This window comes from Paracidovorax valerianellae (assembly GCF_900102625.1).
GTDB lineage: Bacteria > Pseudomonadota > Gammaproteobacteria > Burkholderiales > Burkholderiaceae_C > Paracidovorax > Paracidovorax valerianellae.
Genome location: NZ_FMZC01000020.1, coordinates 1 through 57,671, shown reverse-complemented (window position 1 = coordinate 57,671; position 57,671 = coordinate 1). Strand labels below are relative to the sequence as shown.

Annotated in this window: 46 protein-coding genes; 29 read left to right on the top strand and 17 right to left on the bottom strand. The window is 65.5% G+C overall.

Annotated features, from left to right (window positions below):
- Window positions 1-161 precede the first annotated feature (161 nt).
- From BLT03_RS21485 to BLT03_RS21445, 9 genes are all read left to right on the top strand, one after another.
- The gene (locus BLT03_RS21485; protein WP_092745820.1) at window positions 162-3,317 is read left to right on the top strand and encodes a bifunctional diguanylate cyclase/phosphodiesterase; all 3,156 of its coding nucleotides are present in this window, start codon (window positions 162-164) and stop codon (window positions 3,315-3,317) included.
- A 64-nt stretch (window positions 3,318-3,381) separates the two neighbouring features.
- Window positions 3,382-3,714 (top strand): YnfA family protein, encoded by a 333-nt coding sequence (locus BLT03_RS21480; RefSeq protein ID WP_092745819.1) that lies wholly within the window; start codon window positions 3,382-3,384, stop codon window positions 3,712-3,714.
- 219 nt (window positions 3,715-3,933) lie between these two features.
- The gene (smc, locus tag BLT03_RS21475; RefSeq protein ID WP_092745818.1) at window positions 3,934-7,458 is read left to right on the top strand and encodes a chromosome segregation protein SMC; all 3,525 of its coding nucleotides are present in this window, start codon (window positions 3,934-3,936) and stop codon (window positions 7,456-7,458) included.
- A 27-nt stretch (window positions 7,459-7,485) separates the two neighbouring features.
- Complete coding sequence (locus BLT03_RS21470) at window positions 7,486-8,595, top strand: cell division protein FtsZ (RefSeq protein ID WP_092745817.1); 1,110 nt, start codon at window positions 7,486-7,488, stop codon at window positions 8,593-8,595.
- 70 nt (window positions 8,596-8,665) lie between these two features.
- Window positions 8,666-10,951 carry an NAD-dependent DNA ligase LigA gene (ligA, locus tag BLT03_RS21465; RefSeq protein WP_092745816.1) on the top strand — a complete coding sequence of 762 codons (2,286 nt, stop codon included), beginning with the start codon at window positions 8,666-8,668 and terminating at the stop codon, window positions 10,949-10,951.
- Between the two features lie 164 nt (window positions 10,952-11,115).
- On the top strand, window positions 11,116-13,701 hold the full coding sequence (locus BLT03_RS21460) for a penicillin-binding protein 1A (protein ID WP_175537828.1): 2,586 nt from the start codon (window positions 11,116-11,118) through the stop codon (window positions 13,699-13,701).
- Window positions 13,702-13,800: 99 nt separating this feature from the next.
- Window positions 13,801-14,331, top strand: a complete 531-nt coding sequence (locus tag BLT03_RS21455; RefSeq protein ID WP_092745815.1) for a type VI secretion system amidase effector protein Tae4 — start codon at window positions 13,801-13,803, stop codon at window positions 14,329-14,331.
- Window positions 14,328-14,552, top strand: a complete 225-nt coding sequence (locus BLT03_RS21450; RefSeq protein ID WP_092745814.1) for a hypothetical protein — start codon at window positions 14,328-14,330, stop codon at window positions 14,550-14,552. The genes BLT03_RS21455 and BLT03_RS21450 overlap by 4 nt, the downstream gene beginning before the upstream one ends.
- A 201-nt stretch (window positions 14,553-14,753) precedes the next feature.
- Window positions 14,754-15,521, top strand: coding sequence for a transporter substrate-binding domain-containing protein (locus BLT03_RS21445; RefSeq protein ID WP_245711502.1), 768 nt, complete (start codon window positions 14,754-14,756; stop codon window positions 15,519-15,521).
- Between the two features lie 145 nt (window positions 15,522-15,666).
- Here the strand turns inward: BLT03_RS21445 and BLT03_RS21440 are convergent, their stop codons facing one another.
- Both BLT03_RS21440 and BLT03_RS21435 read right to left on the bottom strand, forming a co-directional pair.
- Window positions 15,667-16,215, bottom strand: a complete 549-nt coding sequence (locus tag BLT03_RS21440) for an NUDIX hydrolase (RefSeq protein ID WP_092745812.1) — start codon at window positions 16,213-16,215, stop codon at window positions 15,667-15,669.
- A gap of 90 nt (window positions 16,216-16,305) precedes the next feature.
- Complete coding sequence (locus tag BLT03_RS21435) at window positions 16,306-17,001, bottom strand: fumarylacetoacetate hydrolase family protein (RefSeq protein ID WP_092745811.1); 696 nt, start codon at window positions 16,999-17,001, stop codon at window positions 16,306-16,308.
- A 133-nt stretch (window positions 17,002-17,134) separates the two neighbouring features.
- Here BLT03_RS21435 and maiA point away from each other — a divergent pair, with 133 nt between their 5' ends.
- Window positions 17,135-17,803, top strand: a complete 669-nt coding sequence (gene maiA, locus BLT03_RS21430) for a maleylacetoacetate isomerase (RefSeq protein WP_092745810.1) — start codon at window positions 17,135-17,137, stop codon at window positions 17,801-17,803.
- Between the two features lie 14 nt (window positions 17,804-17,817).
- Window positions 17,818-18,708 carry a purine nucleoside phosphorylase YfiH/LACC1 family protein gene (locus tag BLT03_RS21425; RefSeq protein ID WP_092745809.1) on the top strand — a complete coding sequence of 297 codons (891 nt, stop codon included), beginning with the start codon at window positions 17,818-17,820 and terminating at the stop codon, window positions 18,706-18,708.
- Here BLT03_RS21425 and BLT03_RS21420 read toward each other — a convergent pair.
- Window positions 18,616-18,993: a hypothetical protein gene (locus BLT03_RS21420; RefSeq protein WP_092745808.1), complete on the bottom strand. Its 378-nt coding sequence runs from the start codon at window positions 18,991-18,993 to the stop codon at window positions 18,616-18,618. The genes BLT03_RS21425 and BLT03_RS21420 overlap by 93 nt on opposite strands.
- Before the next feature lie 130 nt (window positions 18,994-19,123).
- On the opposite strand from BLT03_RS21420, the gene BLT03_RS21415 reads away from it, so the two are divergent.
- The 3 genes from BLT03_RS21415 (at window position 19,124) to phbB (ending at window position 23,105) form a co-directional block, all read left to right on the top strand.
- Window positions 19,124-20,830 carry a PHA/PHB synthase family protein gene (locus tag BLT03_RS21415; protein ID WP_092745807.1) on the top strand — a complete coding sequence of 569 codons (1,707 nt, stop codon included), beginning with the start codon at window positions 19,124-19,126 and terminating at the stop codon, window positions 20,828-20,830.
- Window positions 20,831-20,945: 115 nt separating this feature from the next.
- A complete protein-coding gene (locus tag BLT03_RS21410) occupies window positions 20,946-22,127 on the top strand; it encodes an acetyl-CoA C-acetyltransferase (RefSeq protein WP_092745806.1) in 1,182 nt (393 codons plus the stop codon).
- 240 nt (window positions 22,128-22,367) lie between these two features.
- The gene (gene phbB, locus BLT03_RS21405) at window positions 22,368-23,105 is read left to right on the top strand and encodes an acetoacetyl-CoA reductase (RefSeq protein WP_092745805.1); all 738 of its coding nucleotides are present in this window, start codon (window positions 22,368-22,370) and stop codon (window positions 23,103-23,105) included.
- A gap of 407 nt (window positions 23,106-23,512) precedes the next feature.
- Here the strand turns inward: phbB and BLT03_RS21400 are convergent, their stop codons facing one another.
- From BLT03_RS21400 to dapC, 6 genes are all read right to left on the bottom strand, one after another.
- Window positions 23,513-25,552, bottom strand: coding sequence for an ABC-F family ATP-binding cassette domain-containing protein (locus BLT03_RS21400; RefSeq protein ID WP_092745804.1), 2,040 nt, complete (start codon window positions 25,550-25,552; stop codon window positions 23,513-23,515).
- Between the two features lie 139 nt (window positions 25,553-25,691).
- Window positions 25,692-26,639, bottom strand: a complete 948-nt coding sequence (gene prmB, locus BLT03_RS21395) for a 50S ribosomal protein L3 N(5)-glutamine methyltransferase (RefSeq protein WP_092745803.1) — start codon at window positions 26,637-26,639, stop codon at window positions 25,692-25,694.
- The gene (gene dapE / locus BLT03_RS21390; protein WP_092745802.1) at window positions 26,636-27,811 is read right to left on the bottom strand and encodes a succinyl-diaminopimelate desuccinylase; all 1,176 of its coding nucleotides are present in this window, start codon (window positions 27,809-27,811) and stop codon (window positions 26,636-26,638) included. Before dapE ends, prmB begins: the two co-directional genes overlap by 4 nt.
- Window positions 27,812-27,879: 68 nt before the next feature.
- Window positions 27,880-29,040, bottom strand: a complete 1,161-nt coding sequence (locus BLT03_RS21385) for a PilT/PilU family type 4a pilus ATPase (protein WP_092745801.1) — start codon at window positions 29,038-29,040, stop codon at window positions 27,880-27,882.
- An 89-nt stretch (window positions 29,041-29,129) separates the two neighbouring features.
- Window positions 29,130-29,954 carry a 2,3,4,5-tetrahydropyridine-2,6-dicarboxylate N-succinyltransferase gene (gene dapD / locus BLT03_RS21380; RefSeq protein WP_092745800.1) on the bottom strand — a complete coding sequence of 275 codons (825 nt, stop codon included), beginning with the start codon at window positions 29,952-29,954 and terminating at the stop codon, window positions 29,130-29,132.
- A gap of 9 nt (window positions 29,955-29,963) precedes the next feature.
- A complete protein-coding gene (gene dapC / locus BLT03_RS21375; RefSeq protein WP_092745799.1) occupies window positions 29,964-31,166 on the bottom strand; it encodes a succinyldiaminopimelate transaminase in 1,203 nt (400 codons plus the stop codon).
- A 191-nt stretch (window positions 31,167-31,357) separates the two neighbouring features.
- Here dapC and BLT03_RS21370 point away from each other — a divergent pair, with 191 nt between their 5' ends.
- Window positions 31,358-32,851, top strand: a complete 1,494-nt coding sequence (locus BLT03_RS21370) for a methyl-accepting chemotaxis protein (RefSeq protein WP_092745798.1) — start codon at window positions 31,358-31,360, stop codon at window positions 32,849-32,851.
- Window positions 32,852-32,948: 97 nt separating this feature from the next.
- Here the strand turns inward: BLT03_RS21370 and rsxB are convergent, their stop codons facing one another.
- From rsxB to BLT03_RS21345, 5 genes are all read right to left on the bottom strand, one after another.
- On the bottom strand, window positions 32,949-33,644 hold the full coding sequence (gene rsxB, locus BLT03_RS21365; RefSeq protein ID WP_092745797.1) for an electron transport complex subunit RsxB: 696 nt from the start codon (window positions 33,642-33,644) through the stop codon (window positions 32,949-32,951).
- Complete coding sequence (locus BLT03_RS21360) at window positions 33,641-35,062, bottom strand: polyhydroxyalkanoate depolymerase (RefSeq protein ID WP_092745796.1); 1,422 nt, start codon at window positions 35,060-35,062, stop codon at window positions 33,641-33,643. Before BLT03_RS21360 ends, rsxB begins: the two co-directional genes overlap by 4 nt.
- A gap of 203 nt (window positions 35,063-35,265) precedes the next feature.
- Complete coding sequence (locus BLT03_RS21355; protein ID WP_092745795.1) at window positions 35,266-36,330, bottom strand: GTP pyrophosphokinase; 1,065 nt, start codon at window positions 36,328-36,330, stop codon at window positions 35,266-35,268.
- 132 nt (window positions 36,331-36,462) lie between these two features.
- Complete coding sequence (gene dusA, locus BLT03_RS21350; RefSeq protein ID WP_434802426.1) at window positions 36,463-37,503, bottom strand: tRNA dihydrouridine(20/20a) synthase DusA; 1,041 nt, start codon at window positions 37,501-37,503, stop codon at window positions 36,463-36,465.
- Window positions 37,504-37,648: 145 nt separating this feature from the next.
- Window positions 37,649-38,101: an Lrp/AsnC family transcriptional regulator gene (locus tag BLT03_RS21345; RefSeq protein WP_092745794.1), complete on the bottom strand. Its 453-nt coding sequence runs from the start codon at window positions 38,099-38,101 to the stop codon at window positions 37,649-37,651.
- A 153-nt stretch (window positions 38,102-38,254) separates the two neighbouring features.
- Between BLT03_RS21345 and BLT03_RS21340 the strand changes: the two genes are divergently transcribed.
- Window positions 38,255-39,397: a saccharopine dehydrogenase family protein gene (locus BLT03_RS21340; protein WP_092745793.1), complete on the top strand. Its 1,143-nt coding sequence runs from the start codon at window positions 38,255-38,257 to the stop codon at window positions 39,395-39,397.
- Between the two features lie 300 nt (window positions 39,398-39,697).
- Complete coding sequence (gene xopAP, locus BLT03_RS24940; protein WP_245711499.1) at window positions 39,698-40,738, top strand: XopAP family type III secretion system effector; 1,041 nt, start codon at window positions 39,698-39,700, stop codon at window positions 40,736-40,738.
- 375 nt (window positions 40,739-41,113) lie between these two features.
- Here xopAP and BLT03_RS24935 read toward each other — a convergent pair whose 3' ends face one another.
- Together BLT03_RS24935 and BLT03_RS21325 are read right to left on the bottom strand one after the other, a co-directional pair.
- A complete protein-coding gene (locus BLT03_RS24935) occupies window positions 41,114-41,245 on the bottom strand; it encodes a diguanylate cyclase domain-containing protein (RefSeq protein WP_245711498.1) in 132 nt (43 codons plus the stop codon).
- On the bottom strand, window positions 41,245-41,880 hold the full coding sequence (locus tag BLT03_RS21325; RefSeq protein ID WP_092745791.1) for a GntR family transcriptional regulator: 636 nt from the start codon (window positions 41,878-41,880) through the stop codon (window positions 41,245-41,247). Before BLT03_RS21325 ends, BLT03_RS24935 begins: the two co-directional genes overlap by 1 nt.
- Before the next feature lie 123 nt (window positions 41,881-42,003).
- Between BLT03_RS21325 and scpA the strand changes: the two genes are divergently transcribed.
- The 11 genes from scpA to bioB all read left to right on the top strand — a co-directional run bounded on the left by scpA (window position 42,004) and on the right by bioB (window position 54,070).
- On the top strand, window positions 42,004-44,169 hold the full coding sequence (gene scpA / locus BLT03_RS21320) for a methylmalonyl-CoA mutase (RefSeq protein ID WP_092745790.1): 2,166 nt from the start codon (window positions 42,004-42,006) through the stop codon (window positions 44,167-44,169).
- A gap of 55 nt (window positions 44,170-44,224) precedes the next feature.
- Window positions 44,225-44,689 carry a GNAT family N-acetyltransferase gene (locus tag BLT03_RS21315; RefSeq protein WP_353615287.1) on the top strand — a complete coding sequence of 155 codons (465 nt, stop codon included), beginning with the start codon at window positions 44,225-44,227 and terminating at the stop codon, window positions 44,687-44,689.
- A complete protein-coding gene (meaB, locus tag BLT03_RS21310; RefSeq protein WP_092745788.1) occupies window positions 44,686-45,849 on the top strand; it encodes a methylmalonyl Co-A mutase-associated GTPase MeaB in 1,164 nt (387 codons plus the stop codon). The genes BLT03_RS21315 and meaB overlap by 4 nt, the downstream gene beginning before the upstream one ends.
- Before the next feature lie 33 nt (window positions 45,850-45,882).
- On the top strand, window positions 45,883-47,415 hold the full coding sequence (locus BLT03_RS21305) for an acyl-CoA carboxylase subunit beta (protein ID WP_092745787.1): 1,533 nt from the start codon (window positions 45,883-45,885) through the stop codon (window positions 47,413-47,415).
- Between the two features lie 44 nt (window positions 47,416-47,459).
- Window positions 47,460-48,149 carry a hypothetical protein gene (locus tag BLT03_RS24170; protein WP_139160478.1) on the top strand — a complete coding sequence of 230 codons (690 nt, stop codon included), beginning with the start codon at window positions 47,460-47,462 and terminating at the stop codon, window positions 48,147-48,149.
- A gap of 5 nt (window positions 48,150-48,154) precedes the next feature.
- Window positions 48,155-48,586 carry a WapI family immunity protein gene (locus BLT03_RS24165; RefSeq protein ID WP_139160477.1) on the top strand — a complete coding sequence of 144 codons (432 nt, stop codon included), beginning with the start codon at window positions 48,155-48,157 and terminating at the stop codon, window positions 48,584-48,586.
- 95 nt (window positions 48,587-48,681) lie between these two features.
- Window positions 48,682-49,221 carry an NYN domain-containing protein gene (locus tag BLT03_RS21300; RefSeq protein WP_092745786.1) on the top strand — a complete coding sequence of 180 codons (540 nt, stop codon included), beginning with the start codon at window positions 48,682-48,684 and terminating at the stop codon, window positions 49,219-49,221.
- An 82-nt stretch (window positions 49,222-49,303) separates the two neighbouring features.
- On the top strand, window positions 49,304-51,352 hold the full coding sequence (locus BLT03_RS21295) for an acetyl-CoA carboxylase biotin carboxylase subunit (protein ID WP_092745785.1): 2,049 nt from the start codon (window positions 49,304-49,306) through the stop codon (window positions 51,350-51,352).
- A 19-nt stretch (window positions 51,353-51,371) separates the two neighbouring features.
- Window positions 51,372-52,199: a YdcF family protein gene (locus BLT03_RS21290; RefSeq protein ID WP_245711497.1), complete on the top strand. Its 828-nt coding sequence runs from the start codon at window positions 51,372-51,374 to the stop codon at window positions 52,197-52,199.
- Between the two features lie 34 nt (window positions 52,200-52,233).
- On the top strand, window positions 52,234-52,713 hold the full coding sequence (locus BLT03_RS21285; RefSeq protein ID WP_092745784.1) for a VOC family protein: 480 nt from the start codon (window positions 52,234-52,236) through the stop codon (window positions 52,711-52,713).
- A 301-nt stretch (window positions 52,714-53,014) separates the two neighbouring features.
- Window positions 53,015-54,070: a biotin synthase BioB gene (bioB, locus tag BLT03_RS21280; protein ID WP_092745783.1), complete on the top strand. Its 1,056-nt coding sequence runs from the start codon at window positions 53,015-53,017 to the stop codon at window positions 54,068-54,070.
- Window positions 54,071-54,092: 22 nt separating this feature from the next.
- On the opposite strand, the gene ligD is transcribed toward bioB, so the two are convergent.
- A complete protein-coding gene (gene ligD, locus BLT03_RS21275) occupies window positions 54,093-56,666 on the bottom strand; it encodes a DNA ligase D (RefSeq protein WP_092745782.1) in 2,574 nt (857 codons plus the stop codon).
- Window positions 56,667-56,976: 310 nt separating this feature from the next.
- On the opposite strand from ligD, the gene BLT03_RS24160 reads away from it, so the two are divergent.
- Window positions 56,977-57,363 (top strand): VOC family protein, encoded by a 387-nt coding sequence (locus BLT03_RS24160; protein ID WP_175537827.1) that lies wholly within the window; start codon window positions 56,977-56,979, stop codon window positions 57,361-57,363.
- The last annotated feature ends 308 nt before the right edge of the window (window positions 57,364-57,671 follow it).

Genomic DNA, 57,671 nt, shown 5'->3' with positions numbered 1-57,671 from the left:
TCTGCAATATCCGCCATGCCTGTGAAAAATGGCACGGCGATTGTTACGAAAACAAACAATCGGCAGGGTGATTGTTAAAACTGCTTCCGATTGTGGCTATCCTCGTGGGTTATCGTGGACGGATCCCCGCGCCGCGCCTGGGGTTACCTTTCCATTCGACCATGACGCTTCCGAAAGCACTGCGACTGCAACGCTGGCCCTGGCTGCCAGGGCTGCTGTGCGTGCTGCTGGGCATTGCGGCCAGCTGGGCGCTGTGGCAGCAGCAGAGCGCTTCGGTGGCACGCATCGCCCGCGAACGGTTCACGCAAGAAGCCCGCTCTTTCACCAGTTCCCTTGAAAACCGCATCGCGGCGCACACCGAACTGGTGGTCGGCCTGCGCAGCCTGTTTCTGGTCAACCCGCGCCTGGGGCGCGCCGATTTCGAGCACGCGGCGCGCGAGCTGCGGCTGGCGCAGCATTACCCCGGCGTGAAGAACGTGGCCTTCACCCGCTACGTGCCGCATGCGGACAAAGCGGCTTTCGAAGCACGGATGCGGGCGGACGACGCGGTGCGCGCGCCGGGGCCGGAAGCTTTCACGATCCGCCCCCCGGGCGACCGGTCGGAATATTACGTGGCCGACTACATCTGGCCGCTGCTGGGCAACGAAAACGTGATGGGGCTGGACGTCGGCTCGCTCCCCGCCACGCTGGCCTCGATCCGCTACAGCCGCGACACCGGGGAGGTGGTCGCCTCAGAGCCCTTCGATCTGCTGCAGGAGCGCGACAACCGCGCGGGCTTCGTCATCCGCCTGCCCGTGTTCGACGACAGCGCGGCCGGCGGGCGCCGCTACATCGGCTCGGTGGCTGCCACCGTGCGCTTCTACGACATGGTCAAGGCCATTCAGTCCGAAGGCCGGCTGCGGGGCGTGGCCATGTCGGTGCGCGACATCGGTTCGGTGCGCGATGCGCAACCCGTGGTCGAGCGCACCTTGCTCGCATTGGAAGCGGGCGTGCGCCCCGCCGTGGAGCGCTACGAACGGGAGCTTCTCGTGCACGACCGGCGCTGGCGGCTGACCTTCCAGCCCATGCAGCCGTTCCTGTCGCGGTCCGAGGCGCAACTGCCCGCGTTCCTGGGCGGTGGCGGCCTTATCGTGACGGCGTTGCTCGCTGCACTGATCACTTTGCTGGTGCGCCGGCGCACGCAGGCCATGAGCTTCGCCACTGCCGCCGGGTCGGCGCTGCGCGAGAGCGAAGAGCGTTTTCGGGCGCTGTTCAACCAGGCGGCGGTGGGCGTGGCGCAGGTCGATGCCAAGACGCGCCGCTTCGTGCGGGCCAACAGCAAGTTCTGCGACATCCTGGGCTACACCGAGGACGAGCTGGCGACCAAGACCGTCGGGTCGATCACGCACCCGGACGACCTCGCGGCGGGCGAATGCCTCATGGAGCAGATCGCCGCGGCGCAGAGCGAAGAATTTCGCTACGAAAAGCGCTACTTCCACAAGGACGGCCGCGTCATCTGGGCAGACCTCACCGTCTCACCCATGCGCATGCCGGGCAGCCCTTCCAACCATTCCATCGCCGTGGTGCAGGACATCACCGAGCGCAAGCAGATGGAAGAGGCCCAGCGCGACAGCGAACTGCGCCTGCGCGGCATCCTGTACCGGCTGCCGGTGGGCGTGTGCCTGGTGCGCAAGGACGGGCAGGTGAGCTTTCGCAACGAACGCTTCGTGCAAATTTGCGGCTACACCGCCGAAGACGCTCCGTCGGTGGACGACTGGTGGCGGCTGGCGTTCCCCGACGCCGGCGAACGCGAACAGGCCATGGCCGACTGGATGGCCGTGTGCGCCGAAGCACCGGACGATGGCGAGGCCGTCGCGCCGCGCGAACACACCATCACCTGCAAGGGCGGGCAGGTCCGCACGGTGGACCTGGCGGGCGTGCTGCTGGGCGACGACCGGCTCATCACCGTGGTGGACATGAGCCAGCACAAGGCGGCCGAGGAAGAGATCCGCTACCTCGCCTACTACGACCCGCTCACGCAGCTGCCCAACCGCCGGCTGCTGCTGGACCGGCTGCAGCAGGCGCTGGCGGCCAGCACCCGGCGCCAGCGGTGCGGCGCCGTGCTCATGCTCGATCTGGACAACTTCAAGACGCTGAACGAAACCCAGGGCCATGAGCGCGGCGACATGCTGCTGCGCCAGGTGGCGCTGCGGCTGCGCGACTGCGTGCAGAGCGAAGACACCGTGGCGCGCCATGGCGGCGACGAATTCGTCGTGGTGCTCGAAGACCTGGGCGACAGCCGGGAAGAGGCCGCAGCCCGCGCCGAGGAAACGGGCCAGAAGATTCTGGCCGCGCTGCGCCGCCCGTTCCTGCTGGAGGGCGAGTCCCACCACAGCACGCTCAGCATGGGCGTGACGATCTTCCAAGGCGTGCGCGAAACGGGGGACGAACTGCTGCAGCGCGCCGACCTGGCCATGTACCAGGCCAAGGCCGGCGGGCGCAACACCCTGCAGTTCTACGACCCGCAGATGCAGGCCTCGGTCGCGGCGCGCGCCGCCCTCGAATCCGACCTGCGCGAAGGCCTGGCGCTCGGGCAGTTCGAGCTGTTCTACCAGCCGCAGATGGACAACGGCCGCATCACCGGCGCCGAAGCGCTGCTGCGCTGGCGCCACCCGGTGCGGGGTTTCGTCTCGCCCGCCCACTTCATTCCACTGACCGAAGAGACCGGCCTCATCCTGCCCCTGGGCGAATGGGTGCTGCAGGCCGCTTGCGCGCGCCTCGCCCTGTGGGCACAGCGGCCGGCGCTGGCCAACCTGGGCCTGTCGGTCAACGTGAGCGCGCGCCAGTTCCACCAGAGCGGCTTCGTCGGGCAGGTGCTCGCCGCGCTGGCCAGCACGGGCGCCGACGGCCGCCGCCTCAAGCTGGAGATGACCGAAAGCCTGCTGCTGCAGGACGTGGAAGACACCATCGACAAGATGGCCCAGCTGCGGGCCTATGGCGTGGGGTTCTCGCTGGACGACTTCGGCACCGGTTACTCCTCGCTCGCGTACCTGAAGCGACTGCCGCTGGACGAGCTCAAGATCGACCAGAGCTTCGTGCGCGACGTGCTCACCGACCCCAACGATGCCGCCATCGCCCGTACCATCGTCGCGCTGGGCACCAGCCTGGGCCTGCGCGTCATCGCCGAAGGGGTGGAGACCGAGGCGCAGCGGGCCTTTCTGGCGCGCAACCAGTGCTACGTGTGGCAGGGCTACCTGCTCAGCCCGCCGCTGCCGGTGGACGGGTTCGAGCGGCTGGTGGTCGATCACGCCGCGGGCCAGAGCCCGCTGATCGTCTGACGCCTGCCGGGCGCCTGGGGCCCCCGCCACATGGCCCCGGAACCGTTTTTTCAGGAGCTGCTCCTTGTTCGAGTTGAAAACCCTGGGGTTGTACGCCGTCACCGCACTGGCCGAAATCGTCGGCTGCTACCTGCCTTGGCTGTGGCTGCGGCAAGGCGCGACCGCGTGGCTGCTGCTGCCGGCCGCTGTGTGCCTGGCGCTGTTCGCCTGGCTGCTCACCCTGCACCCGGCTGCGGCCGGGCGGGTGTATGCGGCCTATGGCGGCGTGTACGTGGCGGTGGCCATCGGATGGCTGTGGGCGGTGGATGGCGTGCGGCCCACGGCGTGGGACGTGGCGGGCGTGACCGTCACCCTGGCCGGCATGGCGATCATCGCCTTCGCCCCTCGCGCGGGATAATGCTACATATTTAATAGCATACTTCCCTAGTGCTGATTGCGCTGGAGGCCGATTTGGTCCATGGCGGCAAAGCGCCGGCCGTGCGCTTCGCCCCAGGGCAGGGCGGCCACCCCGGCACGGTATCATCGGGGGCTCGGGCCGCGCCGCCTCCCGCGGGGCAGCGCGGCCGCGCCGTTTCACGCACCCCCATGCCACCAGCCCGCTGACAGACCCAGACCCGTGCGTCTCAACTCCATCAAACTCGCCGGCTTCAAGTCGTTCGCCGAACCCACCAATTTCATGCTCCCAGGCCAACTGGTGGGCGTGGTGGGTCCGAACGGCTGCGGCAAGTCCAACATCATGGATGCGGTGCGCTGGGTGCTGGGGGAGTCCAAGGCCAGCGAACTGCGCGGCGAGTCGATGCAGGACGTGATCTTCAGCGGCACCACCAGCCGCAAACAGGCCAGCCGCGCCAGCGTGGAACTGGTCTTCGACAACGCCGACCACCGCGCCGGTGGCCAGTGGAACCAATATGGCGAGATCGCCGTCAAGCGCGTGCTCACGCGGGACGGCAACAGCAGCTACTTCATCAACAACCAGCCCGTGCGCCGGCGCGACGTGCAGGACGTGTTCCTGGGCACGGGCCTCGGGCCCCGCGCCTACGCCATCATCGGCCAGGGCACCATCAGCCGGATCATCGAATCGCGCCCTGAGGAACTGCGCCTGTTCCTCGAAGAAGCCGCCGGCGTCTCCAAATACAAAGAGCGCCGCCGCGAGACCGAAAACCGCCTGTCCGACACGCGCGAGAACCTCACGCGGGTCGAAGACATCCTGCGCGAGCTCAACGCCAACCTGGAGCGCCTGGAAAAGCAGGCCGAGGTGGCCGCCCGCTACAACGCGCTGCAGGCCGACGTCACGCTCAAGCAGCACCAGCTGTGGTTCTTGAAGCGCGCCGATGCCGAGGCGGACCAGGCCAAGGTGCGCGCCGACGGCCTGCAGGCCGTGAACGACCTCGAATCGCGCATGGCCGACCTGCGATCGGTCGAGTCCGACCTCGAAACCATCCGCCAGGCGCATTACGCCGCGGGCGACCACGTCAACCAGGCGCAGGGCAAGCTCTACGAGGCCACGGCCGAAGTGGGCCGGCTGGAGGCCGAGATCCGCTACGTGGTCGAAGGCCGCCAGCGCGTGGAACTGCGCCTCGGCCAGCTGGCCGAGCAGATCGCCCAGTGGTCCGCCCGCAAGGAAGAGGCGGAGCATGAGATGGAAAACCTGGCCGGCGCGGGCGTGGATGCGGATGAACGCGCCGAACTGCTGGCCGCGCAGGTCGAAGAACAGGCGATGCAGTTGCCCGACCTGGAGGAAGCGCTGCGGCAAGGCCAGCAGCGCGCCAACGAGCAGCGCGCCGCCGTGGTGCAGGTGCAGCAGCAGATCGGCGTGCTGGCCGCCGAGCAGCGCAGCATCGACGAACAGAGCCGCCAGCTCGACACCCGCCACGAGCGCCTGCGCACCGATCGCAATGCCTTGGCCGCCCCCGACGAAGCACGCCTGGTCAATCTGCGCGAGCAGCTCGAAGCCGCCCGCGAAGGCGCTGAAATGTCCGAGGCGCGGCTGGGCGAGCTGCAGGAATCCGTGCCCCAGCTGGACGAAGACCGCCGCACGCGCCAGCAGGCGGTGAACGTGGAAAGCGCCCGCCAGGCCGACCTGTCCGCACGCATGGAAGCCCTGAAGGCCCTGCAGGAAAAGGTCAAGACGGACGGCAAGCTGCAGCCCTGGCTCGCCCGGCACGGCCTGGATGGCTTGCAAGGCCTGTGGAGCCGCATCCACATCGAACCCGGCTGGGAAAACGCGCTGGAGGCCGCGCTGCGCGAGCGCCTGGGCGCGCTCGAAGTGAGCCGGCTCGACAGCGTGCGCGGCTTTCTCGGCGCCGGTGGCAACGATGCGCCCCCGGCCCGGCTGGCTTTCTACAGCGCGCCACCGGCAGGCGTGCCCGAACCCACGGGCGCGGCCACTCGCCTGTCCGACCTGCTGCGGCTGAACGACGCCGGCCTGCGCGCCGTGCTGACCGACTGGCTGCAGGGCTGCTACACCGCGCAGACGCTCGACGAAGCGTTGAACCGCCGCCCCACGCTGCAGCCCGGTGAAGTGGTTTACGTGCCCACCGGCCATGCGGTGAGCGCGCACAGCGTGAGCTTTTATGCCCAGGACTCCGAGCAATCGGGCCTGCTGGCCCGTGCGCAGGAGATCGAGCACCTCGACAAGGAACTGCGCGCCCAGGCCCTGATCGCCGAAGAGTCGCGCACGGCGCTGGTGCGGGCCGAGTCGGCCTATGCCGACGCCTCGCAGCGGCTCGTGGCCGCGCGCCGCGAAGCCAGCGAAGCGCAAAGCCGTGCGCACGAACTGCAGGTCGAAACGCTGCGCCTGACCCAGTTGGCCGACCAGGCCCGCGCCCGCAGCGAGCAGATCGGTGCCGACCTGGCCGAGGTCGAGGCGCAACTGTCCGACCTGCAGGAGCGCCGCGTGACGGCCGAGGCCCGCTTCGAAGAACTGGACATGCAGCTGGCCGACAGCCAGGAGCGCCACGCCCAGCTCGACGAGCGCGTGATTGCCGCCGAGCGCAAGCTGGCCGAATGCCGCGAGCAGCAGCGCAGCCTGGAGCGGCAGGCGCAAGAGGCCACGTTCTCGCGGCGCAGCCTTGAAGCCCGCCGGGCCGAACTGGCCCGCACGCTCGACACCGCCGGCAGCCAGACGCGCGCCCTGGCCGACGAGCAGCAGCGCGCGCACGACGAGATGGCGCGCCTGTCCGACGCGGCAGCGCAGGGCGGCCTGCAGCAGGCGCTGGACCTCAAGATGGAGCGCGAGAAAGCCCTGGGCGCCCAGCGCAGCGAGTACGACGACCTCACCGCCAAGCTGCGCGCGAGCGACGAGCGCCGCATGCAGCTGGAGCGCGCGCTCGACCCGCTGCGCGCGCGCATCACCGAATTCCAGCTCAAGGAACAGGCCGCGCGCCTGGGCCTGGAGCAATACACCACGCTGCTCACCGATGCGCAGGCCGATCTGGAAGCCGTGGCGCAGTCCATCGAAGCCGGCGGCGTGCGCGCAGCGGGCCTGCAAAGCGAGATCGACCGGCTGCACCGCGAAATCACGGCGCTGGGCGCGGTGAACCTCGCCGCGCTCGAAGAGCTGAACCTGGCACGCGAGCGCAAGACCTTCCTCGATTCGCAGACCGCCGACCTGACCGAAGCCATGACCACGTTGGAAGACGCGATCCGCAAGATCGATGCCGAAACGCGCGACCTGCTCTCGGGCACGTTCGACGCGGTCAACGGGCATTTCGGGCGTATGTTCCCCGAGCTGTTCGGCGGCGGCAATGCCCGCCTCATCATCACCGGCGACGAGATCCTCGACTCCGGGGTGCAGGTGATGGCGCAGCCGCCAGGCAAGAAGAATCAGACCATCCATTTGCTGTCCGGCGGGGAGAAAGCCCTGACCGCCATCGCGCTCGTCTTCGCCATCTTCCAGCTCAACCCCGCGCCGTTCTGCCTGCTGGACGAAGTGGACGCGCCGCTGGACGATGCCAACACCGAACGCTATGCCAAGCTCGTGTCCAGCATGAGCAGCGGCACGCAGTTCCTTTTCATCAGCCACAACAAGATCGCCATGGAAATGGCCGAACAACTGATCGGCGTGACCATGCAGGAGCAGGGCGTGTCGCGTATCGTGGCCGTGGACATGGAGTCCGCACTCTCCATGGCCGATGCCTGAACCCAAGAAGCCGCACGTTTTTTCACCATGAGCAACTTCCAACTCGGCCTCATCATCGCGGGCGGCGTCGTCCTTGCGGCCATCGTCGCCTTCAACGCCTGGTCCGCCCACCGCAACGCCCCCAAACGCGCCAAACCGCCCGAGCCCGACGGCACGGCCGAGCCCGCGTTGCGCCAGGAGCCGGCGTTCGACGCGAGCGGTGCCCCGGTCGAGGGCACCGAAGCACTGAGCGGCAGCGGCGCCGATCCGTCCTTCGAAGGCCACACGGTGGACCTGCGCGATGCGATGCAATTGCCCGTGCCCCCGGCCGAGCGCCGCGGCGGGCTGGACCCGCTGATCGACGCCATCGCGCCCCTGGTGGCCGAGCAGCTCGTCTCGGGCGATGCCGCCCTGGCGGCCCTGCCGCCCACGCGCCGCGCGGGCAGCAAGGCGTTCGCGATCGAGGGCTTCAACGAAACGACCCAGTTGTGGGAAACCCCGGTGCCCGGCCAGCGCTACAGCCATTTCCAGGCCGGCGTGCAGTTGGCCAACCGCGTGGGCGCGCTCAACGAGATCGAGTTTTCGGAGTTCGTCGTCAAGGCCCAGGGCTTTGCCGATGCCATCAACGCCGCGGCCGACTTTCCCGACATGCTGCACGAGGTGGCCCGCGCCCGCGAACTGGACCAGTTCGCCAGCGACCACGACGCGCAGCTCGCCTTCGTGCTGCGCGCGCGCCATGCGGCCTGGAGCCCCGGCTACGTGCAGCAGAACGCCGTGCGGCAAGGCTTCACGGCCGGTGCCATTCCGGGCCGGCTGGTGCTGCCCGCGAGCGGCCCGGGCCTGCCGCCGGTGCTGACCCTCGCGTACGACACCCAGGCGGCGCTGTCGGACGACCCCGAGCAGTCCGCCATCCGCGACATCACACTGAGCCTGGACGTGGCCCAGGTGCACCGCACCGAGCAGCCGTTCGCCCGCCTGCGCGAAGTGGCCGCGGCCCTGGGCGAGGCGATGGATGGCGTGCTGTGCGACCAGAACGGCACGCCGCTGCCCGCCATGACCATGGACCCGATCGCCGCCGACCTGGAACTGCTGTACGACAAGCTCGACAGCCGCGAGCTCTCGGCCGGCTCGCTGCTGGCGCGCCGCCTGTTCAGCTGACCGCACGGCTCCAGCCAGCGGCTTCTCTCTCCCACCGTTCAACGCCCCCCAGACAACAGAGCCCGAGGCCATGGTCAAGAGTTCAGACCTTTTTACCCCTCCAGCGCAGGATTCCCTAGGGCAGGCTGCTATCAAAATAGAAGCACTTCGCGTCCAGCTCAACCAATGGGCGCACCAGTACTACGTGCTGGACGAGCCCACGGTGCCGGACGCCGAATACGACCGCGCCTTCCAGGCCCTGCAGGCGCTGGAGGCGGCGCACCCCGAACTGCTCACGCCCGACTCGCCCACGCAGCGCGTGATCGGCGCGGTGATGGAGGGCCTGTCGCCCGTGCGCCATCGCGTGCCGATGCTCAGCATCCGCACCGAGACCGACACCGAGGCCAGCGGCGCCCGCACCTTCGATGCGCGCGTTCGGCGCGAGCTGAAGCTCACCGAGGCCGATGCCCCGGTCGAATACGTGGCCGAGCCCAAGTTCGACGGCCTGGCCATGAGCCTGCGCTACGAAAACGGCCGCCTGGTGCAGGCCGCCACGCGCGGCGATGGCGAGGTGGGCGAGGACGTGACGCACAACGTGCGCGCCATCCGGCAGATTCCGCTGGTGCTGAACGAACCTTCATCGGCCGGCAAGGGCGCCAATAAGCCGCTGCCCGTGCCGCCCGTGCTCGAAGTGCGGGGCGAGGTGTACATGCGCCGCGACGACTTCGACCAGCTCAACGAACGCCAGCGCGAAGCCGGCGGCAAGACCTTCGTCAACCCCCGCAACGCCGCGGCGGGCGCGGTGCGGCAGCTCGATTCGGGCATCTCGGCGAAACGGCCGTTGAGCTTTTTCGCCTACGGCCTGGGCGACGTCACGCCGGCCGGCGAGGGCGGCCCCGACTTCGGCACGCACTACGACATGCTGCAGACGCTGAAGGCATGGGGCTTTCCCGTGGCGGCGCAGGTGCGGGTGGCGCACGGGGCCGATGAACTCATCGCCTTCCACGAGGCCATCGGCGCCTCGCGCGACCAGTTGCCCTACGACATTGACGGCGTGGTCTACAAGGTCAACCGGCTGGACCTGCAGCGCCAGCTGGGCTTCGTCACGCGTGAGCCGCGCTGGGCCGTGGCGCACAAATACCCGGCGCAGGAGATGGTCACCCGCATGGACGGCATCGACGTGCAGGTGGGCCGCACCGGCAAGCTGACGCCCGTGGCGCGGCTGGCGCCGGTGTTCGTGGGCGGCGTCACCGTCACCAACGCCACGCTGCACAACCTGTTCGAGCTGCGCCGCAAGAAGGCGCGCGTGGGCGACCAGGTGATCGTGCGCCGCGCGGGCGATGTGATTCCCGAGGTCGTGGCCGTGGTGCCGCCGGCGCTGGGCGCGGCCTTGCCCGCCGCCAAGCCGGCCGGCAAAGGCAAGGCTGCAGACGACACCGCAGTGGCCGAAGCCACGGACGCACTGGTGGACCTGGTCGACATGGCCGCTGCCGCCGATGCGGCGGGCAGTGACGTGCCCGTCAGCCTGCCCGCCCCGCCGCGCGATCCCTACGTGCCCAACTTCCGCATGCCGCGGCAGTGCCCGATCTGCGGCAGCGCCGTGGTGCGGGAGAAGGGCGAGGTCAACCACCGCTGCTCGGGCGGGCTGTTCTGCGCCGCGCAGCGCAAGGAGGCCATCCTGCACTTCGCCGCGCGCCGCGCCATGGACATCGAAGGCCTGGGCGACAAGCTGGTGGACCAGCTGGTCGAGGGCCAGGTCATCCGCACCTTGCCCGACCTGTACCGGCTGGGCCTGACCGCGCTCAGCAGCCTGGAGCGCATGGCTGAGAAATCCGCCCAGAACGTGCTGGCCGCGCTGGAAAAATCCAAGCAGACGACCTTGCCGCGCTTTTTGTTCGGCCTGGGGATTCGCCACATCGGCGAGGCCACGGCCAAGGACCTGGCGCGCCACTTCGGCAGCCTGGACGCGATCATGGACGCCAGCGTGGAGCAGCTGCTGGAGGTGAACGACGTCGGCCCCATCGTGGCCGAGGCCATCCGCACCTTCTTCGACCAGCCGCACAACCGCGAGGTGGTGGAGCAACTGCGCGCCTGCGGCGTCACCTGGCCCGAGGGCGCGCCGGCCGAGCGGGCCGTGCTGCCGCTGGCCGGCAAGACCATCGTGCTCACCGGCACCCTGCCGACCCTGAGCCGCGACGAGGCCAAGGACCTGCTCGAAGCCGCCGGCGCGAAGGTGGCGGGCTCCGTCAGCAAGAAGACCAGCTACGTGGTCGCCGGGGAAGAGGCCGGCAGCAAGCTGGTGAAGGCGCAGGAACTGGGCGTGGCGGTACTGGACGAGGCGGGCATGCTCGCGCTGCTGGGGCGCGAGAGCGCCTGACAGCCGTCCTGCACGCCGGATGGCATCACGCACCACCGCATGAAGGCATGACCCCGCCCGTGCAAGGCCAGCCTGCCGCTGAAACCACTCGTTTGCTATATTTTTAATAGCTGCCAGCGCATATCAGTCTTGCGCTGCGGCCCTTTTTAATCCAGAAGCCTCCGATGCCCCCTGTGCTTGCCTCCCTGCGCGCGCGCCTCGCCGCGTTCATGGCCCTCTGCCTGGGGCGCATCGCGCCGCCGCTGCGGCGCGCGTCCGCCTTCGTCGGCCGCCACCGTTCGCTGCGCACCGTGCTGTGGGCGCTGGCCGCCGTGCCGGTGGCGCTGCTGCTCTATGTGGTGGCGCTCGTCCCGTTCACGCCGGCCATCAGCGACATCCGCAAAGCCAAGACCGAGCAGCCGGCGCACCTGGTGTCGGCCGATGGGCGTCTGCTGGCCGAATACAAATGGGTGAACCGCGAATGGGTGCCGCTGGAGAGCATCGCCCCGGCCGTGAAGGACGCGCTGATCGCCACCGAAGACCACCGCTTCTACGACCACTTCGGGCTGGACTGGCGGCGCACGGCGTCGGCGGTGATCCGCACGCTGGGCGGCGACAAGCAGGGTGGCTCGACCATCACGCAGCAGCTCGCGCGCAATCTATACCCCGAGGACATCGGCCGCGCGCCAACGCTCACGCGCAAGCTGAAAGAGGCGATCACCGCGCTCAAGATCGAGGTGCTGTACTCCAAGGACGAAATCCTGGAAACCTACCTGAACACGGTGCCGTTCCTGTACAACGCCTACGGCATCGAGATGGCCGCGCGCACGTACTTCGACAAGTCGGCCGACAAGCTCACCGTGCTGGAGAGCGCCACGCTCATCGGCATGCTCAAGGGCACGAGCTACTACAACCCGGTGCTCAACCCCGAGCGCGCGCAGGAGCGGCGCAACACCGTGCTGTCGCAGATGAAAAAGCGCGGCAAGCTCTCCGCCGAGGAATACGACACGCTGTCGCGCCGGCCGCTGCGCATCCGCTTCGAGCGCCAGATCGAAACCGCCGGCCCCGCGCCGCACCTGGCGCAGCAGTTGCGCAAGCAACTCATCGACTGGGCCGACCGCAACGGCTACAGCCTGTATGCCGACGGCCTGGTGATCCGCACCACCATCGATTCGCGCCTGCAGACGCTCGCCAACCAGGCCGTCGCCCGCCAGGGCCGGCAACTGCAGGGCGTGGCCGATGGCGCCTGGGCATCGCGCAACGCATGGAACCCCAAGGGGCCGCTGGTGCAGGCGCTGGTGCGCGAATCGGCGCAGTACGAAGCCGCCGTGGCCAAGGGCGCCACGCCCGAAGACGCGCTGAAGGACCTGCTGGACGACGCCCCGTTCATGCGCCAGTTGCGCCAGCAGAAGACGCGCTTGCAGGCCGGCTTCCTGGCGCTTGATCCGCGCAGCGGCGAGGTGCGCGCGTGGGTGGGCAGCCGCGATTTCGCGGTCGATCCGTTTGACCACGTGCAGGCCGCACGGCGCCAGCCGGGCTCCACGTTCAAGCCCTTTGTCTATGGCGCGGCCTTCGCCAATGGTTTGCTGCCCACCGACACGCTGATGGACGAAGCCGTGGAAATTCCCCTGGGTGGCCGGCAGGTCTGGCGCCCCACGGACGAAGGCCCGCCCAGCAACGAGCCCATGACGCTGGCCGACGGCCTGGCGTTTTCCAAGAACACCATCACCGCGCAAGTCATGCAAAAGGTCGGCCCCGAACGCGTGGCGCAACTGGCCCGGGCCATGGGCGTGCGCGAGTCCAAGCTGGACGTGGTGCCTTCGCTCGCGCTGGGCACCAGCCCCGTCACGCTCAAGGAAATGGTCGCCGCCTACGGCACCATCGCCAATGGCGGCCAGTACCGCGCACCCATCGTCATCAGCCGCATCGAAGACAAGAACGGCAAGGTGCTGGAAGACTTCGCGCCCGCCGACCCCGAACGCGCCGCAGGCCTCGGTGCCGTGCAGGCGCTGCGCGACGCCATGCGCGGCGTGATCGACAAGGGCACGGGCGTGGCCGTCCGCACGCGCTACGGAATCACGGCCGACGTGGCGGGCAAGACCGGCACCACGCAGGACAACACCGACGGCTGGTTCATCCTGATGCACCCGCAACTCGTCGCGGGTGCCTGGGTGGGCTTCAACGACGGCCGTATCACCCTGCGCAGCGACTACTGGGGGCAGGGCGCGCACAGCGCGCTGCCAATGGTGGGCGAGGTGTTCCAGCAAGCCTTGCGCACCAAGGTGATCGATGCGCGCGAGCGCTTCATCGACGAGGAAGAAAAGGGCGGCTGGGTGGACAACGCCGTGGGCGGCATGCGCAACTGGGTCTACGACCTCTTCGGCCGCCGCACCGGCCCGGCCGCCGATGCGCCCCCGGTGCCGCCAGGCAGCGCCGTGCCGGTGCCCGCGCGCCCTGCGTCGGACGCCTCCGCGCCCCTGAACCCACCCGAGGCGCCCGAGATCACCGAGGCCCCGCTGGTGCCGCTCCAGAACGCGACGCCCGAAGCGACCCCCGCCACAGCGCCGATGGAGGAGGGTGCGCAAAATGGTTCGCCGTCCGGCGCCGCCTTCGGCGGGCAGCAGCCTGCGCCCACCGCGCCGCCCGCGCAGGCCTCGCCGCAGGGCGCCCAGTTCGGCGGCTCGCCGGGTTCGAATGCTGCAGCCCCGGCGCCTTCGGCTGCGGCCTCTGCGGGAGGTGGTTTGCCCTTCTTCATCGAGTCCAAGCCTTGAAGGTTTGAATCATCCCCGCGAAAGCGCGCGTCCCTACAATGCCTGACTTCAAGGGAGAGCCACTGGCTGGTATTTGCTGGTGGGCAATACAACAAACGCATGACCGTCAGCGTGACGCCAAACTTTCAAGATATCTGGAAAAACCATCCAAACGTCAAAGGCGATGCGCCTCTGCTGAACAAAGCGGCCTACGAAAACCAGTGCGCTATTAATTTTTCAGCGGCCCTCATGCGTGCCGGCGTGGACTTCAAAACATTTCGAGGGGTTCGATCCTGGCAACAGGGTACAGAGAAGTACCCCATCCGTGCGCAAGAGGTGGCCGACTGGGTGGCTGCTGGGGGAACACGCTTGCCGATACGCATGGAAAAGTTCACAGGCGCGCAGGCATTCGGCCGCGCAGAGAGCAGTGCGGGCATGAAGGACCGGAGTGGGCTCGTGTTCTTTCAAAACTACTGGGGGCCAGGAATGCAGGGGGACCACATCGACTTGTGGAACGGTAGCCGGCTCAGCGACCGTGGGTCATGGCTGCGCATTCACTTACGCATCGGCGGTTTTGGCGTCCATAGCATTTTTAGCGACGTTTCCGATATGGAAAAAGCACAGGCCGTATGGTTCTGGCAACTCGCATGAAAGCCGCTCTCCACGTCATTTTCGGGGCACTGTTGGGCGCTGCTTTCGGCGTGCTGGGCTCGGTGGCGTACGACCGCCTGTTTGGGGCGGGTTACCCCCTCAATGATGAGCAATCCAACACGTTGGCAATCGTGTTGGTGTTCGGGGTTTTGCCGGCATCCATGCTGGTTGGGGCGATCGCCGGCTATGCACTGCATCGGCGGCGTGTGCGCAAGATTTGATCGGGGTGCTTTCAAGGGTGCCGGCGAGTTATCGACGGCCATGGTTATCGCCCACACATGCTTTCCGCACGCCACAGGCCGCAGCGCGACCGCGCTCCGCTATGCTTGCCAGCGGTGCGTTCGCGGCCGGAGCGAAGGCCGGCGCGCCGTTGCGATCCTCCCCTTCAACCTCTGGATACCCCCGCCATGATTGCTCGAAAAATGCGTTCCCTGGTCACCGCCGGCGCCGTGATCTGCCTGTCGCTCATGACCGCTGCCCACGCAGGGCCCCGGCTGGACAAGATCATGGAGGGCAAGGTGCTGCGCGTGGGCACGCCCGGCGACTACCGCCCCTTCGCCATCAAGACGGATGGCGGCTACAGCGGCCATGACATCGATGTGATCGAACTCATGGCCAAGGAGATGGGGGTCAAGGTCGAATACGTGGCGACGAGCTGGCCCAACCTCATGAAGGACCTGCAGGCCGACAAGTTCGACGTGGCCGTGGGCGGCATCACCCGCAACGTGACGCGCATCCGCCAGATCGAAATGCTTCCAGGCTACGCGCCGTTCGGCAAGGTCGCGCTGGTGCGCACGGCGGACAAGGCCCAGTACCAGACGCTGCAAGACCTGAACAAGCCAACCGTGCGCGTCATCAAGAACCCGGGCGGCACCAACGAAACCTTCGTGCTGCAGAACCTGACCGCCGCGCAGGTCAGCACCCACGAAAAGAACGCCGAGATTCCGGCGCTCATCGCCGACGGCAAGGGCGACGTGATGATCACCGAAACCTACGAAGCGCTGTACTACGCCAAGGCCGATCCACGCCTGACGGCCGCCTTCGTCAACGCGCCGCTCACGCCGACCAACACCCTGGGCTTCATGCTGCCCAAGGACGACGCCGACTATTCGCGCGTGATGGAATTCGTCTGGGGCCTGCTGGACGCACGGGGCACGCTCAAGCAGTCGGCCGACAAGTGGCTGAAGTGATGTGACCGAGGGCCAGGCCAGGCCTGGCTTCTTGGCACCGCAAAGCGCGGTGTGGTGGTACTGAAGGGCGCGGAGCACACGGGTTGTGCTTCGCGCCTTTTTTGATGGAGCTGATAGAGCCGCTCCGTGCCCGCTGAGTGATCGGTCAGTCGATGTCCACGCAGTGCAGGCCGAACTGGCCGGCCTTGCGGTCGGCGAAGAAGCGCTCCAGCGTGGTCTTTACGGTGCGAAAGGCGATCTCGTCCCAGGGGATTTCGTCTTCGCCGAACAGGCGCGCTTCCAGGGTTTCGTAGCCGGGGTGGAACTCGTCGCTCAGCAGCTTGGCCAGGTAGAACAGGTGGACCTGGCCCACGTGGCTCACGTTCAGCAGGCTGAACAGCGGGCCCATCTGGATCTGCGCGCCGGCCTCTTCATCGGTTTCGCGCTCCGCGCCCTGCGCGGTGGTCTCGTTCAGTTCCATGAACCCGGCCGGCAAGGTCCATTTGCCCAGGCGCGGCTCGATGGCACGCCGGCACAGCAGCACCTTGTCGCGCCACACGGGCACGGTGCCAACCACGTTCAGCGGGTTCTCGTAATGGATGGTGTGGCAGGCCGGGCAGACGGCACGCGGCTTGGTGTCGCCGTCGTCGGGAATGCGGTACACCACGGCCGTTCCGCATTCGCGGCAGTGCTTGATGGGGCTGCGGAAGGTCATTCGGTTTTCAGGAAATGGGGCGCAAAGCGGTGGCAGGGTCTGCATGCCCGTGGCATCGGCCATGGCAGGCATGCAGCGCGGCAGGCAGGATCAGGCGACGCTCACGCGCAGCGTGCCCAGGCCGTCCACGCCGCCTTCGAGCGTGTCGCCACGCACCACGGCAGCCACGCCTTCGGGCGTGCCGGTGTAGATCAGGTCGCCGGGCTGCAGCTCCCACGCGGCCGACAGGTGCTCGATGGTTTCGGCGATGTTCCAGATCAGCTGCGAGACGTTGCTGCGCTGGCGGTCGTCGCCGTTCACCTGCAGCCAGATCGCGGCCTTTTGCACATCGCCCGCCTGCGCCGCCGGCGTGATCGGGCCGATGGGTGCGCTGTGCTCGAAAGCCTTGCCGATCTCCCAGGGGCGGCCCTGCTTTTTCATGTCGTTCTGCAGGTCGCGGCGGGTCATGTCCAGGCCCACGGCATAGCCGTACACGTGCTGCAGGGCATCGGCCGCGGCGATGCCTTTGCCGCCCTTGCCGATGGCGACCACCAGCTCGATCTCGTGGTGCAGGTTGGCGGTGAGGGTGGGGTAGGGCAGCGAGCCGGTCTTTCCGGCATCGACGACGACCAGGGCGTCGGCGGGCTTCATGAAGAAGAAGGGCGGCTCGCGGCCGGTGAAGCCCATTTCCTTGGCGTGCTCTTCGTAGTTGCGGCCCACACAGTAGATGCGGTGGACGGGAAAGCGGTCGGTGGTGCCCACCACGGGCACGCTGGCCACGGCGGCGGGAGGAATCACATAGCTCATGTCTGCCTTTCTTCGGAAGGGGACTGCGCGCAGTGGCGGGCCGTGCGGGCCGGGTCCGCGCGCAAACCGGCAGTGTGCCATGGCGCCGGGGCGGTCGCTGTCCCCGGCAGGGCGGCGTTATGCTCGCCGGACCATGAAGCTGTTCAACTACTTCCGTTCGTCGTCCTCGTACCGCGTGCGCATCGCGCTGGGACTCAAGGGCCTGCCTTACGACTACGTGCCGGTGCACCTGGTGCGCGCCGAGCACCGCCTTCCCGCCTATGCGGACAAGCTGGGCGACCCGCTCCTGCCGGCCCTGGTCACCGACGATGGCCACACGCTGGCGCAATCGCTGGCCATCATCGAATACCTGGACGAAACCCACCCCGAGCCGCCTTTGCTGCCCGCCGACCCGCTCGGCCGTGCCCAAGTGCGGGCGCTGGCGCAGATGATCGCCTGCGAAATCCATCCCATCAACAACCTGCGCGTGCTCAAGTACCTCACGCAGGAACTGCAGCAGAGCGAAGAAACCAAGAGCGCCTGGTACCACCACTGGACGCGCAACGGCCTGGCCGCCTTCGAGCGCCAGCTCCAACTGCTGGCGAAGGAGCGGGAAGCCGCCGGGCTCGCTCCCTCGCAGTTCTGCTGGGGCGATACGCCCACGCTGGCCGACTGCTGCCTGGTGCCGCAGATCTTCAACGCCCAGCGTTTCCGCGTGGACCTGGAAGGGCTGCCCCTCACCATGGCCGCGTGGGAGTCCGCCATGTCGCTGCCGGCCTTCCAGGGCGCGCATCCTTCCACCTGCCCGGACCACGAAGCCTGACGGCCCCGGCACCGATGCCCGTGGCTTCCCCCAACCCCGCCTGGCTGTTGCCGGACTGGCCGGCGCCCGCCCATGTGCGTGCGCTGTGCACCACCCGAGCCGGCGGCGTGAGCGCTGCGCCCTATGACTCGCTCAACCTGGGCGACCACGTGGGCGACGACCCGAACGCCGTGCAGAGCAACCGGCAGATCCTGCACGCGGCACTGGGCTGGGGCGCGGGCCATACCGCCCGGCCGGTCTTTTTGCGACAGGTGCATGGGGGGCGGGTCGAGACGCTCGGCCCCGGCACCGAGGACGGCACCGAGGCGGATGCCTGCACGGCCACCGAACCGGGCGTGGCCTGCACGATCATGGTCGCCGACTGCCTGCCGGTGCTGCTGACCGACACGCGCGGCACCCGGGTGGCCGCCGCACACGCCGGCTGGCGGGGCCTCGCCGGCGAAGGTGGGCGCGGTGTGCTGGAAGCGGCCTTGGAGTGTTTTAGGCCTCCAGCGCAATCAGCACTAGGGAGTAATGCTATAAAAGATATAGCAAACGCTGCGGCGCCTGCCCATCCTTCCCTGCCCCCTTCGGGCGATTGCATGGCCTGGCTGGGCCCCTGCATCGGCCCGACCGCCTTCGAAGTGGGCGCCGAAGTGAGGGCGGCGTTTTGCGATGCGAGTGCTTCGGCCGAGCGGCACTTCAAGCCGCAGGGCGGTGGCAAGTACCTGGCTGACTTGGCCGGCCTGGCGCGGCAGCGGCTCGCGGCGCTGGGCTTCGAGCGGGTGTACGGCAACGACGGCAGCGCCGCGTGGTGCACCGTCAGCCAGCCATCACATTTCTTTTCGCACCGATACGGCAGCGCCTTCGGGGGCAGTGGACGATTCGCCGCCTGCATCTGGCTCGACCGCCCCACCGAGGGTTGAGGGCGGCGGCGCCACTTCCGGTGCTTGCGCCGCCCCTTCGGTTTTTGCCGCGGCGGCGGCATTCTGGGCAGCCGCTGCCTGCGCTTCCCGCTCGGCCAGTTGCCGGGCATGGATGGCTCGCTTGCGGCCCGGCGTGCCGAGGATGTACACCACGATGGACATGGGCAGCAGCCCGTAGAAGGCGAATGTGATGATGGCGCCGAGCACCGTGCCGGTCGGGGCCATGGCTTCGGCCACCGCCATCAGCAGCGTGACATACAACCATCCAATGACAACGAGATACATGTTTCAGCCCGGGTTCGAAGGCAGTTGGTGAAAAAAGGCAAGCGTCGTTGCCACGGGCCTCGCCGCTCGGCAACAATGGCCGCAACGGTCCGCCCCTGACGGACCGCCTATTCTTGTGGAGGAGACAAACATGGCGGATTCTGAATCACCCTGGGGGCCGAGTGCCCAGCAATTCCAGCAGATTCTCGGCAAAGGCTGGACCGAGGCGATGCAGGCCTTCCAGCAAGCGGCGCCCGCCGGTGCCGCAGGCGCCTCGCCCGTGGCGCCCGTCAAGCTGGACCCGGAAAAACTCACCGCCCTGCAGCAGCAGTACCTGAAAGACGCCACCGCGCTCTGGACGCAAGGCGCGCAGCCCGCCACCACGGGTGACCGCCGGTTCAGCGGCGAGGCCTGGGCGCAGAACCCCCTGGCGGCCTTTTCGGCTGCGGCCTACCTGCTCAATGCCCGCACCCTCATGGGCCTGGTCGATGCGGTCGATGCCGACGCCAAGACCCGCGCGCGCATCCGCTTCGGTGTGGAGCAATGGATGGCCGCCATGGCGCCCAGCAACTTTCTTGCCTTCAATGCCGAAGCGCAGAAGAAGGCCATCGAAACCAAAGGCGAGAGCATCGCCAAGGGCGTCGCCAACCTGCTGCACGACCTGCGCCAGGGCCATGTGTCGATGACCGACGAAAGCCTGTTCGAGGTCGGCCGCAACGTGGCCACCACCGAGGGCGCCGTCGTGTTCGAGAACGCGCTGTTCCAGCTCATCGAATACAAGCCGCTGACCGACAAGGTGCACGAGCGCCCCTTCCTCATGGTGCCGCCGTGCATCAACAAGTTCTACATCCTGGACCTGCAGCCCGAGAACTCGCTGATCCGCCATGCCGTGAGCGAAGGGCACCGCACCTTCGTCGTGAGCTGGCGCAACCCCGACGACACGCTGGCCGACAAGACCTGGGACCACTACGTCGAAGAAGGCGCGATGGCCGCCATCGACGTCGTGCAGGCCATCACCGGCGCGGCGCAGATCAACGCCCTGGGCTTTTGTGTCGGCGGCACCATCCTGGGCAACGCCCTGGCCGTGCTGGCCGCGCGAGGCGAAGAGCCCGTGGCCAGCGCCACCTTCCTGACCACGCTCATCGATTTTTCCAACACGGGCATCCTGGACGTGTTCATCGACGAAGCGTTCGTCCAGTTCCGCGAGCTGCAGATGGGCAAGGGCGGAATGATGAAGGGGCAGGACCTGGCCTCGACGTTCAGCTTCTTGCGGCCCAACGACCTGGTGTGGAACTACGTGGTGGGCAACTACCTCAAGGGCGAAACGCCGCCGCCGTTCGACCTGCTGTACTGGAACAGCGACAGCACCAATCTGCCCGGTCCGTTCTACGCCTGGTACCTGCGCAACTTCTACCTGGAAAACAACCTCGTGCAGCCCGGCCGGCTGACCGTGTGCGGCGAGGCGATCGACCTGAATCTGGTGGACCTGCCGGTGTACATCTATGGCTCGCGCGAGGACCACATTGTGCCCATCGACGCGGCGTATGCGTCTACGCAGGTGTTTCCGGGCAAGAAGCGTTTCGTCATGGGAGCGTCCGGCCACATCGCCGGCGTGATCAACCCGCCGTCCAAGAAAAAGCGCAGCCACTGGCTGCGCGAAGACGGCCAGTTGCCTAAAACGCTCGACCAATGGCTGCAGGGAGCGACCGAACACCCCGGCAGCTGGTGGACCGACTGGTCCCGCTGGCTCAAGGGCCACGCGGGCAAGATGGTGCCGGCGCCCAAGGGGTATGGCCGCAGCCCGCGCTTCAAGGCCACCGAGCCGGCCCCGGGCCGGTACGTCAAGCAGAAGGCCTGACGCCGTTCCCGCGTAACCGCTGCTGCGAGAATCGGCCGCACGAGCGCGCCGACCTCCGCATTCGCATTGCCTCCCCCGTTTTCGAGATTCCCGTTTCTGCACAAAAAGGACTGATATGGAAGACATCGTCATCGTTTCCGCCGTTCGCACGGCCGTGGGCAAGTTTGGCGGCGCGCTCGCCAAAACCCCCGCCACCGAGCTGGGCGCCATCGTCATCAAGGAAGCACTGGCTCGCGCCAAGGTGCCGCTCGACCAGGTCGGCGAAGTGATCATGGGCCAGGTGCTCACCGCAGGCGTCGGCCAGAACCCGGCGCGCCAGGCCATGATGAAAGCCGGCGTGGCCAAGGAAACGCCCGCGCTCACCATCAACGCCGTCTGCGGCTCGGGCTTGAAGGCCGTGATGCTGGCGGCCCAGGCCGTCGCCGCGGGCGACAGCGACATCGTGGTGGCCGGCGGCCAGGAGAACATGAGCCTGTCGCCCCACGTGCTCAACGGATCGCGCGACGGCCAGCGCATGGGCGAATGGAAGATGGCCGACACCATGATCGTGGACGGCCTGTGGGACGTCTACAACCAGTACCACATGGGCATCACTGCCGAGAACGTCGCCAAGGAACACGGCATCACCCGCGAGCAGCAGGATGCACTGGCCTTGGGCAGCCAGCAAAAGGCCGCCGCCGCGCAAGGCGCGGGCAAGTTCGCCGACGAGATCGTGACCGTCAGCCTGCCCCAGAAAAAGGGCGACCCGGTGCTCTTCAATGCCGACGAATACCTCAACCGCAAGACCAACGCGGAAGCGCTTTCGGGCCTGCGCCCGGCCTTCGACAAAGCCGGCTCGGTCACGGCCGGCAATGCCTCGGGCCTGAACGACGGCGCCGCCGCCGTGGTGGTGATGAGCGGCAAGAAAGCCGCCGAGCTGGGCCTTGAGCCACTGGCGCGCATCGTCTCCTACGGCACGAGCGGCCTGGACCCGGCGACCATGGGCATGGGCCCGGTTACCGCCACGCGCAAGGCCCTGAAGCGGGCTGGCTGGACGGCCGACGATGTGGACCTGTTCGAGCTGAACGAGGCTTTCGCGGCCCAGGCCTGCGCAGTCAACCAGGCCTTGGGCCTGGACCCTGCCAAGGTCAACGTGAATGGCGGCGCCATCGCCATCGGGCACCCCATCGGTGCGTCCGGCTGCCGGGTGCTCGTCACCTTGCTGCATGAAATGAAGCGCCGCGACGCTAAAAAGGGCATCGCCGCCCTGTGCATCGGCGGCGGCATGGGCGTGTCGCTCGCGGTCGAGCGGGCCTGAGGCGAGAGCCTAAGGCAGGGCGGCACAGCGTGCCGCCCTGCCACCCGCTGAAGCCGGACATGAACCGCACCGCAAACGGTGCGGTTTTTTTTAACCGCAGCCGCTCGGTGCTGCGGTTCTGATAGCACGCAGGCCGCGCAGTGCTTTGTCAGAATTTGCAAGGCTCGGTGTTTTCCAGAGCGGCCAGGCGTGGAATCTTGGGTAGAGTGCTTGCGTGAATCGTTGATAAGGAGAACTCACATGAACCAGAAAGTAGCGTATGTCACAGGGGGCATGGGTGGCATCGGAACGGCCATCTGCCAGCGTTTGCACAAGGATGGATTCAAGGTCATCGCCGGTTGCGGCCCCACGCGCGACCACGCCAAATGGCTGGCCGAGCAGAAGGCGCTGGGCTATTCCTTCTATGCATCGGTCGGGAATGTCGGCGACTGGGATTCGACCGTGGAGGCATTCACGGCCACCAAGGCCAATCACGGCACCATCGACGTGCTGGTGAACAACGCCGGCATCACGCGTGACCGCATGTTCCTCAAGATGTCGCGCGAAGACTGGGACGCGGTCATCGAAACCAATCTGAACAGCATGTTCAACGTGACCAAGCAGGTTGTGGGCGACATGGTGGAAAAAGGCTGGGGCCGCATCATCAACATCAGCAGCGTGAACGGCGAAAAGGGCCAGGCAGGCCAGACCAACTATTCCGCTGCCAAGGCCGGCATGCATGGCTTTTCAATGGCTCTGGCGCAGGAGCTGGCCAACAAGGGCGTGACCGTGAACACGGTGAGCCCGGGCTACATCGGCACCGACATGGTCAAGGCCATCCGCCCTGACGTGCTGGAAAAGATCGTTGCCACGGTCCCGGTCAAGCGCCTGGGCGAGCCGAGCGAAATCGCGTCGATCATCGCCTGGCTGGCTTCGGAAGAGGGTGGCTACGCGACCGGGGCCGATTTCTCGGTCAACGGCGGTCTGCACATGGGCTGAACGAGGAGTGCCGCCGCGGATGCGGCACGGTCCAGACAACAAAAACCCCGCAGATGCGGGGTTTTTTAATGGGGGGGGAGAAAAGGGGGAGGTGAAGGAGGCGCTCGCAGTGGCTGGGAATTCGATGGATCGTCGAGCCTTCTGGTCGTTGCGCCGGCCTTCAGAGGCGGGCCGGTGCGCGCTTGCGGTCGCGTTCGTCTTCGGGCCAGGCGGACATGATAGCGGTGGTATTCATTCGGTTATCTCCTGTGATGGATGAACAACGCCCGGCCTGGAAAGCGCGTTGACAGAAGAATGCAAAAAAACGCAACCAGTCGAGCGCGATTTTTTTGCTCCTGAATTCATAGCTAAAAACCGTTGACACAATTGCGGCTAAACCTCAATTCAGTGTCAATGGTTACATGGTTTTACGCTTCGCCCGCTTGAGATTCGAGGGCTTCTACTTCGGACGACAGCTCCAGCCACCTCTCCTCCAGCGATTCGGTTTCGTCGCTGCAGGCTTTCAGCCGGCGGCCGTTTTCCGCGATGTCGGCGGGCGGCAGGGCCTGGGTGAGCCGCTCTTCGATCTGCGCCTTCTCAGCCGTGAGCGCTGCCAGCCGCTGATTGATCTGCTCCAACTCGCGTTTTAAAGGACGCGTTTTCTCCGCCAGTTGCTGCCGCGCCTGAGCGCCTAGCTTGCGCTGTTCCCGGGCATCCTTCGCCACGGGAGCGTTGGTTGCCGCCGATGCGGGCGAGGGGGCAGCAGCCGGCGCGGCTGCTACCGGTGCTGGCGCTGCCACCGCCACGGGCGCCGCCGATGCTGCCGATTCCGCGGCTTTGGCCTGTTCGCGCAGGCGTTTGGACTCATCCAGCAGGTAGCGCTGGTAGTCGTCCAGGTCGCCGTCGAACGGACCGACCACACCACGCCCCACCAGCCAGAATTCGTCGCATACCGCACGCAGCAGCGCCCGGTCATGGCTGACCAGCATGACGGTGCCTTCGAACTCGTTGAGCGCCATGGACAGCGCCTCTCGGGTGGCCAAATCCAAGTGGTTGGTTGGCTCGTCCAGCAGCAACAGGTTGGGGCGCTGCCACACGATCATCGCCAGCACCAGGCGGGCTTTTTCGCCGCCGCTCATGGTGCCCACGGCCTGCTTGACCATGTCGCCCGAGAAATTGAAGCTGCCCAGGTAGCTGCGCAGGTCCTGCTCGCGGCTGGGTTCGCGGGCGTTGGGGCCGAGTTCCCGGGCCAGGCGGATCATGTGCTCCAGCGGGTTGTCGCCGGGGCGAAGAACGTCCAGTTCCTGCTGGGCGAAGTAGCCGATCGACAGGCCTTTGCCCTCGATGACCGAGCCGGCCAGCGGCTTCATCTCCCGCGCGATTGTCTTGACCAACGTGGACTTGCCCTGCCCGTTGGCGCCCAGAATGCCGATGCGCTGGCCTGCCAGCACCGAGCGGCTCACATGCCGCAGGATGGTCGTCGGCTCGCCTTCTTCGGGCGTGTACCCGAACGACGCATCGCTGATCGCCAGCATCGGGTTCGGCAGGTTGACCGGCTCCTTGAATTCGAACGTGAACTCGGCCTCGGCCAGCAGCGGTGCGATCTTTTCCATGCGCTCCAGCGCCTTGACGCGGCTTTGCGCCTGCTTGGCCTTGCTGGCCTTGGCCTTGAAACGGTCGATGAATTTCTGCAGGTGGGCGATCTTGTCCTGCTGTTTGGCAAACGATGCTTGCTGCAGTTCGATCTGCTGCGCGCGCAGTTCTTCGAAGCGGCTGTAGTTGCCGCCATAGCGGTTCAGCTGCGCGTTTTCGATCTGCAGCGTGACGTTGGTGATCGCATCCAGGAATTCGCGGTCATGGCTGATCACGATCAGCGTGCCAGCGTAACGCTTGAGCCACGCTTCCAGCCACACCAGGGCGTCCAAGTCCAAGTGGTTGGTGGGTTCGTCGAGCAGCAGCAGGTCGCTCGGGCTCATCAGGGCCCGGGCCAGTTGCAGGCGCATGCGCCAGCCGCCCGAGAAGCTGTTGACGGGGTTTTCGAGTTCGGAGACCCGAAACCCCAGCCCCAGGATCAACGCCTGCGCACGCGGCACGGCGTCATGGTCGCCGGCGTCGGCCAGGTCGGAATAGGCGTGGGCAATGGCCATGCCGTCTTCTTCCTGCTCGGCTTTGATCAAGGCCTGACGCAACTCGGCCAGGCGCGTGTCGCCGTTCAGCACGAATTCGGTGGCAGGTTCCGAGGTTTCGGGCATGTTCTGCGCCACCTGGGCCATGCGCCATTGCGGCGGCACGAAGAAGTCGCCGCCGTCTTCATGCAGCGTGCGGTTGAGCAGGGCGAACAGGCTGGATTTGCCCGCGCCGTTGCGACCGACAAGGCCCACGTTTTCACCGGGATTGATGGTGACGGAAACGCGGTCGAGCAAGACCTTCGCGCTGCGGCGCAAGGTGACGTTTTTGAGTGTGATCATCGATAAAAACCAACAAGGGGCGTGCCAAGACACCCGGGGGAAAATCAAAAGACCGGCAAGGCCGGCCGGGCGCGCGCCGAACCCGGCGTGCGCGGAGAAGGTGAAGGGCGCGCTGAGCGCACTTCCTGTGCGGTACGGATCAGGTCGGATGCGCCACCAAAGCCTCGCGGGTGATCAGCAGCACCTGGTCTTCGCCTGCGCTGGTGTCGAGCCAGAACACGGGAAGGTGCGGAAAAGCCGCTTCGAAATGGCTGCGCTCGTTGCCGATCTCCAGCACCAGCACGGCCTGCTCGCTCATGCAGCCGGGCGCCTGCGCCAGCAGGCGACGGATGAAGTCCATGCCATCGGTGCCGCCAGCCAACGCCAGGGCGGGCTCGGCGCGGTATTCCTCAGGCAGTGCCGCCATGCTCTGCGCGTTCACATACGGCGGATTGCACAGGATCAGATCCCAGGGGCCGGGCACCGAGTCCAGGCCGTCCGACAGTTGCAGGGCCACGCGGTCCTGCAGGCCATGCTTTTCCACATTGATGCGGGCGACGTCGAGCGCGTCGGGCGAAATGTCGGCGCCGGTCAACTGCACGTCCGGGTAGACCATCGCGGCCAGGACCGCCAGGCTGCCATTGCCGGTGCACAGGTCCAGCACGGCGCGCGTGTCCTCGCCAAGAAAGCCGTCGATGCCGCCATCCTCAGGCGGATTGACCAGCAGTTCGGCGATGAAGCTGCGTGGCACGATGGCTCGCTCGTCCACGTAGAAGGGCACGCCCTGCAGCCACGCTTCGCGCGTCAGATAGGCCGCTGGCTTGCGCGTGGCGATGCGTTCTTCGAACAGTGCGGTCACACGGGCCTGGTCGGCCGTGGCGACCGTGCGGGCCTCGATGGGCTCGGGGCCGTCGTCCAAGGGCTCGTCCAGCGGAATGCCCAGGCACCACAGCACGAGCCACACGGCCTCGTCGTGTGCGTTGGCCGTGCCGTGGCCGAACGCCACGCTCGATGTTTCGAGCCGCGCCGTGCCGGACGCGATCAGCGCGCCGACGGTATCGCCTTGCACGGCGGCGGGGTTGCCGGATGGTTGCGGGTCGGTGCTCATGCGGTGGCTTGCGCGTTCAGGTGGTCGAGCGTGCGGCGGTAAATGTTCTTCAGCGGCTCAATGTCGGCCACGACCACGTGCTCGTCGATCTTGTGGATGGTGGCGTTGGGTGGGCCCAGTTCGATCACCTGCGGGCAGATCTGCGCGATGAAGCGCCCGTCGCTGGTCCCGCCGGTGGTGGATAGTTCGGTCGCCAGCCCGGTTTCATCCAGGATGGCCTGCTGCACCGCGCGCACCAGTTCGGCGGGCTGCGTGAGAAAGGTCTGCCCGCCCAGCGTCCAGGACAGGTCGTACTCCAGGGTGTGGCGGTCGAGCAGGGCGTGCACGCGCTGCTTCAAGCCTTCGGACGTCGATTCGGTGGAAAAGCGAAAGTTGAAGTCGATCACCACCGCGCCCGGAATGACGTTGGTCGCTCCCGTGCCGCCGTGGATGTTGCTGATCTGCCAGCTGGTGGGTGGAAAGAAGGCGTTGCCCTCGTCCCAGCGGATACCGGCCAGTTCCGCCAAGGCGGGCAGGGCCTGGTGGATGGGGTTGCGGGCCAGTTGCGGATAAGCGATGTGGCCTTGCACGCCGCGCACGGTGAGCCGCCCGCTCAGCGTGCCGCGGCGGCCGTTCTTGATCATGTCGCCGGTCTTTTCGACCGAGGTGGGTTCACCCACGATGCAGTAGTGCAGCGGCTCGCCGCGCTCGCGCAGCCGATCGACCACGACCTTGGTGCCGTCCACCGAAGGGCCTTCTTCATCGCTGGTGAGCAGAAAAGCGATCTGCAGGTCTGGCGCGGGCGTGGCGGCCAGAAACTCTTCCACCGCCACGACGAATGCCGCGATCGACGTCTTCATGTCGCTCGCGCCGCGGCCGTAGAGCTTGCCGCCCCGGTGCATGGGCGTGAACGGATCGCTGCCCCATTGCTCGACGGGGCCGGTCGGCACCACATCGGTGTGGCCGGCGAATACTACGGTTTTGATAGCAGACTGCCCTAGTGCTGATTGCGCTGCAGGCCGTTTTGCCCATAAGTTGCTGACGCGGAAATCCTGCGGCCCGCTGTCCATGCGCTCGCATTCGAAGCCGAGCGGCCGCAGGCGGTCCGCCAGCAGTTCCAGGCAGCCCGCATCGTTGGGGGTGATGGAGGGGCGGGCAATGAGCTGTTCGGCCAGGTGCAGGGTACGGGACATCTTGTGTGGGGCAGGCGGTTCGGGCGGGGGAGGGCGTGATGGGGCAGGCCAGGTTCAGGCGGGACGGATCAGGACGGTTTGACGTCCAGCACGATCTCGGTGAACGATGGCTGGTCTTCTTCTTCCCGCGCGGCTTCGCTCTGGGCTTTGGCGTTTTTGGACGCCAGTGAAAAATCGTTTTGCAGGCGCCACATCAGGTTGGTGGGCGAATCGGCATAGGCCATGCCTTCCTTGCGGTCGATGCGGCCTTCCAGGATGAGCTGGGCCAGCGCTTCCTCGAACGTCTGCGAGCCTTCGGCCATGGATTTTTCCATGGCTTCGCGCACGCCGGAGAAGTCGCCCTTTTCGATCAGGTCGCCCACCAGCTTGGTGTTGAGCATCACTTCCACGGCCGGAACGCGTTCGCCCGCGGGCGTGCGCACCAGGCGCTGCGAGACGATGGCTTTCAGCGCCGAGCCGAGGTCGCCCAGCATGGTGGGGCGCACTTCGACCGGGTAGAAGCTCAAGATCCGGTTGAGCGCGTGGTAGCTGTTGTTGCCGTGCAGGGTGGCCAGGCACAGGTGGCCTGACTGCGCATAGGCAATGGCGGCGGACATGGTTTCACGGTCGCGGATTTCGCCGATCAGGATCACGTCGGGTGCCTGGCGCAGTGCGTTCTTCAGCGCGGTCTGCAGCGACTGCGTGTCGGCGCCGATCTCGCGCTGGTTCACGATCGATTTCTTGTTGCGGAACTGGTACTCGACCGGGTCTTCCACGGTGAGGATGTGGCCGGTGAGCTGCTCGTTGCGGCTGTCGATCATCGAGGCGAGCGTGGTGCTCTTGCCCGAGCCCGTGGCCCCGACGACCAGCAGCAGGCCCCGCTTTTCCAGGATGAGATCGCTCAGCACGGGCGGCAGGTTCAGCGAGGCCAGCGGCGGAATGTGCTGCGCGATGAAGCGGATCACCACCGCGTAGCTGCCGCGCTGGCGCATGGCGCTCACCCGGAAGCGGCCCACGCCGGTGAGCGGCACGCCCATGTTGAGCTCGCCGGTTTCCTCCAGCTCTTCGATGCGGTCGGGCGGGACGATCTCGGCCAGCAGGTTCTTGGGCGCATCGGCCGGCAGCACCTGGCTGTTGATCGGCACGCACTCGCCGTTGATCTTGATCAGCGCCGGCGCGTTGGCCGACAGGTAGACGTCCGACGCCCGCTTTTCGGCCATCAGGCGAAGAATCCGTTCCATCGTGCTCATGGGGATTGCTCTTTCGTTCGTCGGTGCGCAGGTCGCGGAAGGGGCGGGGGGCGGATCGGATCGGGGGCGGAGTGCGGCAGGCTGCGGGATCAGTCGCGCAGCAGGTCGTTCAGGCTGGTGGTGGAGCGGGTCTTGGCGTCCACCTTCTTGACGATGATGGCGGCATACATGCTGTAGCGGCCGTTGTCCTTGGGCAGGCTGCCGCTCACCACGACGGAGCCGGCCGGCACGCGGCCGAAGCTGGTTTCGCCCGTGGCGCGGTCGTAGATAGGGGTGCTCTGGCCGATGTACACGCCCATCGAGATGACCGAGTTCTCTTCCACGATCACGCCTTCGACGATTTCCGAGCGTGCGCCGATGAAGCAGTTGTCTTCGATGATGGTCGGGTTGGCTTGCAGCGGCTCCAGCACGCCGCCCAGGCCCACGCCGCCGGAGAGGTGAACGTTCTTGCCGACCTGGGCGCAACTGCCCACCGTGGCCCAGGTATCGACCATGGTGCCTTCATCGACATAGGCGCCGATGTTCACGTAGCTGGGCATCAGGATGGCGCCCTTGGCGATGTAGCTGCCGCGGCGCGCGACGGCCGGGGGCACCACGCGAACGCCCGTGGCGGCCATTTCTTCAGCGGACAGGTGGCCGAACTTCGTGGGCACCTTGTCGTAGAAGCCCAACTCGCCGGCCTTCATGAGTTCGTTGTCCTTGAGGCGGAACGACAGCAGAACGGCCTTCTTGATCCACTGGTGCACCGTCCACTGGCCGACGCCCTCGCGGGTGGCCACGCGCAGCTTGCCGTTGTTCAGCTCGGCGATCACGTGTTCCACAGCATCCTGCACTTCCTTGGGCGCGGCGGCGGGCGAGAGGCTGGCGCGGTTGTCCCAGGCGGTGTCGATGAGGGTCTGAAGTTGTTGTGTCATGGGTCGGGTTCAGGGATGGGATTGGATGAATTGCACGATGCGCTGGGCTGCCTCGACGCATTCTTCGGTTTCGGCCACCAGGGCCATGCGGATGCGTTGGGCGCCGGGGTTGAAGCCGCCGGCCTCGCGGGCGAGGTAGCTGCCGGGCAGCACCGTCACATTGTATTGAGCGAGCAGTTCGCGGGCGAACTCCGCATCGGTCAGGCCGAGGGCGTCGGGCACACGCGCCCAGAGGTAAAAGCCCGCGTCCGGCAGCGCCACGTCCATGACGCTGGCCAGCAACGGCGTGACCTGTTCGAACTTGCGGCGGTAGAGCGCACGGTTGTCGTCCACGTGCTGCTCGTCATTCCACGCCGCGATGCTCGCGCCCTGCACCGCAGGGCCCATGGCGCTGCCGTGGTAGGTGCGGTACAGCAAAAACGCCTGGATCAGCTTGGCGTCGCCCGCCACGAAGCCGCTGCGCAGGCCGGGCACGTTGCTGCGCTTGGACAGGCTGGTGAAGGCCATCAGGTTGCGGAAGTCGGCCCGGCCCAGCTTTGCCGCGGCCTCCAGCCCACCGAGCGGCGGCTCGCCCTGGAAGTAGATCTCGCTGTAGCACTCGTCCGATGCGATGACGAAGCCATGGCGGTCGCTGAGCGCGAAGAGCTTTTCCCATTCCTGCAGCGGCATCACTGCGCCGGTCGGGTTGCCCGGCGAGCACACGAAAAGCAGTTGGGTGCGCTGCCACACGTCTTCGGGCACGCTGTCCCAGTCCACGGCGAAATTGCGGGCCGGGTCGCTGGGCGCGTAATACGGCGTGGCGCCGGACAGCAGGGCCGCACCTTCATAGATTTGATAGAAGGGATTGGGGCAAACCACCGTTGCGCCAGCGCGCGTTGGGTCGATGATGGTCTGCGCGAAGGCAAACAGCGCCTCGCGCGATCCGTTGATGGGCAGAACCTGCGTGGCTGCGTCCAGCGTCAGGCCGTAGCGCCGCTGCATCCAGGCCGCGCAGGCCTTGCGAAGGGCCGGATCGCCCGCAGTGGCAGGGTAGCTGGCCAGGCCGGACAGGCTTTGGGTAAAGGCATCCTTGATGAATGCGGGCGTGGGATGGCGGGGTTCGCCCATGCCAAGACTGATGGGGCGGACGCCTTCAGGGGGCGTGACCCCCGCGAAGAGTTGCCGCAGCCGCTCGAAAGGGTAGGGCTGCAGTTGAGAGAGCAGGGGATTCATGGGCCGCCATTATGGTGGATGGGCAGGGGGCGGTGCCTGGGCATTCGCTGTCGGTGCACGCCACCGGCCAAGGGAAAACCGTGCGGCCGGCGGCTGCCGGTCGGGTCTGCGGTGAGGCCGCTCGTGTGTCAATCGTCCGTAAGTCGCAACCTCTAGCATCGGCGCATTAAAAGCGCATGGGAGACATCAGGATGGGCTCATTTTCGCCAATGCAGCCGGGAATACGGCTGATGCGCCGGTTGGCATTGCCGGGCAAGATGGCGCTGCTGTCAGGGGCGGCCCTGGCCTCCATGCTGGCGGTGGCAGTGGCCACCCAGGGACGATGGTGGTGGTTCGCAGGGGGCGCCGTGCTGGTCGCCTACCTGGCGGCGGCGATGCACCGCGGCATGGCGGACGACCTGGCGGTATTGGCCAAGGCCATGGACAGCGCAGCGCATGGCGACCTGGGCGCCCGGCCCCGCATCGCCGGGCAGGACGAAATGGCCCGCCTGGGGAGCCTGCTGGAGCGCATGGTGCTGATGCTCTCGTCGATGGTGGCCGACATCCGCAGCAACGCCGCGCTCGTCGCCCATGCCGGGCAAAGCCTGGCTTCCGACAACCGCGCGCTGGCCGAGCGCACCGAGCAGCAGGCGGCCAATCTGGAGCAGACCGCCGCCAGCGTCGAAGAGCTGTCGTCCGCCGTGCAGCAGAACGCAGACACTGCCCGCTCCGCAGACCAGCAAGCCGCCCAGGTGCGCAGTTCGGCCGATGCCGGCGCGCAGGCCATGGGCCGGGCGGTCCAGTCGGTCGAGGCGATCCAGCAGGGCGCCAGCCGCATGGCGGAGATCACGGCGGTGATCGACGGCATTGCTTTCCAAACCAACATCCTGGCCCTCAATGCGGCGGTGGAAGCCGCCCGCGCGGGCGAGCAGGGCCGAGGCTTCGCGGTGGTGGCGTCCGAAGTGCGCTCGCTGGCCGGGCGATCGGGTGCGGCAGCCCGCGAGATTCGCGATCTCATCGGCGAATCAATACGGCAGGTGGAAACCAGCGCGCAATTGATCCGGGCGGCCGGCTCGGGCATTTCCGAGATGGCGGGCGGTGTGCGCAGCGTGGCGAGCAACGTGAGCGAAATCTCGGCCTCCAGCGCCGAACAAAGCACCGGCCTGGCCGAAATCAGCGCTGCCGTGCAGCAACTGGACCAGATCACCCAGCGCAACGCGCAGATGGTCGGGCAGGCCGTTCACCAGGCCGAAGCGCTGGAGCACCGCGCCTCCACGCTGTCGCGGGCCGTGATGTCGTTCCGCCTGCAGCAGGGCACTGCCGACGAGGCCAAGGCGCTGGTGGAGCGCGCTTTGGCGCTGGCGCGAACGGCGCCCCGGGCCAGCCTGCTGCGGACCCTGACCGATCCGGCCCAGCCTTTCCACGACCGAGACATGTACGTGTTCGCGCTGGGCGCGGACGGCACCTACCTGGCGTTCGGCGGCAATCCGGCCAAGGTCGGCTCGCGCGTGCAGGACATCGCCGGCATCGACGGCGCGGCGCTGATGGCCTCCATCGCCGGGCAGGCCGATCAGGGACCGGGCTGGGTGGAATACGACATCACCAACCCGTCCACCGGCCGGGTGCAGACCAAGATGTCTTTCGTGTGCAAGTCGGCAGATTTGTACCTGGGCTGCGGCGTCTATAAATCGCTGGTGGCGGCCTGACGAGGACCTGTCCAACGCGAAAGTCGAAAGGGGCGGTGTGCCATGGCAGCGCACTGCGGCAGGGCACCGGGCGGGTGCCGTGCCTTGCAGTGCCGTGTCAGCCGGGATTGCCGGGAGGCGCGCGACGTGCCCGGGCCCGTGCGAGCGCGGCTGCAATCGCTGCCTGCTTCGCGTCGGTAGAAGGGGTTGCCGCGGCCGCCTCACCCGTCGCCAGGTTTGCCGCCGTGGACGCGACAGCCGGGGTCCGGTCGGTATCGCCGTCGACCGGTTTTGCCATGCGTGCGAAGCGTTCGGTACGCGCCGCGTAGCGGCTGCGCGCATGCTCCGCCTGCTCGGGAGACCAGGCCTGCCAGCCGGTCGCGCTGCCGCTGGCGTTTTCCAGCACGATGCAATCGACCGGGCAGACCGGAATGCACAGCTCGCAGCCCGTGCAATGGGCTTCGATCACGGTGTGCATCAGCTTGTTGGCGCCGAAGATCGCATCGGTCGGGCAGGCTTTGAGGCACAGCGTGCAGCCGATGCACCAGCTTTCGTCGATGAAGGCCACTGCGCGCGGCCCTTCGGTTCCATGTTCGGGTGAAAGGGGGAGAACGGGCCGATGCGTGAGCGCCGCCAGGCGCTCCACGCCCTCGGCGCCGCCGGGAGGGCACTGGTTGATGCCCGCCTCACCCGTGGCCACTGCCAGGGCGTAGGCTGCGCAGTCGGGATATCCGCAGCGCGTGCACTGCGTCTGCGGCAGCGCCGCGTCGATGCGTGCCGCCAGCGCGCGGACAGCGTCCGCTGCGGGGGTCAAGCCTTGCGGGGCGCGCGCTTGCTGCGCGGCGCGCTGGCGGCCGTGGCCGCGGCTTTCAGACCGGCGGTGTCTGCCTGGGCTGCGGCAGCGGCACCCGTGCGGCGGCGCGGTGCGTCGTCGCTGGGCAGCGTCACCACGGGGGCGGCAGCATGCGCGGGCTCGTGGGCCAGGATGAAGTCACGGACCTGCGGATACACCAGATCGCGCCAGCGGCGGCCGCTGAAGATGCCGTAGTGGCCGGCACCCTTCACTTCGTAATGGCTGCGGTCCTTCTGGGCGATGCCGGTGCACAGGCTGTGCGCGGCCTCGGTCTGGCCGGAACCGGAAATATCGTCCAGTTCGCCTTCGATGGTTTGGAGGGCGGTGCTGTGGATGTCCTGCGGACGCACGCGTTCCGGCTGGCCTTCAGGGTTGCGCACGTCCCAGGTTCCGTGGACCAGGCTGTAGTCCTGGAAGACGGTCTTGATGGTTTCGAGGTAGTAATCCGCATCCATGTCGAGCACGGCGTTGTACTCGTCGTAGAACTTGCGGTGCGCCTCGGCGCTGGTGTCGTCGCCCTTGATGAGGTCTTTGAAATAGTCGTAATGGCTGGTCGCGTGCCGGTCGGGGTTCATGGCCACGAACCCGGTGTGCTGCAGGAAGCCGGGGTACACGCGACGCCCTGCGCCGGGGAAGTTTTCCGGCACGGGATAGATCACGTTGTTCTCGAACCACTCGTAGCTGCGGTTCGTGGCCAGGTTGTTCACCGCGGTCGGGGACTTGCGGGCGTCGATGGGGCCGCCCATCATGGTCATTGACAGCGGCGTGGTCTCGCCGCGGCTGGCCATCAGCGACACGGCCGCCAGCACCGGTACCGTGGGCTGGCACACGCTCACCACGTGGCAGTTGCCGTAGCGCGACTGCAAGTGGCGGATGAACTCCTGCACGTAGTTCACGTAGTCGTCCAGGTGAAAGGAGCCATCGGCCAGCGGCACGAGTCGGGCATTCTTCCAATCGGTGATATAGACCTTGTGGCCCTGGAGCATGGTGCGTACGGTGTCGCGCAGCAGCGTGGCGTAGTGCCCGGACAGCGGTGCGACGATCAGCACGGCGGGCTGCTGCTTGATCTGCGTCAGCGTGGCGGGATCGTCGGAAAAGCGCTTGAAGCGGCGCAGTTCGCAAAACGGCTTGTCGATCTCCACCCGCTCATGGATAGCGACATCGGTGCCGTCCACGTTGACGGTGTGGATGCCGAACACCGGCTTTTCGTAATCCTTGCCCAGGCGGTACAGCAGGTCGTAGCCCGCGGACATGCGCTGGGCGTACATGGTCTGGCTGAAAGGCGAGAGCGGGTTGCTGAGGAGCTTGGACGCGGTCTGGGCAAAGTCCGCGAACGGCTCCATGAGCGAACGCTGGGTTTCGTAGATGTTGTAAAGCATTTGGGGCGAAACTCCGGGGTATGTTGCAGTGCAATATAGCAGCACCGTGCAAGACCTGTATGGCGTGAAAGTACGCACATCGAGTCACCTTTGCGACAATTGGAAACAATCAGGCCGTCGCATCACCTGCATTGTTTGCTACTAAATATATAGCTAAGTACCGTTGATATGATTGCGCTGGAGGCAGTTTTGATACCTGTCTTTCAGGCATGTTCTTTCAGCCATGCCTCGAACGCCTCGCGTGAACTGTTACGCAGAGCCCGCCGAAAAGTGGACCGGTCGCCCAGGTACAGACAATGTCGGATCACCGTGTAGGCGTTGAAGCTGCCCTGCGGGTTGTGGTCCTCGAAATGCTGCTTGTAGCGCTTGACGGTGCCGATGGTGGCGCGCATCAAGGTGTTGAACCGTGCCCGCGTGATCGATGGCGACCAGGCCCGGATGTCGTCCACGAACAGGTCGACCTTCTGCGGCTCGAATTCCTGGTCCTTGAAGAAATGGTTGGCGATCTTGAGGAACGTGAACGCATTGAGTTCGCTGCCGGGCGCCTGCGACTTTTCGGCCGGGGCCAGTTCCAGGTCCGACTCGGGCTCGGCCGTTTCGTCGGGGGCCTGCCGCAGTTCGGCCTCGGTCGCATCGCGGATCTGCCGAAACTCCCGGTCGGCCAGTTCGAACAGGGCCGACAGCACGTTGATGCGCCGCTTGAGCTGGCCCGGGATCGACTTCTTGTATTTGATCTTGTGGTCCAGCACGCTCCAGGAGTCCTGGATGATGGTGCGCACCTGCAGCTCGAAAGGCTGATGGGCATAGGCCGCGTGCTCGGCCAGAGCGGCCTGCGCGGGGGTGAGCCGCAGGTCCAGGTGCAGGCCCTTGTAGCCGAAGGAGTCTTCGGTGCTCTCCACCGCCGTCACCTTGTCGGTCACGTCGATCACGTCGAAGTGCGAGCGCACGGTTTGCGCCACCTTCTCCAGTTCGTCCTCGTACAGGCAAACGACGCGCACGCCGATCAGGTCGGTGATGTAGGGGCGGATTTCGTAGGGGGTGTTGCTCTCTTCCAGCGCGGCGCGGTATTTGCGCGAGAACTTGTTCACGCACTCACGGCGGTCCTTCACCCGGCCTTCGACCTTGGTGATGTCCAGGCCCGGCGTTCGCGACAGGATCGCCTGCAGCAGCGCCATGTAGGAAGCGCAGGCGTACTGCAGCGCGGGCAGTTCCTGGGCGTAGGTGGCTTCGAAGCCTTTTTCTTCCCGGGAGAAATCAAGCGAGGGCATGGGCGGGCGGCAGGGCAAAAGTGCGACGGCCTCCAGAGCGGGCCATCGTCAAGCCGCCATCGTAGTCCAAGTGCGTAGCCGAGTTGTCGGCTGCTGGAGCAGTCCGCTCAACCTCTACGGAAGCAGGGAGGATCAGTGTTCAGAAGCGGATAAAGCCTCTGCCGCAACAGGCGCCGACGCAGGTGCGCCACGCTGAGGTGCCTGCGCCAGAGCCATCACCTCGTGCGCGGGCAAGCCCTTCAGCCGATGGTCGCTCCACACCTGCCGCCAGCGCCGCGCGCCCGGCAGGCCGTGGCGCAATCCCAGCATGTGGCGCGCGATCGAATACCAGTGGGTGCCGTGCAGCGCCGCCTCGCGGGCCATGTAGTCCACCATGGCAGCTTCGACCGCTTCGCGCGTCAGTTCGGATTCGGGCGCGCCGAAGTAAAGCGCGTCCCACCGCGCGAGCCACCAGGGGTTGTGATACGCCTCGCGCCCGACCATGGCGCCATCGACCCGCGCCAGCGCATCGGCCAAGCCCTCGTCGGTGGAGAGACCGCCGTTGAGCGCGATGGTCAGGTGCGGAAAATCGGCCTTCAACTGCTGCACCACGTCGTAGCGCAGCGGGGGAATCTCGCGGTTCTCTTTGGGCGACAGGCCCTTGAGCCATGCATTGCGCGCATGCACGATGAACACGTTGCAGCCCGCCTCGGCCACCGTGCCGACGAAGTCGCGCACGAAGCCGTAGTCCTCGCTCTTGTCGATGCCGATGCGGTGCTTGACCGTGACGGGCACGTCCACCACATCGACCATGGCCTTCACGCCGTCCGCCACGAGTTGTGGCTCGTTCATCAGGCACGCCCCGAAAGCGCCGCGCTGCACCCGTTCGCTGGGGCAGCCGCAGTTGAGGTTGATCTCGCCGTACCCCCACTGCGCGCCCAGCCGCGCGGCCTGCGCCAGATCGGCCGGCTCGCTGCCGCCCAGTTGCAGAGCGACCGGATGCTCTTCGGCATTGAAGCGCAGGTGCCGCTCCACATCGCCATGGATCAGCGCACCGGTGGTCACCATCTCGGTGTACAGCAGCGCATGGCGGCTCAGCAGCCGGTGCAGGTAGCGGCAGTGGCGATCGGTCCAGTCCATCATGGGCGCGACGGAGAGGCGCCAGGGACTGTGGGGGGCGGTGGGCAGGGTCACGGGGGAGAGGGCCGGAGCGAAAGGGGAAAAGGGCAGGGCGGATTATCCCATCGGGGACTGCCTGCAGCCTTTGAAGGGAAATGGGCCACTGCCGCCGTGTTCATTGTCCTCGCTGCTATCAATTAAATAGCGTAGGTTTTTGCACTCAACCGCCAGCCCCGCGCCGGTCGATCTTGCGGCTGAGCACGATGCTGGTCTGTGTCTGGTGCACGCCCTCCAGCTGGCCGATGCGGTCGAGCAGCCCGTCGAGCTGTTCATGGCTGGTGCAGCGCAGGAACACCAGGTAGTCGAACGCCCCGCTCACGGCCGAAACCTCTTCGACCTCCGGTAGCGAGCCGAGCATGCGCAGCACGGCCGGCGACGCCTTGGGCAGCACGCTCAGGCTGCACCAGGCGCGCACGGCCTGGGCCTCGAGCGGTGCCCCCAGCCGCACGCCGTAACCGGCGACGATGCCGTCGCGCTCCAGCCGGGCGATGCGCGCGACGACGGTGGTGCGAGCCAAGCCTAGCCGGCGTGCCAGCAGTGCGGTGCTCTCGCGGGCGTTGGCCTGCAGCAGGCTGAGCAGGTGGCGGTCGGTGGAATCCATTTCGGCGGCCATGGGCTTCCTTCCTCTACAAAGTGAAAGCGTCGGCTATTTTCGCCAGAACGACGAATTCATTAAGCAATTTCGACGTTTTACACGCTACACATCGACAAGCGCTGCGCCTAGCATGGCCTGCATCCCTTCGTTGCCTCAACCCTGGAGATCGCCATGCTCACCACCCCCCATCAACTCTCCCGCAGCGCTCCGCATCGCATTGCCGTCCTCGGTGCGGGCCATATCGGTTTCGCCATGGCCGTTTTGCTGAAGGGCACCGGCGATTACGACGTCACGGTGGCCGACCGCGATCCTGAAGCGCTGGCGCGGGCGGCCACGCTAGGTGTGGGCACCGCACTGCTCCAGGACGATGCCGAGCTGCAATCCCTCGTGGCCGGCCAATTTGCCGTGCTGAACGCGCTGCCGTTTCACTGCGCGGTGCCGGTGGCCACGGCGTGCGCCCGCCAAGGCGTGCATTACTTCGACCTGACGGAGGACGTGCACAGCACCCAGGCGATCCGCGCCCTGGCCCAGGACGCGCGCAGCGTGCTCATGCCGCAGTGCGGCCTGGCGCCGGGTTTCATCGGGGTGGTCGGCAACGACCTTGCCCGGCGTTTCGACACGCTGCACGACCTGCGCATGCGCGTCGGGGCCTTGCCGCGCTACCCGCTCGGGGCGCTGCGCTACAACCTGACGTGGAGCACGGAGGGCCTCATCAACGAATATTGCAACCCCTGCGAAGCCATCGTGGATGGGCAGCCCACCCGCGTGCCGGCGCTGGACGGCCTGGAAACCTTTGCGCTGGACGGCGTGGAGTACGAGGCGTTCAACACCTCGGGCGGGCTGGGCACGCTGCCCGAGACCTGGGCCGGGCGGGCGCGCCGCATGGACTACCAATCGATCCGCTACCCTGGCCACTGCGCCATCCTGAAACTGCTGCTGAATGACCTGCGGCTGCGCGACCAGCGCGATCTGCTCAAGGACATTTTCGAGGCCGCCATTCCCGCCACCGAGCAGGACGTGATCGTGATCTTCGCCAGTGCATCGGGTCTGCGCGGCGGGCGGCTGGTGCAAGACGCGTATTCGGCACGCATCGTCGGCGCCACGGTGGGCGGGCGGGCGCTGAACGCGATTCAGCTGACCACGGCGGCGAGCATTTGCGCGGCGCTCGACCTGGTGGTGCAGGGCCGGTTGCCCCAGTCGGGCTTCATCCGGCAGGAACAGATCGCGCTGGGGGATTTTCTGGACAACCGCTTCGGGCGGGCCTATGGCGACCATGCGTTGCTGCAGTCAGAAGGAACCGTTGCCATTGAGTGAGTCGCCCAGGTGACACGCATTTTCGCAGCCATGCCGCGTTGTTCGTACGGTCACGCATCGCAAAGCGGCATTTCGAATGAAATGACAGCATCAATCTTATTTGCGTGCTGTATGGTCTTGATCGTTTCTAATTTCGTGCTTTCAACCTCGATCGCGGCCACGGCAGCGCCCCGTTCGGTGGAGTTGCCCGGCCATGTGGGCCGTCCTACCGCACGAAGTCCTGTGCGCCAGAGCCTGGTGGGACCTCTGCATGGACTTTCCATAGATCGGCCGCCGCGTACCATCAGTGCTTCGGAGCCCATGCGAGCCCGTGTTGTGGCGCCTCCGGTCATCGACACGAAATCTGTCGATCTTGCCGAAGCTGTGTGGAGAGTCGATCTTCCGCACACCATTGGTGCGGCGAGGCGGCTGCGGGCCGGTGCTACGGAGGCTTTGCAGCGTGCCGTGCTGGAGAGCATGCTGGACTTTGCCGGGCAGGCTTATACCGTGGCTCCCGACGAGGTGACAGGCCGGAGCGGCATGCGTTTCGCCGCCGATAAATCCAGCTTGGCAACCAAATGCTGGGAGAGTGTTGAACATCCCAACGTCTTGGCCGTCGTCCTGGGTTTTGCCGGCACCCGCATGGACGACCCTGACGATCTGATGTGCGATCTCAAGTCCCAAATTCCCCGCGCTCATTCCAATCCACTATCCGCCGATCTGCCCAATCTGGGGCCGGTGGGCAGCGGATGGCAGGAGCGATGGCAAGCAGAGGCGCTCGCACCACGGCCCAACGGGCAGTGCCTTGCTGACCTCTTGATTCAATATGCCGATATGGCGCGGCAAAGTGGCAAAACGCTGTCGATTTCGGTGGTGGGCCACAGTCTTGGCGCGGCCGTCGCAACGCTGGCCAGTTTCGATATCGCACATTTCCTAGATGCCAACGGCGCATGCGGCAAGGTCAGCACCTATGCCTTCAATCCGCCGCGCCTGGGGACGGGGTCCGTCGTGGAGCAATACGCCGCGCCATCGGCCAACGGGGGAATGGCATTCACGCTGCGGCAGTTCACACGGGCCCTCGACCCCATCCAGTCTGTGCCGATGTTCATGCACCATCCAGGATGGGTCGATTCATCGCAGCCCGGCACCCATTGCGTTGAAAGCAATTCCCAGGTCGTGACGTATCAGGACCGCTGGGCAGATCGATTGAACCTGTCTGCCAACCACGAGCTGCCTCGATGGGAACCGGTGATCGCATCTTCCATGCGTAACAGCGATCTGGGAAAAATTTTCAATGCTCCTGACGGCCCATGGCCCGCGCAGCAGGGCGGAACGCCTGGATGGCTGGCGCCTATCGGTTGAACAGGTGCGACGGCGTGCCCGTGGCCGCCAGCGTTGCCTGCACCATGGGTTCTGCGCCGTTGAACCAGCGGCAATGGTCTTGCCGTTCTGCTTGGCCTCGTACATGGCATGGTCGGTCTGGCGCAGCAGCAGGTCGGGGGTGTCTCCGTCCAGCGGAAAGATGCTCAGACCGAGGTTCTCTGAAAACGACGCTTTGGCCACGCGATAGTGGCACAGGCTGGTGCCCTGCCTGCAGCAAGCGCGCCAGCAAAAGAGCGCAGTCGGCAGGTGACTGCGGCCCGCTCAGCAGCAGCACCATTTCGTCACCGCCAGCCGTGCCAGCATGTCTTCGGCACGCAGATGCGATTGGATGCGGCTGCCCACCTTGATGAGCAATTAGTAGTCGCCCGCGGCATGGCCGTGCTGGTCGTTCACCCGCTTGAAGCCATCCAAATCGCGGTAGCACAAGGCCAGCAGTTGCTGATGCGCTGCACGCGGGGGCGATGGCCAGCACCAGCGGTCGGCCATCAGGCGGCGGCCTGCAAGCCGTTCGAGAAGTGCTCTCGCATGGCCGACGCCGCCGCAGCTGCATCGCGCGCCTGCAGGGCGGCCAGGACCTCGCCGTGCTCGCGCAGCGACTCTTCGATGCGGCCCTGCTTGAGAAGCGAGTTGTGCCGGTTGAGCTTCATGACCTTGCGCAGGTCGGCCACCATCTGGTTGCGCCAGCGGTTGTCGGCCAGTTCCAGCACCCGCATGTGAAAGCGCTCGTTCACGGCGAAGAAGCGCTCGCGGTCGGCCACGTTGGCGGCCAGTTCGCGGTGCAGGCCTTCCAGTTCACGCAACTGCTCCGCCGTGGCGGTGGTGGCGACCACGCCGGCCGCGTCGCTCTCCAGCAAGGCCAACAGGTGATAGACATCGCGCAGGTCTTTGTCGGAGACTTCGGTGACGTAGGCACCGCGCCGTACCTTCATCGTCACCAGCCCTTCGGCCGCCAATACCTTGAGAGCCTCGCGCAGGGGCGTGCGGCTGATGCCGAATTCCTCGGCGATGCGCAGCTCGTCGATCCAGCTGCCGGGCTCCAGTTCACGCCGGAAGATGCGCTGGCGCAACTGTTCCGCCACCTCTTCATAGAGGGCGCGGGGGGTGAGGGTGGCGGCTGACATGGCGGGAATGTACCGCAGAAAAACTATAAATTAATAATTACGAATGGGTTAGACTCGCTGCACTTTGCCAAACCGTTGCAGCGCCGCCGCGCTTTTCTTGCCACCTGTGAAGCCTTCTTTGATATGAGCAGCAACACTCCGCACCCCTCTTTCGCCCCCGCAGACCTTGCCGCCTGGACGCGGGCTGCCGCCAAGTCGGCCCCCGGTGGCGATGTGGCGGCGCTGAACTGGGTGACGCCCGATGGCATCACGGTCAAGCCGCTCTATACGGCAGAAGATACTGCGGGCCTGCCTTACGCCAACACGCTGCCGGGCTTCGAGCCCTACCTGCGCGGCCCCCAGGCCACCATGTATGCCGTGCGGCCCTGGACGATCCGCCAATACGCCGGCTTTTCCACCGCCGAGGAATCGAACGCCTTCTACCGCAAGGCTCTGGCTGCCGGCGGGCAGGGCGTGAGCGTGGCGTTCGACCTGGCCACCCACCGCGGCTACGACAGCGACCACCCCCGCGTGACGGGCGACGTGGGCAAGGCCGGCGTGGCGATCGATTCGGTGGAGGACATGAAGATCCTCTTCGACCAGATCCCGCTCGACAAGGTGAGCGTCTCCATGACCATGAACGGGGCCGTGCTGCCCGTGCTGGCCGGCTACGTGGTCGCGGCGGAAGAGCAGGGCGTGAGCCAGGACAAGCTCTCGGGAACCATTCAGAACGACATTCTGAAAGAGTTCATGGTGCGCAACACCTACATCTATCCGCCCAAGCCTTCGATGCGGATCATCGGCGACATCATTGGCTACACGGCCAGGAACATGCCGAAGTTCAACTCCATCTCCATCAGCGGCTACCACATGCAGGAAGCCGGAGCCAACCAGGCGCTGGAGCTGGCCTTCACCCTGGCGGACGGCAAGGAATACGTGAAGACGGCGATTGCCTCGGGGCTGGACGTGGACGAATTCGCCGGGCGCCTGTCGTTCTTCTGGGCGATCGGCATGAACTTCTACCTCGAAGTGGCCAAGATGCGCGCTGCCCGCCTGCTGTGGTGCCGCATCATGAAAGAGACCGGCGCCAAAAACCCCAAGAGCCTGATGCTGCGCACGCACTGCCAGACCAGCGGCTGGAGCCTGACCGAGCAGGACCCCTACAACAACGTGGTGCGCACCACCATCGAGGCCATGGCCGCCGTGTTCGGCGGCACGCAGAGCCTGCACACCAATGCGCTGGACGAGGCCATCGCCCTGCCCACCGAGTTCTCGGCCCGCATCGCGCGCAACACCCAGCTCATCATCCAGGAAGAAACGCACATCACCAATGTGATCGACCCCTGGGCCGGCAGCTACATGATGGAAAAGCTCACGCAGGACATGGCCGACGCCGCGTGGACCATCATTGAAGAGGTCGAAGCCATGGGCGGCATGACGCAGGCCGTGGACAGCGGCTGGGCCAAGCTCAAGATCGAAGCCGCCGCCGCCGAAAAGCAGGCGCGCATCGACTCGGGCAAGGACGTGATCGTCGGCGTCAACAAATACAAGCTGAAAAAAGAAGACCCGGTCGACATCCTCCAGATCGACAACGTGAAGGTGCGCGACGGGCAGATCGCACGGCTCAAGGCCATTCGCGACAAGCGCGACGCCGCGCAGGTGCAGGCCGCGCTCGATGCGCTCGCCGCCGCGGCGGAAAGCGGCGAAGGCAACCTGCTCGACCTGGCCATCCGGGCCATGCGCCTGCGCGCCACGGTGGGCGAGGTGTCCGACGCGCTGGAAAAGATCTACGGACGCCACCGTGCCGACACACAGAAGGTGACGGGCGTGTATGCCGCCGCCTACGACTCGGCCGAGGGCTGGGAGCAGCTCAAGACCGAGATCAACGCTTTCGCCGAGGCCGAAGGCCGCCGCCCCCGCGTGATGATCGCCAAGCTCGGCCAGGACGGACACGACCGCGGCGCCAAAGTGGTAGCCACTGCGTTCGCCGACTTGGGGTTCGACGTGGACATGGGCCCGCTCTTCCAGACCCCCGAAGAATGCGCGCGGCAGGCCATCGAGAACGACGTGCACGCGGTGGGCGTTTCCACCCTGGCGGCCGGGCACAAGACGCTGGTGCCGGCCATCATCCAGTCGCTCAAGGACCAGGGCGCGGACGACATCATCGTCTTCGTGGGTGGCGTGATTCCTGCGCAGGACTACGACTTTCTGTACGAAGCGGGCGTGAAGGGCGTGTACGGCCCCGGCACGCCGATTCCTGCCAGCGCCAAGGACGTGCTGGAGCAGATTCGCAAGGCCTTCGCCGCATGACGACGGCGACCGTCGGCCGGGCGCGCGCGGCATGGCGCCGCCTGGAGGTGCCGCATTGACCGCCCCTGCTTTCACCTGGCATCCGGTGGCTGAAGCGGACTTCGAGTCCATGCTGGCGCTGCGCACCGCGGCCATGCGCGAAAGCCTGGAGCGCGTGGGCCGCTACACGCCCGAGCGTTCGCGCGAGCGGCTGCGCGCGGCTTTCACCCCCGAACACATGCGTCACCTGGTCGCACCCGACGGGCGGCGCATGGGCTTCGTGACCGTGCTGTCCGAGGGCGACCGGGCGCTGCGGCTGCAGCACCTGTACCTGCACCCCGACTGGCAGGGCGCCGGCGTGGGTGCGGCCGTGCTGGCCCAGGTGCAGGACCGGGCGCGGCGCGAAGGGGCCGTGCTGCGCGTGACCGCGCTGCAGCGCAGCGATGCCAACCGCTTCTACCAGCGCCACGGCTTCGTGCAGACCGGCGAGGAAGACGTGGACGTGCACTACGAGTGGCGGCCCGAAGGGTGGGCCGAATGAGCGTGCCGGTGCCTTCGTCCGCTTCTTCGCCGGTGCCTTCGCCCCATCGGCAACCTTCTGGCGGCGGCTGGCTCGACGGCATCCTGCACGGCGCCGAGGCCGTCCAGCGCCGGGCCATGTCCAAGGCGATCACGCTGCTGGAATCGACCCGGGCCGACCACCGCGCGCAGGGCGACGAGCTGCTCACCGCCTTGCTGCCGCACACCGGCCAATCGTTTCGCCTAGGGATCAGCGGCGTGCCGGGCGTGGGCAAATCCACCTTCATCGAGGTGCTGGGCCTGCACCTGATCGGGCTGGGCCACCGTGTGGCGGTGCTCACCATCGACCCGTCATCCACCGTGTCGGGCGGCTCCATCCTGGGCGACAAGACGCGCATGGAGCAGTTGTCCATGCACGAGAAAGCCTACATCCGTCCCAGTCCGTCGAGCGGCACGTTGGGTGGCGTGGCCGAAAAGACGCGCGAGGCCATGCTGGTGTGCGAGGCCGCCGGCTACGACATCGTCATGGTCGAAACCGTGGGCGTGGGCCAGAGCGAGATCGCCGTGGCCGGCATGACCGACATGTTCGTGCTGCTGCAGCTGCCCAACGCCGGCGACGACCTGCAGGCCATCAAAAAGGGCGTGATGGAGATCGCCGATCTGGTGGTGATCAACAAGGCCGACATCGACCCGCACGCCGCCACCCGCGCCGAGGCGCAGATCACCTCCAGCCTGCGGCTTTTGAGCCAGCACGGCAACCCCGAGCGCTCGCTGGGCCATCCTCGCCATCCTGCGGTGGCTCCGGATGGCCATGCCATGGGTCATGCCCCTGGCCATGCTGCCAATGCGCCGGCCGACGCCGGCCCCTGGCAACCCAAGGTGCTGCAGATCAGCGCGCTGCAGGGCAAAGGCCTGGACGCCTTCTGGGCTGCCGTCAGCCAGTTCCGCACGCTGCAGACCGCCAACGGCCGGCTGGCGCGCCGCCGCGAGAAGCAGTCCCTGTCCTGGATGTGGGAGCGCATCGAGGCGGGCCTTCGCCACGCGTTTCGGCAGCACCCCGAGGTGCGGGCGCTGCTGCCCACGCTGCAGGCCGACGTGGCGGCGGGGCGCATCGCGGCCTCCACTGCAGCACGAAATCTGCTCGCAGCGCAAGAAAATCAACGGCAGGTAGCTATTAAATAGATAGCAAAAGAATCATCACCGAAAGAGCGACCCATGCAAGACATCCTTGAACAACTGGAGCAAAAGCGCGAACTCGCGCGCCAGGGCGGCGGGCAAAAGCGCATCGACGCGCAGCACAAGAAGGGCAAGCTGACCGCGCGCGAGCGCATCGAACTGCTGCTGGACGACGGCACGTTCGAGGAATGGGACATGTTCGTCGAGCACCGCTGCACCGACTTCGGCATGCAGGACAACCGCCCGCCGGGCGACGGCGTGGTGACCGGTTACGGAATGATCAACGGCCGGCTGGTGTTCGTCTTCAGCCAGGATTTCACGGTGTTCGGCGGCGCGTTGAGCGAAACGCATGCCGAGAAGATCTGCAAGGTGATGGACCAGGCCATGAAGGTGGGCGCGCCCGTCATCGGCATCAATGACTCGGGCGGTGCGCGCATCCAGGAAGGCGTGGCCTCGCTCGGCGGTTACGCCGACGTGTTCCAGAAGAACGTGCTGGCCAGCGGCGTGGTGCCGCAGATCAGCATGATCATGGGCCCCTGCGCCGGCGGCGCGGTGTACTCGCCCGCCATGACCGACTTCATCTTCATGGTGAAGGACTCGAGCTACATGTTCGTCACCGGCCCCGAGGTGGTGAAGACCGTCACCCATGAAGAGGTGACCGCCGAGGAACTGGGCGGCGCCGGCACCCACACCACGCGCAGCGGCGTGGCCGACATGGCGTTCGAGAACGATGTCGAGGCGCTGATGATGCTGCGCCGGCTGTACAACTACCTGCCGCTCAACAACCGCGAAAAGCCACCCGTTCGCCCCAGCAACGATCCGGCCGACCGCATGGACATGAGCCTTGACACGCTGGTGCCTGAAAACCCCAACAAGCCCTACGACATGAAGGAGCTGATCGTCAAAGTGGTAGACGACGGCGATTTCTTCGAACTGCAGCCGGACTACGCCAAGAACATCGTCATCGGCCTGGCGCGCATGGAAGGGCAGACCGTGGGCATCGTCGCCAACCAGCCGCTGGTGCTGGCCGGCTGCCTGGACATCAAATCGAGCATCAAGGCCGCGCGCTTCGTGCGCTTTTGCGATGCCTTCAACATTCCGGTCGTCACCTTCGTGGACGTGCCCGGCTTCATGCCCGGCACCAGCCAGGAATACGGCGGCATCATCAAGCATGGCGCCAAGCTGCTCTACGCGTATGCCGAGTGCACGGTGCCGAAGGTCACCGTCATCACCCGCAAGGCCTACGGCGGCGCCTACGACGTGATGAGCTCCAAGCACTTGCGCGGCGACGTCAACCTGGCCTGGCCCAACGCCGAGATCGCGGTGATGGGCGCCAAGGGTGCGGTGGAGATCATCTTCCGCGAAGACAAGAACGACCCCGCCAAGCTCGCCGCACGCGAGGCCGAATACAAGAAGCGCTTCGCCAACCCCTTCGTCGCCAGCGCCCGCGGCTTCATCGACGACGTGATCCTGCCGCACGAAACCCGCAAGCGCATCTGCCGCAGTCTGGTGATGCTCCAAGGCAAGAAGCTGGAGAACCCTTGGCGCAAGCACGGGAACATCCCGCTGTAATTGCGTTAGAAATATAAATACATAAAACCAAGGGGAGCATGCGAATGAAAGATTCAGAGGAAGAGCCCGGCAGATCAATTCAACATGCGATTCCGCCGGGTGTTACCGATGCTTTTGAAATTCGTCCGCCATCCGTGCCTAAATCTGCAAACGCAATTATTGATGAGCAGATGGGTGGGTGCATTGGATATGTGCACGAGGGTGCGCGTGGGGTATGGAATATTTACAACGGAATGGGGGATCAAGTCGCGATTGAAGAGCTTCCGTTAGAAGCGTCTCCTATCGATCCCCTGGATGTTCTGATTCTCGGCGGTATTGTTTTCAAAATAGGCAGGTGGGGGTGGCTGGCCCGTAAAAACGGTAGTGCAGTTGCAGCAGTGACATCTGCTGGTACTGCTGTGATGCAGCGGTTTGTAAAACTGCTTCGAACCAAATTATTGGCGCCGCAAGCGAGGCAAATTAAATTCACGGAAACAGCTGCAAGGCATATGGCTGAGCCTGGGCGCTATGTGCCCATTCACATCCTGGCGGCAGCTATCAGATTTGGAACAAGAAAAATCGACCCACAAGGAGCAAAAGGCCTTTTCATGTATCGCATTGAAATGATGAAGCTCCGTAAAACCAAGGTAATGATCAATGGGCGTGCTGAAATCAGGTATATCCCGCAGAAATATAACTTGGAAGTAGTCGTGAGAGAGTCGGACTGGACTGTTATGCACTTTCTTTATAAGTAATAATCATGCTGAATATTGATTTCGACAATTTGAATTTCAGCATGCAGCCTATTGCGCGCCAGACTGAAGCGGGCGGCGGTCCTTATATGGACTGGTTGAAGATGGAAATAAAAGTCACAGAGAATGATTTTTATGGAAAAGTCAATTGGCTCGTGATGCCTGCCGAAATTGAAAAATTTAAAAACTCACTTTCACATGCATATCAAGTATTGATCGCGGGGGGTGGAAAAATAAATCCCTTCGAACTCTCGGGTGTCGAGCCTAATTTTTCGATGTTGATCACTGTGGCGAATCCTTGGGGGCATCTATTTGTCCAATACACGTTGAAAGATTCTCCCGATGGTCCGACCCTAAATGGTTCGTTTGGAATTGATCAAAGTTATCTCCCTCAATGGATCGCCGACTTGGAAGATTTGCTGAAATTTCCAGCTCAGTAGCTTTTTACGGAATTGCCTATGTTTAACTCGTTGTTGGTTGCAGCCCATAGTGAAGTGCCACGCCGCGTGCAATTAGTCGCCGCCCTGGAAACCGCATGAAAACCGTCTGGATTGTCGATGGCGCATATCTCTTCAACTACGGCAAGGGCCGGCCCTTCGATTACCTGAAGCTGAAGAACGAGATCACCCGCCTGAACGGCGGGCCGATCCGCGAGAGCTATTACCTGAACTCGGCCAGCGACCCGGCGACGGACGCGCAGAACGCGTTTCACTCCTGGATCAAGACCGCGCCGCCCATCGGCCCGAAGTTTCGAGTGCAGCTCTACAAGCTCAAGAAAATGCATGCGCATTGCCCCAACTGCAGCCACCAGTTCGACCGGTCGGTGCAAAAGGGCGTGGACGTGGGCATTGCCACGCTGATCATCAAGCTGGCGGCCCAGAACGTTTATGACCGGCTGATTCTTTCCGCGGGCGATGGCGACTTCGAAGACGCCATTTCGTACGTGAAATCCGAGCTGCACAAGGAGGTTTGGGTGTCCGGCTCCACGGCCAACCTGTCGCCCGATCTGCAGTCGTACTCGGACAACGTGCTCTGGATGGAAGACATGAGCCCGGCCATCGACAGGAACTCATGAGCTCTTGAGCATTGCCCCGCCAGAAGCACCAGTACCGGCACCACCCGCCAGAACCCCTCCATTTCTCCAGATTTCCAGCACTATGTTCACCAAAATCCTGATCGCCAATCGCGGCGAAATTGCGTGCAGAGTCATCGCCACCGCCAAGAAGATGGGCATCGCCACCGTGGCGGTGTACTCCGATGCGGACAAGGAGGCGCGCCACGTGAAGCTGGCCGATGAGGCCGTGCACATTGGCGCGGCGCCCAGCCGCGAGAGCTACCTGCAGGCCGACCGCATCATTGCCGCCTGCAAGCAGACCGGCGCGCAGGCGGTGCACCCGGGCTATGGCTTTCTTTCCGAGAACGAGTCATTTGCCAAGCGGGTGGAGGAAGAGGGCATCGTCTTCATTGGCCCCAAGCACTATTCCATTGCCGCCATGGGCGACAAGATCGCCTCCAAGAAGCTGGCGAACGAGGCCAAGGTCAGCACCATTCCGGGCTGGAACGACGCCATCGAGTCGGCCGAGCGCGCGGTGGAGATCGCCCGGGACATCGGCTACCCCGTGATGATCAAGGCGTCTGCCGGCGGCGGCGGCAAGGGCCTGCGTGTAGCCTACAGCGACAAGGAGGCCCTGGAGGGCTTCACGTCGTGCCGCAACGAGGCGCGCAACAGCTTCGGCGACGACCGCATCTTCATCGAGAAATTCGTGCAGGAGCCGCGCCACATCGAGATTCAGGTGCTGGGCGACAGCCAGGGCAACGTGATCTACCTGAACGAGCGCGAATGCTCCATCCAGCGCCGCCATCAAAAGGTGATCGAAGAGGCGCCGTCGCCCTTCATCAGCGACGCGACCCGCAAGGCCATGGGCGAGCAGGCGGTGGCGCTGGCCAAGGCGGTGAAGTACCAGAGCGCCGGCACGGTGGAATTCGTGGTCGGCAAGGACCAGGATTTTTACTTTCTGGAGATGAACACGCGCCTGCAGGTGGAGCACCCGGTGACCGAATGCATCACCGGCCTTGACCTAGTCGAGCTGATGATCCGCGTGGCCGCCGGCGAGCCACTGCCGCTGACGCAGTCCGACGTCAAGCGAGATGGCTGGGCCATCGAGTGCCGCATCAATGCCGAAGACCCGTTCCGCAACTTTCTGCCGTCTACCGGTCGCCTGGTGCGCTTTCAGCCGCCGGAGGAATCGATGTTCCAGGCCGACACGACCAAAAAGCTGGGCGTGCGCGTGGACACGGGTGTGTACGAAGGCGGGGAGATCCCGATGTATTACGACTCGATGATCGCCAAGCTCATCGTGCACGGGCAGGACCGCGACGACGCCATCCACAAGATGCGCGCCGCGCTGAACGGCTTCGTGATCCGCGGCGTGGGCAGCAACATCCCTTTCCAGGCAGCGCTGCTGGCGCACCCGCGCTTCGTGGCGGGCGACTTCAACACGGGCTTCATCGCCGAGAACTACAGCCAGGGCTTTGCCGCCGAGGACGTGCCGCACGACGACCCGCTCTTCCTGGTCGCCCTGGCCGCGTACATGAACCGCCGCTACCGCGCGCGCGCTTCGGGCATCAGCGGGCAACTGGCCGGGCACAACGTGAAGGTGGGCGAGCAGTTCGTGGTGGTGGTGATGGGGCACGAAGGCCGCAACGAGCACCATGCCGTGTCGGTGACCGACTTTCAAGACAAATCGGGCTCCAGCGCAGTATCGGTGGGCGGTAGTAGCTATCAAATTAGTAGCGCAGCCACATTGGGTCAGATCCGCGTGCAGGGGCAGTGCAACGGCGCCGGCTTCACGGCCCAGGTCGAACGCGGCACGGCCCGCAACCCGCTGGCCCTGCGCATCGCACACAACGGCACGCAGATCGACGCCATCGTGCTGTCTCCGCTGGGCGCGCGCCTGCACCAGCTCATGCCCTACAAGGCGCCGCCGGACCTCAGCAAGTTTCTGCTGTCGCCCATGCCTGGCTTGCTGGTCGATGTGGCGGTGCAGCCGGGGCAGACGGTGCAGGCCGGAGAAAAGCTCGCGGTGATCGAGGCCATGAAGATGGAGAACATTCTGTTCGCCACCCAGGATGGCGTGGTGGGCAAGGTGGTCGCCAACAAGGGCGAATCGCTGGCGGTGGACCAGGTGATCATGGAATTTCAATGAAGTCGACCTGCGCGTGACCGTGGGCGACACTGCGTCGGCTAGGCCGACCGCGCCGGCTCAGCGCTGGCCGTGGCTGCGCGCTGCATGCGTGGCGGCAGGCGCCGTGTTGCTGGCCGATGGCCTGGTCCTGATGGCCATGGGATTGTTCTCCGTGGGTGTGACGGTGCCTGGCGCATTGGGCCTCGCGCTTTGCCTGCTGGCGTGGCGCTGGCACCGCGTTCATTCGTGGCTGGCCCGTGCGCGCTGGCGCAGGCCGCTGTGGCGAGCCTTTTGGGCGCTGCTGCTGGCGTGGATGGTCAGCGTGGGCTTGTTCTGGAATGCGCTGGCCGGGCAGGTGCGCGCCTTCGATGGCGCAGCCGCCGCTGCGGTCCCGCAGGCGATTGTCGTGCTGGGCAGTGGCACACCCGACGGCCAGCCCTCTCCGGCGCTGCGCGCCCGCCTGGACAAGGCCCGCGAACTGGCAGCGGTGCACCCTCAAGCCTGGGTCGTGGTGTCGGGCGGTGTGGACTTCGGCGAAACGCTGAGCGAAGGGCAGGTGATGGGCGATTACCTGCGGGCACAAGGCATGCCGGCCGGGCGCATCCTGCAAGAAGAGCGCAGCACCAGCACCGAACTGAATCTGCGCTACAGCCTGCCACTGCTGGAGGGCAAGGGCCTCGGCCTGGACGCGCCCATGGTGGTGGTGACCAGTGACTTCCATACCGTGCGCGCCCAGCGCATCGCCCGAAAGATCGGCTTCACCCATTCCATCGCCGCGCCAGCGCCAACGCCGCTGTACCTGCGCTACAACGCATGGCTGCGGGAATACTTCGCCACGGCCAGCAGTTGGGTGCTGGGTGAGCTTTGACCTCTGAAATTTTTCCATCGTTGAGACCATTGCCATGAACGACACCGTATCTCCCCGTCCCTTCAAAGTGCTGGGCATTCAGCAAGTCGCCATCGGCGGCACCGACAAGGAGCGCATGAAGGCGCTGTGGGTGGACATGCTGGGCCTGGAGCAGACCGGCACCTTCCGCAGTGAGCGCGAGAACGTCGACGAGGACATCCTCGCCATGGGCCGTGGTGCGTACGCGGTCGAGGTGGACCTGATGCAGCCGCTGGACTTGGAGAAAAAACCAGCGGTGCACACCACGCCGCTGAACCACATCGGGCTCTGGATCGACGACCTGCCGCGCGCGGTGGAATGGCTCACAGCGCAGGGCGTGCGGTTTGCCCCGGGCGGCATTCGCAAAGGCGCTGCGGGCCATGACATCACCTTCTTGCACCCCAAGTCGAATGACGAGTTTCCGATTGCAGGCGAGGGCGTGTTGATCGAACTGGTGCAGGCGCCTGCAGAGGTGATTGCCGCGCTGGGTGAATAAAAGCGGTCATCTCCAGACCGTGGAGGAATGCACTGAGGCAGGTTTGCCAGCAGATCGCGGCGCTTTCGCGGCAAAAGGCAGCAGCGATTTTTTTGTGCTTTTATCACCCCGCCAACTTCGGTAAATGGCCAGGAACTTCGTCCAATCTTACGGAGGACTTGGGCGCAGATAACGACACTGTCCGGCATCCGTATTTCTGAAGCCGTGGCCTGGATTTGCGCAGCGGGCTCCTTCAGAATCGGCCCCTTCGCGGACGGCAGTCAACGGCCGGACCGCAGACTTGAGAAAAGAAAGGGCCCCCATGCAAACCGTGATCGAACCGACCTCCGCTGCGGCGAAAGCCGTGCAAATTCACCGCCGTCCCTCTGCGCCGCAGGCCGCAGGGCCGTGGTCTGTCGAGGCCATTCAGGCCTTGCTGGACAAGCCGTTCATGGACCTGCTGTTCCAGGCGCAAAGCGTGCATCGCGAGCACTGGCCTGCGGGCGATATCGAGCTGGCCACCTTGCTTTCGGTGAAAACCGGCGGCTGCCCCGAGAACTGCGGCTATTGCCCGCAGTCGGCCGAGTTCGACACCGGCGTGAAAGCCGAAAAGCTGATGAGCGTGCAAGAAGTGACCGCCGCTGCGCAGGCCGCGAAGGACGCTGGCGCCACCCGCTTTTGCATGGGCGCCGCCTGGCGTGCCCCCAAGGACCGCGACATCGAAAAGGTGAGCGAACTGATCGGCGCCGTCAAAGGCCTGGGCATGCAGACCTGCGCCACCCTGGGCATGCTGGAATCGCACCAGGCCCTGGCGTTGAAAGACGCCGGGCTCGACTACTACAACCACAACCTGGACACCGCCCCCGAGTACTACACCGACGTGGTGAGCACCCGGGCCTACCAGGACCGGCTCGACACGCTGCAGCATGTGCGCAGCGCCGGCATCAGCGTGTGCTGCGGCGGCATCGTGGGCATGGGCGAGGCGCCGGTGCACCGCGCTGGCCTGATTGCCCAGTTGGCCAACTTGAGTCCGTATCCCGAGTCGGTGCCCATCAACAGCCTGGTGCGCGTGCCAGGCACGCCGCTGGCCGACAGCGAGCCGGTGGACCCACTGGATTTCGTGCGCATGATCGCGGTGGCGCGTATCACCATGCCCAAGGCGCGCGTGCGGCTTTCGGCTGGCCGGCAGCAGATGGGCGAAGCGGTGCAGGCGCTGTGCTTCATGGCGGGGGCCAACTCCATCTTCTACGGGGACAAGCTGCTGGTCACCGGCAACCCTGAAAGCGAAGCCGACGCACAACTGCTGGCGAAACTGGGATTGCGCGGCCACCGCACCACCCGCACGGAAGAGCACGAGCTGTCATTGCAGGGCCAGTGAGGCCGCCGACCGCTGTGCCGCGCTACGAAGGCTTTGGCGTGTATTGCAGAAGGCGCATGGCGCTGGCGATCGATACCGCCGCGCCGTCGTAGCCATCCCACGGTGAGTTGCCGGCGCGCAGCCGCTCGTCGACGTTGCGCACCGTCCATTGCGTGCTGCTGGTCAGCGTGTCCAGTTCCTTCCACGCCAGGGGCACGGAAATGCCCAGGCCCGGCCGTGAGCGAGCGGACCAGGCGCTGACCGTGGTGGCACTCAGCCCGTTGCGCAGGTAGTCCACGAAGACCTTGCCGACCCGGTTGCGCGGGCCACTCTTGGCCACGAACAGCGCGGGAATGGTGCGGGCCATGTGCTGCACGATGGCTTGCGAAAACCCTTTGACCGTGTCCCAGTCGTGCCGCCGCTGGATCGGCACCACCACATGCAGGCCCTTGCCACCGCTGGTCTTGAGGAACGCGGGCAGGCCGAGTTCGGTCAGCATGACGCGCATCAGCGTGGCGGCTTCCAGCATGCGGTCCCAACGCAGTCCTTCGCCAGGGTCGAGGTCGAACGTCATGCGGTCGGGCCGGTCGATGCGGTCCTTCCGGGCGTTCCAGGTGTGGAACTCCAGCGTGTTCATCTGCGCGGCGGCCAGCAGCCCTTGAGGCTCGGCCACTTCCAGCAACGGCGGGTGGTCGGGGTACAGCGAGGCCTTGAGCGGCTGCACGCCTTGCAGATTGCTCTGCTCCTGGTGCCGCTGGAAGAACAGTTCGCCCCCCACGCCTGCCGGCGCGCGCACGAGCGAGACGGGGCGGTCCTGCAGGTGTTCCATCATCAGCGGCGCCACCAGCGCGTAGTAGCGCACCACCTCGATCTTGGTGATGCCCGAAGAGGGGTCGATGACGCGATCGCCATGGGTCACGCGCAGCTTGTCGGAGCCCTCCGCAGACGCGGCCGCACGCGTTTTCCTGGCCAGGGCTTTAGTGGGAAGAGGGCGCTCGTGCACGATGGCCGAGGCAGGCTTGTCGTCCCGCAGGCCGCGAAACACGGCATGCCGAATGCGCTCGCTGTGCGTCCAACTGGCAAAGGCGACCTCCGCCAGCAGTTCGGGCCGCACCCAGTGCACCTTTCCCGCACCTTTGGCCGGGTTGGCGAACGGGCTCTTCGGCGTAACCAGCCCGCCCAGGCGCTCGCTCAGTTCCATCAGGCTGCGCTCGTTGAACCCGGTGCCGACGTTGCCCACGTAGCGCAGGCTGCCGTCGTCGTCCTGCACCCCCAATAGCAGCGCGCCGATGCCGGTGCGCGACCCTTTCGGCTCGGTATAGCCGCCGATCACGAACTCCTGGCGCTGGCCGCATTTCAGCTTGATCCAGTCGGCGTTGCGGTGCGACACGTAGGGCGCGCTCTTGCGCTTGCCGATGACGCCTTCGAAGCCCAGCCGGCAGGCCGATGCGATCAGTTGTCCGGGCGCTGCGTCGAACGCCTCGCTGAAGCGCACCATCTGCCCTTGCGCATCGGGAATGATGGCGCGCAGGGCTTCGCGCCGCTCGGTCACGGGCCGCTCGCGCAAATCTTCGCCATTCAGGAAGGGCAGGTCGAACGCGTAGAACACCAACCCTTCGGCGCCACCCGCTTCAAAGGCGTTCTGCAGCGCCTGGAAGTCCGGCATGCCATGGCGGTCCATCACCACGATTTCGCCGTCGATCCAGCCAGTGTCAATGGGAAGCTCCTTCAGCGCCTGGGCGAGGCGCGGCATCTTGGCGACCCAGTCGTTGCCGTTGCGGGTAAAGAGCTTCACCTCGCCGTGGTCGATGCGTGCCAGCAATCGGTAGCCATCGAACTTGAGTTCGAACATCCATTCAGACAGGTCCGGCGGCGGGCCCTGGACCAACGTGGCGAGCTGCGGGCTGAGCGTGGCGGGGAGGGCGCTTTTCGCAGGTTTTGAGGATGCTGTGGCCTTGCTCTTCTTGGCCGCCTTCACCGCCTTTGTTGCCTTGGCTGGGGCGTCGCCCCCGTCTTTTGTCTGGGCAGAGGTGGTGGGCAGATCCGGCAGGGCGCCGACGCTGTCCGGCAGGGCTTCCACCACGTTGAATTCATGGACAGCGCGCTCCAGGCCGTCGTGCTCCTTGATCAACAGCCAGGCCGGCTGGCGCTCTTCCTGCCCCCCGCGCGGGCGCATGCGCACCAGCGTCCAGCGGCCATGCAATTTGTGGCCGTGGATCTCGAACTTGAGCTTGCCTGCGCGGTACCCCTTTACCGGGTCTTCCAGCGGCACCCAATAACCTTTGTCCCAGATGATGACCTTGCCCGCACCGTACTGCTTCGCAGGAATCTGCCCTTCGAATCGGTTGTAGGCGATGGGGTGGTCTTCCACCTGAACGGCCATGCGCTTGTCGGCAGGGTCGTAACTCGGGCCCTTGGGCACGGCCCAGCTTTTCATGGTGCCCTCCAGTTCCAGCCGCAGGTCGTAATGCAGCCGGGTGGCCCAGTGCTTGTGGATCACGTACCGCAGCGCATCGGCCGGCGCCACGGCGCCGCCGCGTGGCTCGGGGGTGATCGAAAAGTCGCGTTTCTGTTCGTAAAGCGCGAGGGCGGCGGGAGATTTGGAGGATCTGGCCATGGTGTGGGGTGCGGGCACGGATGGCAAACCCGTTTGGTTCGCTGAGTCGGTGATCAGTGAAAGTTAGCAGCGGCGCTGATGGCCGGGTTGTAGGAAGCGGGCGCAACGCTCCTCTACCGGGTGTCCAGGAGCATGATCGTGCAGAGGCTGTTTGTGCTTTGATGGAATAAAGCTGCAACAAGTCAACTTGTACTATTGGGCACCTGATAGATAATCAGTTTCAATACTGTTTGATGCTGTAAGGCGCTAAATCGAAATTAAGCTTGAGTGCTGCAGTATTTTTCATGTCGCTCGATATTAAGGAGACGCTTTGTCTGTGATGTATTTTAATATCCCCATTAAAAAGGTCAAACTGGCGGACAGTCATCATTTCTACAAAACAATTTTAGGATTTGACCGCGAACACGAAGGTGCATTATTCAATGCTTATTATCAAAATGTTGGAATTTCTTTTTTCTTCGAGAAAAATGCTGGAAGAGCCGAAAGCTGTTACCTGTCTTTTTGGGTCGAGAACAATCTCCCCACCGTGGCGAATCGAATAAGGCAAAAAGGGGTTCGCGTTGATCTGGTCGCTGACATGCTGGAGCGGCATTACACCATTCGTTTGAACGACCCTTCGGGAAATTTGATTCAAATATCCAGTCGAACATTGCAAGACGATAACGAAGAAGTTTTCGACACCTCCATTGTTGATTAAATATTCGGTTTCTTTGATTCGGAAGTCAGTTTTCGATTTTTATTAATTTGGCATTTAATGAAATTAAGTAATTACACCTATTGATTTGATGGAAATAAATTGGTATCCATTTGGTATTACATTTTGAGTCAAAACGGTAGTAAGTGAAAAGACGTAAGGAGATATGATCCTCCACACCATTACCGTTACAAATCCGGCATGGCCGGCATCCTTCCATGACACGCCGAGTCACCATCCAGACGCCCCTGGGCGAGCAGTTGCAGTTTCGCCAGCTGCAGGGCAAAGAAGCGCTGAGCGAGCTGTTTTCC

What these genes read in the sequence shown, in the direction of transcription:
- BLT03_RS21485 (WP_092745820.1), top strand. Translation starts at nt 162, where the DNA reads ATGACGCTTCCGAAAGCACTGCGACTGCAACGCTGGCCCTGGCTGCCA.
- BLT03_RS21470 (WP_092745817.1), top strand. Translation starts at nt 7,486, where the DNA reads ATGAGCAACTTCCAACTCGGCCTCATCATCGCGGGCGGCGTCGTCCTT.
- ligA (WP_092745816.1), top strand. Translation starts at nt 8,666, where the DNA reads ATGGTCAAGAGTTCAGACCTTTTTACCCCTCCAGCGCAGGATTCCCTA.
- BLT03_RS21460 (WP_175537828.1), top strand. Translation starts at nt 11,116, where the DNA reads ATGCCCCCTGTGCTTGCCTCCCTGCGCGCGCGCCTCGCCGCGTTCATG.
- BLT03_RS21455 (WP_092745815.1), top strand. Translation starts at nt 13,801, where the DNA reads ATGACCGTCAGCGTGACGCCAAACTTTCAAGATATCTGGAAAAACCAT.
- BLT03_RS21450 (WP_092745814.1), top strand. Translation starts at nt 14,328, where the DNA reads ATGAAAGCCGCTCTCCACGTCATTTTCGGGGCACTGTTGGGCGCTGCT.
- BLT03_RS21445 (WP_245711502.1), top strand. Translation starts at nt 14,754, where the DNA reads ATGCGTTCCCTGGTCACCGCCGGCGCCGTGATCTGCCTGTCGCTCATG.
- BLT03_RS21440 (WP_092745812.1), bottom strand. Translation starts at nt 16,215, where the DNA reads ATGACCTTCCGCAGCCCCATCAAGCACTGCCGCGAATGCGGAACGGCC.
- BLT03_RS21435 (WP_092745811.1), bottom strand. Translation starts at nt 17,001, where the DNA reads ATGAGCTATGTGATTCCTCCCGCCGCCGTGGCCAGCGTGCCCGTGGTG.
- maiA (WP_092745810.1), top strand. Translation starts at nt 17,135, where the DNA reads ATGAAGCTGTTCAACTACTTCCGTTCGTCGTCCTCGTACCGCGTGCGC.
- BLT03_RS21425 (WP_092745809.1), top strand. Translation starts at nt 17,818, where the DNA reads ATGCCCGTGGCTTCCCCCAACCCCGCCTGGCTGTTGCCGGACTGGCCG.
- BLT03_RS21420 (WP_092745808.1), bottom strand. Translation starts at nt 18,993, where the DNA reads ATGTATCTCGTTGTCATTGGATGGTTGTATGTCACGCTGCTGATGGCG.
- BLT03_RS21415 (WP_092745807.1), top strand. Translation starts at nt 19,124, where the DNA reads ATGGCGGATTCTGAATCACCCTGGGGGCCGAGTGCCCAGCAATTCCAG.
- BLT03_RS21410 (WP_092745806.1), top strand. Translation starts at nt 20,946, where the DNA reads ATGGAAGACATCGTCATCGTTTCCGCCGTTCGCACGGCCGTGGGCAAG.
- phbB (WP_092745805.1), top strand. Translation starts at nt 22,368, where the DNA reads ATGAACCAGAAAGTAGCGTATGTCACAGGGGGCATGGGTGGCATCGGA.
- BLT03_RS21400 (WP_092745804.1), bottom strand. Translation starts at nt 25,552, where the DNA reads ATGATCACACTCAAAAACGTCACCTTGCGCCGCAGCGCGAAGGTCTTG.
- prmB (WP_092745803.1), bottom strand. Translation starts at nt 26,639, where the DNA reads ATGAGCACCGACCCGCAACCATCCGGCAACCCCGCCGCCGTGCAAGGC.
- dapE (WP_092745802.1), bottom strand. Translation starts at nt 27,811, where the DNA reads ATGTCCCGTACCCTGCACCTGGCCGAACAGCTCATTGCCCGCCCCTCC.
- BLT03_RS21385 (WP_092745801.1), bottom strand. Translation starts at nt 29,040, where the DNA reads ATGAGCACGATGGAACGGATTCTTCGCCTGATGGCCGAAAAGCGGGCG.
- dapD (WP_092745800.1), bottom strand. Translation starts at nt 29,954, where the DNA reads ATGACACAACAACTTCAGACCCTCATCGACACCGCCTGGGACAACCGC.
- dapC (WP_092745799.1), bottom strand. Translation starts at nt 31,166, where the DNA reads ATGAATCCCCTGCTCTCTCAACTGCAGCCCTACCCTTTCGAGCGGCTG.
- BLT03_RS21370 (WP_092745798.1), top strand. Translation starts at nt 31,358, where the DNA reads ATGGGCTCATTTTCGCCAATGCAGCCGGGAATACGGCTGATGCGCCGG.
- BLT03_RS21360 (WP_092745796.1), bottom strand. Translation starts at nt 35,062, where the DNA reads ATGCTTTACAACATCTACGAAACCCAGCGTTCGCTCATGGAGCCGTTC.
- BLT03_RS21355 (WP_092745795.1), bottom strand. Translation starts at nt 36,330, where the DNA reads ATGCCCTCGCTTGATTTCTCCCGGGAAGAAAAAGGCTTCGAAGCCACC.
- BLT03_RS21345 (WP_092745794.1), bottom strand. Translation starts at nt 38,101, where the DNA reads ATGGCCGCCGAAATGGATTCCACCGACCGCCACCTGCTCAGCCTGCTG.
- BLT03_RS21340 (WP_092745793.1), top strand. Translation starts at nt 38,255, where the DNA reads ATGCTCACCACCCCCCATCAACTCTCCCGCAGCGCTCCGCATCGCATT.
- xopAP (WP_245711499.1), top strand. Translation starts at nt 39,698, where the DNA reads ATGCGAGCCCGTGTTGTGGCGCCTCCGGTCATCGACACGAAATCTGTC.
- BLT03_RS24935 (WP_245711498.1), bottom strand. Translation starts at nt 41,245, where the DNA reads ATGGCCGACCGCTGGTGCTGGCCATCGCCCCCGCGTGCAGCGCATCAG.
- BLT03_RS21325 (WP_092745791.1), bottom strand. Translation starts at nt 41,880, where the DNA reads ATGTCAGCCGCCACCCTCACCCCCCGCGCCCTCTATGAAGAGGTGGCG.
- scpA (WP_092745790.1), top strand. Translation starts at nt 42,004, where the DNA reads ATGAGCAGCAACACTCCGCACCCCTCTTTCGCCCCCGCAGACCTTGCC.
- meaB (WP_092745788.1), top strand. Translation starts at nt 44,686, where the DNA reads ATGAGCGTGCCGGTGCCTTCGTCCGCTTCTTCGCCGGTGCCTTCGCCC.
- BLT03_RS21305 (WP_092745787.1), top strand. Translation starts at nt 45,883, where the DNA reads ATGCAAGACATCCTTGAACAACTGGAGCAAAAGCGCGAACTCGCGCGC.
- BLT03_RS24170 (WP_139160478.1), top strand. Translation starts at nt 47,460, where the DNA reads ATGAAAGATTCAGAGGAAGAGCCCGGCAGATCAATTCAACATGCGATT.
- BLT03_RS24165 (WP_139160477.1), top strand. Translation starts at nt 48,155, where the DNA reads ATGCTGAATATTGATTTCGACAATTTGAATTTCAGCATGCAGCCTATT.
- BLT03_RS21300 (WP_092745786.1), top strand. Translation starts at nt 48,682, where the DNA reads ATGAAAACCGTCTGGATTGTCGATGGCGCATATCTCTTCAACTACGGC.
- BLT03_RS21295 (WP_092745785.1), top strand. Translation starts at nt 49,304, where the DNA reads ATGTTCACCAAAATCCTGATCGCCAATCGCGGCGAAATTGCGTGCAGA.
- BLT03_RS21285 (WP_092745784.1), top strand. Translation starts at nt 52,234, where the DNA reads ATGAACGACACCGTATCTCCCCGTCCCTTCAAAGTGCTGGGCATTCAG.
- bioB (WP_092745783.1), top strand. Translation starts at nt 53,015, where the DNA reads ATGCAAACCGTGATCGAACCGACCTCCGCTGCGGCGAAAGCCGTGCAA.
- ligD (WP_092745782.1), bottom strand. Translation starts at nt 56,666, where the DNA reads ATGGCCAGATCCTCCAAATCTCCCGCCGCCCTCGCGCTTTACGAACAG.